The sequence below is a fragment of the Epilithonimonas lactis genome (assembly GCF_900110605.1).
Classification (GTDB): Bacteria; Bacteroidota; Bacteroidia; order Flavobacteriales; family Weeksellaceae; genus Epilithonimonas; species Epilithonimonas lactis.
In genome coordinates this window covers 748,963-806,633 of sequence record NZ_FOFI01000002.1, presented here as the reverse complement: position 1 = coordinate 806,633, position 57,671 = coordinate 748,963, and the positions used below count along the sequence as shown (strand labels likewise).

General features: G+C 39.3%; 52 protein-coding genes and 3 tRNA genes (2 of these 55 only partly in view). 24 read left to right on the top strand and 31 right to left on the bottom strand.

Annotated features, from left to right (window positions below):
* From BMW39_RS08970 to BMW39_RS08950, 5 genes are all read left to right on the top strand, one after another.
* On the top strand, nt 1–17 hold the 3' portion of the coding sequence (locus BMW39_RS08970) for a bifunctional folylpolyglutamate synthase/dihydrofolate synthase (protein WP_034973954.1). Its footprint begins 1,225 nt before the window's first position; 17 of the gene's 1,242 nt are visible here — the last part of the coding sequence; its start codon lies off the left edge, out of view; the stop codon is at nt 15–17.
* Between the two features lie 44 nt (nt 18–61).
* Nucleotides 62–136 (top strand) — tRNA-Val (locus tag BMW39_RS08965).
* A 34-nt stretch (nt 137–170) separates the two neighbouring features.
* A tRNA-Val gene (locus BMW39_RS08960) sits at nt 171–245 on the top strand.
* 54 nt (nt 246–299) lie between these two features.
* Nucleotides 300–374, top strand: a tRNA-Val gene (locus tag BMW39_RS08955).
* Between the two features lie 187 nt (nt 375–561).
* A complete protein-coding gene (locus BMW39_RS08950; protein WP_074719316.1) occupies nt 562–1,026 on the top strand; it encodes a VanZ family protein in 465 nt (154 codons plus the stop codon).
* Here the strand turns inward: BMW39_RS08950 and BMW39_RS08945 are convergent.
* Genes BMW39_RS08945 through pepT form a run of 4 tightly spaced genes read right to left on the bottom strand, consistent with a single transcriptional unit; the run spans nt 986 to nt 4,566 of the window.
* Nucleotides 986–1,903, bottom strand: coding sequence for a glycosyltransferase family 2 protein (locus BMW39_RS08945; protein WP_051879846.1), 918 nt, complete (start codon nt 1,901–1,903; stop codon nt 986–988). The genes BMW39_RS08950 and BMW39_RS08945 overlap by 41 nt on opposite strands.
* Nucleotides 1,900–2,865 carry a glycosyltransferase family 9 protein gene (locus BMW39_RS08940; protein ID WP_034973952.1) on the bottom strand — a complete coding sequence of 322 codons (966 nt, stop codon included), beginning with the start codon at nt 2,863–2,865 and terminating at the stop codon, nt 1,900–1,902. Before BMW39_RS08940 ends, BMW39_RS08945 begins: the two co-directional genes overlap by 4 nt.
* Entirely contained in the window at nt 2,866–3,285 is a 420-nt protein-coding gene (locus tag BMW39_RS08935) for a SufE family protein (RefSeq protein WP_034963970.1), read from the bottom strand.
* A 30-nt stretch (nt 3,286–3,315) separates the two neighbouring features.
* Nucleotides 3,316–4,566: a peptidase T gene (gene pepT / locus BMW39_RS08930; protein ID WP_034974316.1), complete on the bottom strand. Its 1,251-nt coding sequence runs from the start codon at nt 4,564–4,566 to the stop codon at nt 3,316–3,318.
* A 247-nt stretch (nt 4,567–4,813) separates the two neighbouring features.
* On the opposite strand from pepT, the gene BMW39_RS08925 reads away from it, so the two are divergent.
* Complete coding sequence (locus tag BMW39_RS08925) at nt 4,814–5,662, top strand: beta/alpha barrel domain-containing protein (protein ID WP_034973950.1); 849 nt, start codon at nt 4,814–4,816, stop codon at nt 5,660–5,662.
* A 117-nt stretch (nt 5,663–5,779) separates the two neighbouring features.
* Nucleotides 5,780–6,184, top strand: a complete 405-nt coding sequence (locus tag BMW39_RS08920) for an OsmC family protein (protein ID WP_034973948.1) — start codon at nt 5,780–5,782, stop codon at nt 6,182–6,184.
* Nucleotides 6,185–6,217: 33 nt separating this feature from the next.
* Here BMW39_RS08920 and BMW39_RS08915 read toward each other — a convergent pair whose 3' ends face one another.
* The 8 genes from BMW39_RS08915 to BMW39_RS08880 all read right to left on the bottom strand — a co-directional run bounded on the left by BMW39_RS08915 (nt 6,218) and on the right by BMW39_RS08880 (nt 15,747).
* Complete coding sequence (locus BMW39_RS08915; RefSeq protein ID WP_034973945.1) at nt 6,218–6,544, bottom strand: SUF system Fe-S cluster assembly protein; 327 nt, start codon at nt 6,542–6,544, stop codon at nt 6,218–6,220.
* Between the two features lies 1 nt (nt 6,545).
* Complete coding sequence (locus BMW39_RS08910; RefSeq protein WP_034973943.1) at nt 6,546–7,241, bottom strand: 3'-5' exonuclease; 696 nt, start codon at nt 7,239–7,241, stop codon at nt 6,546–6,548.
* A gap of 76 nt (nt 7,242–7,317) precedes the next feature.
* Nucleotides 7,318–8,652, bottom strand: a complete 1,335-nt coding sequence (locus tag BMW39_RS08905; RefSeq protein WP_034973941.1) for a hypothetical protein — start codon at nt 8,650–8,652, stop codon at nt 7,318–7,320.
* Between the two features lie 12 nt (nt 8,653–8,664).
* Nucleotides 8,665–9,399 (bottom strand): c-type cytochrome, encoded by a 735-nt coding sequence (locus tag BMW39_RS08900; protein ID WP_051879844.1) that lies wholly within the window; start codon nt 9,397–9,399, stop codon nt 8,665–8,667.
* Nucleotides 9,392–9,913 (bottom strand): DUF3341 domain-containing protein, encoded by a 522-nt coding sequence (locus BMW39_RS08895; protein ID WP_034973939.1) that lies wholly within the window; start codon nt 9,911–9,913, stop codon nt 9,392–9,394. Before BMW39_RS08895 ends, BMW39_RS08900 begins: the two co-directional genes overlap by 8 nt.
* Nucleotides 9,900–11,297 (bottom strand): NrfD/PsrC family molybdoenzyme membrane anchor subunit, encoded by a 1,398-nt coding sequence (gene nrfD, locus BMW39_RS08890; protein ID WP_034973937.1) that lies wholly within the window; start codon nt 11,295–11,297, stop codon nt 9,900–9,902. Before nrfD ends, BMW39_RS08895 begins: the two co-directional genes overlap by 14 nt.
* A 7-nt stretch (nt 11,298–11,304) precedes the next feature.
* Nucleotides 11,305–14,355 carry a TAT-variant-translocated molybdopterin oxidoreductase gene (locus BMW39_RS08885; RefSeq protein WP_034973936.1) on the bottom strand — a complete coding sequence of 1,017 codons (3,051 nt, stop codon included), beginning with the start codon at nt 14,353–14,355 and terminating at the stop codon, nt 11,305–11,307.
* Nucleotides 14,356–14,376: 21 nt separating this feature from the next.
* The gene (locus BMW39_RS08880) at nt 14,377–15,747 is read right to left on the bottom strand and encodes a c-type cytochrome (RefSeq protein ID WP_034973935.1); all 1,371 of its coding nucleotides are present in this window, start codon (nt 15,745–15,747) and stop codon (nt 14,377–14,379) included.
* A gap of 189 nt (nt 15,748–15,936) precedes the next feature.
* Between BMW39_RS08880 and BMW39_RS08875 the strand changes: the two genes are divergently transcribed.
* The 4 genes from BMW39_RS08875 to BMW39_RS08860 all read left to right on the top strand — a co-directional run bounded on the left by BMW39_RS08875 (nt 15,937) and on the right by BMW39_RS08860 (nt 20,605).
* Nucleotides 15,937–16,446: a hypothetical protein gene (locus BMW39_RS08875; RefSeq protein WP_034973933.1), complete on the top strand. Its 510-nt coding sequence runs from the start codon at nt 15,937–15,939 to the stop codon at nt 16,444–16,446.
* Nucleotides 16,447–16,565: 119 nt separating this feature from the next.
* Entirely contained in the window at nt 16,566–18,173 is a 1,608-nt protein-coding gene (locus BMW39_RS08870) for a tetratricopeptide repeat protein (protein WP_034973931.1), read from the top strand.
* 105 nt (nt 18,174–18,278) lie between these two features.
* Nucleotides 18,279–18,707 carry a hypothetical protein gene (locus tag BMW39_RS08865; protein WP_034973930.1) on the top strand — a complete coding sequence of 143 codons (429 nt, stop codon included), beginning with the start codon at nt 18,279–18,281 and terminating at the stop codon, nt 18,705–18,707.
* On the top strand, nt 18,704–20,605 hold the full coding sequence (locus BMW39_RS08860) for a T9SS type A sorting domain-containing protein (RefSeq protein WP_034973929.1): 1,902 nt from the start codon (nt 18,704–18,706) through the stop codon (nt 20,603–20,605). The genes BMW39_RS08865 and BMW39_RS08860 overlap by 4 nt, the downstream gene beginning before the upstream one ends.
* 46 nt (nt 20,606–20,651) lie before the next feature.
* On the opposite strand, the gene BMW39_RS08855 is transcribed toward BMW39_RS08860, so the two are convergent.
* From BMW39_RS08855 to ricT, 5 genes are all read right to left on the bottom strand, one after another.
* A complete protein-coding gene (locus tag BMW39_RS08855) occupies nt 20,652–21,929 on the bottom strand; it encodes a DUF6080 domain-containing protein (protein ID WP_034973928.1) in 1,278 nt (425 codons plus the stop codon).
* Between the two features lie 65 nt (nt 21,930–21,994).
* The gene (locus BMW39_RS08850) at nt 21,995–23,530 is read right to left on the bottom strand and encodes a protein adenylyltransferase SelO (RefSeq protein ID WP_034973927.1); all 1,536 of its coding nucleotides are present in this window, start codon (nt 23,528–23,530) and stop codon (nt 21,995–21,997) included.
* 41 nt (nt 23,531–23,571) lie between these two features.
* Nucleotides 23,572–25,929: a penicillin-binding protein 1A gene (locus tag BMW39_RS08845; protein WP_034973925.1), complete on the bottom strand. Its 2,358-nt coding sequence runs from the start codon at nt 25,927–25,929 to the stop codon at nt 23,572–23,574.
* Between the two features lie 7 nt (nt 25,930–25,936).
* On the bottom strand, nt 25,937–26,413 hold the full coding sequence (locus BMW39_RS08840) for a gliding motility lipoprotein GldH (protein WP_245750469.1): 477 nt from the start codon (nt 26,411–26,413) through the stop codon (nt 25,937–25,939).
* Complete coding sequence (gene ricT, locus BMW39_RS08835; protein WP_034973921.1) at nt 26,391–27,863, bottom strand: PSP1 domain-containing protein; 1,473 nt, start codon at nt 27,861–27,863, stop codon at nt 26,391–26,393. The genes BMW39_RS08840 and ricT overlap by 23 nt, the downstream gene beginning before the upstream one ends.
* Nucleotides 27,864–28,242: 379 nt before the next feature.
* Between ricT and BMW39_RS08830 the strand changes: the two genes are divergently transcribed.
* From BMW39_RS08830 to BMW39_RS08810, 5 genes are all read left to right on the top strand, one after another.
* Nucleotides 28,243–29,478 carry an OmpP1/FadL family transporter gene (locus tag BMW39_RS08830; protein ID WP_034973919.1) on the top strand — a complete coding sequence of 412 codons (1,236 nt, stop codon included), beginning with the start codon at nt 28,243–28,245 and terminating at the stop codon, nt 29,476–29,478.
* 15 nt (nt 29,479–29,493) lie between these two features.
* Entirely contained in the window at nt 29,494–31,026 is a 1,533-nt protein-coding gene (locus tag BMW39_RS08825) for an SGNH/GDSL hydrolase family protein (RefSeq protein WP_034973917.1), read from the top strand.
* Nucleotides 31,027–31,133: 107 nt separating this feature from the next.
* A complete protein-coding gene (locus BMW39_RS08820) occupies nt 31,134–31,559 on the top strand; it encodes an RrF2 family transcriptional regulator (RefSeq protein WP_034973915.1) in 426 nt (141 codons plus the stop codon).
* Nucleotides 31,560–31,991 (top strand): nucleoside deaminase, encoded by a 432-nt coding sequence (locus BMW39_RS08815; protein WP_034973913.1) that lies wholly within the window; start codon nt 31,560–31,562, stop codon nt 31,989–31,991.
* A gap of 3 nt (nt 31,992–31,994) precedes the next feature.
* Nucleotides 31,995–32,375, top strand: a complete 381-nt coding sequence (locus BMW39_RS08810; protein ID WP_034973911.1) for a VOC family protein — start codon at nt 31,995–31,997, stop codon at nt 32,373–32,375.
* Nucleotides 32,376–32,385: 10 nt separating this feature from the next.
* Here BMW39_RS08810 and BMW39_RS08805 read toward each other — a convergent pair whose 3' ends face one another.
* Together BMW39_RS08805 and BMW39_RS08800 are read right to left on the bottom strand one after the other, a co-directional pair.
* Nucleotides 32,386–33,144 (bottom strand): type III pantothenate kinase, encoded by a 759-nt coding sequence (locus BMW39_RS08805; RefSeq protein WP_034973910.1) that lies wholly within the window; start codon nt 33,142–33,144, stop codon nt 32,386–32,388.
* 102 nt (nt 33,145–33,246) lie between these two features.
* Nucleotides 33,247–35,106 (bottom strand): M1 family metallopeptidase, encoded by a 1,860-nt coding sequence (locus BMW39_RS08800; RefSeq protein WP_034973908.1) that lies wholly within the window; start codon nt 35,104–35,106, stop codon nt 33,247–33,249.
* A gap of 138 nt (nt 35,107–35,244) precedes the next feature.
* Here BMW39_RS08800 and BMW39_RS08795 point away from each other — a divergent pair, with 138 nt between their 5' ends.
* A complete protein-coding gene (locus tag BMW39_RS08795) occupies nt 35,245–35,535 on the top strand; it encodes a hypothetical protein (RefSeq protein ID WP_034973906.1) in 291 nt (96 codons plus the stop codon).
* Complete coding sequence (locus BMW39_RS08790) at nt 35,532–35,933, top strand: DUF5958 family protein (protein WP_051879843.1); 402 nt, start codon at nt 35,532–35,534, stop codon at nt 35,931–35,933. Before BMW39_RS08795 ends, BMW39_RS08790 begins: the two co-directional genes overlap by 4 nt.
* A 220-nt stretch (nt 35,934–36,153) precedes the next feature.
* On the opposite strand, the gene BMW39_RS08785 is transcribed toward BMW39_RS08790, so the two are convergent.
* Nucleotides 36,154–37,869 carry a M14 family metallopeptidase gene (locus BMW39_RS08785; protein ID WP_034973904.1) on the bottom strand — a complete coding sequence of 572 codons (1,716 nt, stop codon included), beginning with the start codon at nt 37,867–37,869 and terminating at the stop codon, nt 36,154–36,156.
* 56 nt (nt 37,870–37,925) lie between these two features.
* Here BMW39_RS08785 and BMW39_RS08780 point away from each other — a divergent pair, with 56 nt between their 5' ends.
* Nucleotides 37,926–38,723 (top strand): hypothetical protein, encoded by a 798-nt coding sequence (locus BMW39_RS08780; RefSeq protein WP_034973902.1) that lies wholly within the window; start codon nt 37,926–37,928, stop codon nt 38,721–38,723.
* A 51-nt stretch (nt 38,724–38,774) separates the two neighbouring features.
* Here the strand turns inward: BMW39_RS08780 and lepA are convergent, their stop codons facing one another.
* On the bottom strand, nt 38,775–40,571 hold the full coding sequence (gene lepA, locus BMW39_RS08775; protein ID WP_034963917.1) for a translation elongation factor 4: 1,797 nt from the start codon (nt 40,569–40,571) through the stop codon (nt 38,775–38,777).
* A 213-nt stretch (nt 40,572–40,784) separates the two neighbouring features.
* On the opposite strand from lepA, the gene bamD reads away from it, so the two are divergent.
* The 5 genes from bamD to BMW39_RS08750 all read left to right on the top strand — a co-directional run bounded on the left by bamD (nt 40,785) and on the right by BMW39_RS08750 (nt 46,266).
* Nucleotides 40,785–41,777, top strand: coding sequence for an outer membrane protein assembly factor BamD (gene bamD, locus BMW39_RS08770; protein ID WP_034973900.1), 993 nt, complete (start codon nt 40,785–40,787; stop codon nt 41,775–41,777).
* A 33-nt stretch (nt 41,778–41,810) separates the two neighbouring features.
* On the top strand, nt 41,811–42,134 hold the full coding sequence (locus BMW39_RS08765; RefSeq protein ID WP_034973898.1) for a DNA-directed RNA polymerase subunit omega: 324 nt from the start codon (nt 41,811–41,813) through the stop codon (nt 42,132–42,134).
* A gap of 108 nt (nt 42,135–42,242) precedes the next feature.
* Nucleotides 42,243–43,436 carry a bifunctional phosphopantothenoylcysteine decarboxylase/phosphopantothenate--cysteine ligase CoaBC gene (gene coaBC, locus BMW39_RS08760; protein ID WP_034973896.1) on the top strand — a complete coding sequence of 398 codons (1,194 nt, stop codon included), beginning with the start codon at nt 42,243–42,245 and terminating at the stop codon, nt 43,434–43,436.
* A gap of 92 nt (nt 43,437–43,528) precedes the next feature.
* The gene (porD, locus tag BMW39_RS08755) at nt 43,529–44,434 is read left to right on the top strand and encodes a type IX secretion system protein PorD (protein ID WP_034973894.1); all 906 of its coding nucleotides are present in this window, start codon (nt 43,529–43,531) and stop codon (nt 44,432–44,434) included.
* A gap of 182 nt (nt 44,435–44,616) precedes the next feature.
* Nucleotides 44,617–46,266, top strand: a complete 1,650-nt coding sequence (locus tag BMW39_RS08750; protein WP_034973892.1) for a DNA repair protein RecN — start codon at nt 44,617–44,619, stop codon at nt 46,264–46,266.
* Nucleotides 46,267–46,518: 252 nt separating this feature from the next.
* On the opposite strand, the gene BMW39_RS08745 is transcribed toward BMW39_RS08750, so the two are convergent.
* The 10 genes from BMW39_RS08745 to ftsA all read right to left on the bottom strand — a co-directional run.
* On the bottom strand, nt 46,519–47,829 hold the full coding sequence (locus BMW39_RS08745) for a DUF2931 family protein (RefSeq protein ID WP_034973890.1): 1,311 nt from the start codon (nt 47,827–47,829) through the stop codon (nt 46,519–46,521).
* A 109-nt stretch (nt 47,830–47,938) separates the two neighbouring features.
* A complete protein-coding gene (locus tag BMW39_RS08740; RefSeq protein ID WP_034973888.1) occupies nt 47,939–48,592 on the bottom strand; it encodes an MFS transporter in 654 nt (217 codons plus the stop codon).
* A gap of 191 nt (nt 48,593–48,783) precedes the next feature.
* Nucleotides 48,784–50,301, bottom strand: coding sequence for a GH3 auxin-responsive promoter family protein (locus tag BMW39_RS08735; RefSeq protein WP_034973886.1), 1,518 nt, complete (start codon nt 50,299–50,301; stop codon nt 48,784–48,786).
* Between the two features lie 88 nt (nt 50,302–50,389).
* Complete coding sequence (locus BMW39_RS08730) at nt 50,390–51,214, bottom strand: T9SS-dependent choice-of-anchor J family protein (protein WP_034973885.1); 825 nt, start codon at nt 51,212–51,214, stop codon at nt 50,390–50,392.
* A gap of 89 nt (nt 51,215–51,303) precedes the next feature.
* A complete protein-coding gene (locus BMW39_RS08725; protein ID WP_034973883.1) occupies nt 51,304–51,942 on the bottom strand; it encodes a 50S ribosomal protein L25/general stress protein Ctc in 639 nt (212 codons plus the stop codon).
* A 43-nt stretch (nt 51,943–51,985) separates the two neighbouring features.
* Complete coding sequence (locus BMW39_RS08720) at nt 51,986–52,927, bottom strand: ribose-phosphate pyrophosphokinase (protein ID WP_034973881.1); 942 nt, start codon at nt 52,925–52,927, stop codon at nt 51,986–51,988.
* A 108-nt stretch (nt 52,928–53,035) separates the two neighbouring features.
* On the bottom strand, nt 53,036–53,446 hold the full coding sequence (locus BMW39_RS08715) for a BrxA/BrxB family bacilliredoxin (RefSeq protein WP_034973879.1): 411 nt from the start codon (nt 53,444–53,446) through the stop codon (nt 53,036–53,038).
* Nucleotides 53,447–54,058: 612 nt separating this feature from the next.
* Nucleotides 54,059–54,505: a GatB/YqeY domain-containing protein gene (locus tag BMW39_RS08710; protein WP_034973875.1), complete on the bottom strand. Its 447-nt coding sequence runs from the start codon at nt 54,503–54,505 to the stop codon at nt 54,059–54,061.
* Between the two features lie 102 nt (nt 54,506–54,607).
* Nucleotides 54,608–56,488: a cell division protein FtsZ gene (ftsZ, locus tag BMW39_RS08705; RefSeq protein ID WP_034973873.1), complete on the bottom strand. Its 1,881-nt coding sequence runs from the start codon at nt 56,486–56,488 to the stop codon at nt 54,608–54,610.
* A gap of 84 nt (nt 56,489–56,572) precedes the next feature.
* Nucleotides 56,573–57,671, bottom strand: the 3' portion of a protein-coding gene (gene ftsA, locus BMW39_RS08700; RefSeq protein WP_034973870.1) for a cell division protein FtsA. 296 nt of this gene lie beyond the right edge of the window; only the last 1,099 of its 1,395 coding nucleotides appear in the window; the start codon falls outside the window, past its right edge; it ends in the stop codon at nt 56,573–56,575.

Genomic DNA, 57,671 nt, shown 5'->3' with positions numbered 1-57,671 from the left:
ATTTGCTGACTTCGTAATAATTTGTATATTTGCACCACTCAAAACGGTAAGCCGTTCAGTGGGGCTCTTAGCTCAGTTGGTTCAGAGCATCTGGTTTACACCCAGAGGGTCGGGGGTTCGAATCCCTCAGGGCCCACAAAAAGGATACTGAAGCCTTTCAAAAAATTTCAGGGCTCTTAGCTCAGTTGGTTCAGAGCATCTGGTTTACACCCAGAGGGTCGGGGGTTCGAATCCCTCAGGGCCCACAAAATCTCTCAGGAAACTGGGAGATTTTTTTCTTTCTACTTTGATGAAATTTTGGGCAGTTAGCTCAGTTGGTTTAGAGCGTTGCGTTGACATCGCAGAGGTCACTGGTTCGAATCCTGTACTGCCCACTTTCTTAAAATTTTGTTAATTCCTTAATTTCGACCTCACATAAATGTTAAAGTTTATAAAAAAGGTTAATCGCTTGTTTAATTTTTGTTTTAGGAAAGATTTTTGATGCGTGTAGAAAAATAAAATTGTTTCGCCTTCTTTTGGTATAAAACTCTTTTAATTACTAATCCCCTCAAAAGGAAACCTATGAAAAGATATTATGCAGTGTTAATTCCCTTCTACACTATTTTCCTATTATATATGATGTTTTACGGTTGTGGCAGGCATCCCGAATTTGGATTCTTACAACTCAATCCGCTTCAAAGCATCACCTACTTTCTACGATACAATAATTTTTTCTCAGAGACCTTTATGGTCAATATCGTAGGGAACATATTGGTATTTATCCCATTTGGAGGACTTGGCTTATTAATTAAAAAACTGAACAATTTGCCCTTGCTATTCTTCCTCTTCGTTTGTGGAATATCGGCGATAGAACTTGCCCAATACTACACAGCGAGAGGAACTGCTGATATAGACGATGTTTTCCTTAATACATTTGGAATGTTGATAGGATATTTCGGATTGAAAGTGGCCACTTGGATGAATGTGGCAAATCTTAGAATTGACCTTAATTACGACGAATCTCCGGCTTACTCATATACCCGATAAGCTGACCCAATTTATAAAAATCTAGAGCTCTTAGCGAGGCATTGCCCGTGAGGAGCTTTTTTTCTATTTGGGATTTGAATAGTTTGTAAAGGAGCTGATAAAGATGCACAGTTCCACTCTTCTTCATCATCAGATAAGCTTTTGCCAATTTGATCTCTGAAACTCTGTCAAAATTCTTATCCGTATTAATCAATTGCGCCAAACTTTTTGCAGATTGGTCCGCTTTCGCAAGGAAAACGACATTGGTCTCTACATCATTATTAAAAATTGGATTGTCTATATGGTCCACTTTCACCTGATGGTTGTAGAGGTCTTTTGCAAATATGAGATCCTCGTAGCCGTACTGTGTGATTCCTTCATTAAACCTAATTTTGTCAAGAACAGATTTCCTAACCACAAAGTTATTGGTCTGAAAACTTAAATAGGGCGATTTCAAACGTTGATCTACGGGTAGATTTTCCCTCTCAGTGGCAAACTTCCATCGCAATCCATATTCTGAATCTGGCTCAATTTCACTTACTTTTCTTCCTCCAAAAATGACATCGGGATTTTGTCTACTGATAAATTCAAAATAGGTTTTGAGAAAATTTTCATTAATCACCTTCCCATCGCAATCAAGGAAAAGCAAATATTCTGAGTTGGTATATTTTAAAAATAGATTTCGGATTTTCGAACGTCCGATATTTTTTTCAAGGAATATAAATTGGCTGACTTTTGTCTCCAGATTTTTATTGATGTTAACAAACTCCTGACTAGAAGCATCATCAATCAAAATGATTTCTGCATCTAACTTTTCAGAATCAATTTGATTTTGAAGATCATCAATCAATTCATTGACATCAAAATTAAAAACAGGAATGCAAATGCTCAGCTTCATATTTTGTCGATGATTTTCTGGATGTTCAATTCTTCCAGACAAGCATAATCGCCTCGGAAACATTCTTTATCGCCAAAAACAGAACAAGGCCTGCAAGACAAATCTTTGACGTGGACAATGTCATCTTCACTTTGCCCGTAACCCAAAAAGCCTGCAAAATGATGCGTGGAACCCCAAACAGAAACACATCTGGTTCCCATCAAACTTGCCAAATGCATATTCGCAGAATCCATAGAAATCATTGTTTCCAGTTCGGAGATTTTTTGAAGTTCTTCTTTTAAAGATAATTTCCCTGACAAACTCAACGTATTCGGGATTTGACTTTCCCATTTTCTCAGGATTTCGTCCTCCTCTTTTCCGCCTCCGAAGAAGTAAATTTTATGTGATTTTGCAAGAACTCTAGCCAATTCGAAAGACTTTTCCATAGGCATCATCTTTCCCTTGTGTTGAGCGAAAGGCGCAAAACCTACTCCGCATTTTTCGTCAGTTTGAGGTCTCAATTTGTGAGATAATTCTAATGGAAATCCCATTTTTCTGAACACATCGGCATAACGTTCCACAGTTCTTTTCAGTGGTTTTTTGTCGAGATTCCAAACGTTGGTCAGTTTCTCTTTTTCCTCCTTGCCTTTGTTGATTTTAAAAACTTTGTAACGGTGTCTTTTGAAGATGGAATTCACCATTTTTGTTCTGATGACATCGTGAAGGTCAGCGACATAATCGGGTTTGAATTCTCTTCTCAATTGTCTGGTCAGCTTTCGAATTCCGAAAACACCTTTGTAATCATCAAAGCTGATGCCTTTGAAAATCAGTCTTGGATGTCTGTCAAAAAGGTCCTTGAAATTATCCCTGCTGATGAAAATAATTTGCACATCAGGATTCTGCTCCAGAAACTCGACGCACACAGGAACAGTCATTGCAACGTCCCCAAATGCGGAAAAACGATATGCTAAAATAGTCTTCACCTACTTCTTTAGTTGAAATGCGACTGCGTAAAATTTGATTTGCTTGGTCATAGCCATTAGTCCATTTGCGCGCGATGGCGAAAGGAATTCCTGCAAACCGATTTGTGAAATGAAATCAAAATCCGAATCCAAAATCTCCTGCGTAGAATGTCCACTGTAGATTCTTACCAAAAGCGAAACGATTCCCTTTGGCAAAATTCCGTCAGAATCTGCGTTGAAGAACAATTTTCCGTCCTTGTGTTCGGCATCTATCCAAACTTTGGACTGGCAACCACGGATGAGATTGTCGTCCGTTTTTTTATCATCGGGAAGTCCTTCCAACTCTTTTCCGAGGTCGATGATGTATTCGTATTTCTGTTCCCAATCTTCCAGAAAGGAGAATTCTTCTACTAATTCTTGTTGATTTTCTTTGATTGTCATTCAGAGATTTTATTTGATTTAATGAATCAATTACTTTACCAATTGTGAGATATGAACGATTACGCTTACGGCCGCAATCATACTTTCCAAAGGTACAAATTCGTACGGTCCGTGGAAATTGTGTCCACCAGCGAAAATGTTCGGGCAAGGCAATCCCATATAAGACAACTGTGCGCCGTCTGTTCCGCCACGGATGGCTTTGATTTTCGGGGTGATACCAGCGTTTTTCATTGCTTGTTCAGCGATGTCCACGATGTGCATTTTGCCTTCGAATTGTTTTTTCATATTGAGATATTGCGGTTTGATTTCTATCTCAGCCGTTTTCTCTCCATATTTTTGGTTGATTGCTTCTACTTTTTCAGCAATCAGTTTTTTTCTGTCTTCAAATTTCTGGTCATCGTGGTCGCGGATGATGTACTGAAGTTTAGCTTCGGAAACATCGCCTTCGAAATCTGTCAAGTGAAAAAATCCTTCAAAACCTTTTGTTGTGGCAGGCGTTTCATTTTCCGGTAATGAATTGATGAACTCTGAAGCCACCAATCCTGCATTCAGCATTTTACCAAAAGAATAACCTGGATGAACAGACAATCCGTGGATTTTCACGACTGCTCCGGCTGCGTTGAAGTTTTCGTATTCCAATTCGCCGATTTCGCCGCCATCCATTGTGTAAGCCCATTCTGCACCAAATTTTTCAACATCGAAATGATGGGCGCCTCTTCCAATTTCCTCATCTGGATTGAAACCGATGGAAATTCTTCCGTGCTTGATTTGAGGATTTGCTAACAAAAATTCTGCAGCCGTTACAATCTCTGCAACACCAGCTTTGTCATCTGCACTTAGCAAAGTCGTTCCGTCTGTCGTGATGATGGTTTGTCCGATGTATTTTTTTAAAGCTTCAAATTTGGTTGAAGACAAGGTAAATCCTGTTTCTTTGTTCAATAACAAATCTTCGCCGTCATAATTTTCCCAAATCTGCGGATTCACATTCTCACCATTGAAATCCGGTGAAGAATCGTAATGCGCAATGAATCCAACTTGTGGAACCGTTTCCTCGATATTGGATGGAATGAATCCAAAAACATAGCCTTTGTCATCGATACTGACATCCTCCAGTCCGAGTTCCTGCAATTCTTTGTGAAGGTAATTCGCAATGTCCCACTGTCTTTCTGTAGAAGGTGTGGTATCACTTTCTGCGTCGCTGGTTGAAAATATCTTGATGTAGGTGATGAATCTGCTCAGGAGTTTTTCTTTCCAAACTCCGTCCAATTGGATGTTTTCCATATAATTTGCCATATCTGCGCAAAGTTATATATTTATGGAGTGAACAACAAACAATTCGTGGCTAGAGTTAAGCGATAAATGATAAGCGATAGATGATGATTGATTGTTGACTGTTGAAAGATGTTGCAACTCGTAACCGCAGCCCGACTTGAGTGGAGCTCTTTTTTTGCAATGGGAAAAGCTAGGCAAAAAAAAGCGGGAACGGAAGGCGGAATAGCTGCCCTAAATTAAATTTAAAAATAAACCAATGTTCTTAACCGAATGTCCTAGAGACGCGATGCAAGGCTGGGGAGAAATGATTCCTACGCAAACGAAGATAGATTACATCAACAGGCTGATGGAAGTTGGTTTTGATGTGCTGGATTGTGGCAGTTTTGTGAACCCTAAAACGATGCCTCAAATGGCGGATTCTGGAACTGTGCTGGACGAAATCGACAAGTCGCTTTCCAATACCAAACTTTCCGTAATTGTGGCAAATTTCAAAGGTGCGGAAAAAGCGTTGAGTCACGAGCAGGTGGATATTTTGGGATTTCCTTTCTCAATTTCTGAAACTTTCCAACATAGAAATACGAACAAAAGTCGTGAAGAAGCTTTCTCGGAAGTGGTGAAAATCTTCGAATTGGCAAAGTCTGAAAGCCGACAGTTGAATCTCTATTTTTCGATGGCGCTTGGAAATCCGTATGGCGAAAGCTGGAAATGGGAAGATGTGGATTTTTGGGCGAAACGTTTTGAGGAGGTTGGAATCAAGGATATTCTGCTTTCTGACACGACTGGCGTGGGCGATGTGGAAAGAATCAAACTTCTCTTCAGCAAAGTGCCTCACAAATATCCGGAAATCAACTTCGGAGCGCATTTTCATAACCGTTATGAAGATTCTTATATGAAACTGAAAGCGGCCTACGATGAAGGTTGCAGGAGATTTGACAGCGCAATAAAAGGCATTGGCGGTTGTCCGATGGCAAAGGATGACCTGGTTGGAAATATGCCGACGGAGAAAGTCTTCACTTTTATGTCATCTGAGAAAATTGATATCTATCAGAATCTTCTTCATTTTGAAAGTGCTTATAATATGGCGAAGGATATTTTTCATTTTTAGATTGATGATTGAATTGTAATTTTTGTCATATTTTGATAATAAATAGTTTCTAAAATTTCAGAATTCGAAAAAATAGTGTAAATTTATTACAGAAAAACAATTTAAAAAACCATCGTTATGACTTCAAAAACTACATACTTAGGCGACTTCAAAATTGAATCTGTACACGAAGCTTCTGGCGACGTTTTCTCGACTTATGTTCCATCCAATGACTTTACTGTGAGAGAACACTTCTCTCCTACCGACATCTTCGCAACTGCGTTGGCAGAGAGTGCATTTGCTTCGCTTGCTGTTTTAGGGAAAGACAGACATGTTGACATTACGGGAGCCACTTGCGAACTAAAGAAAACCATGTACTTCGAGCCAAGAAGAATTGGCGAGATCTTCGCGGTTTTCAAATTTCCGAATTCTTACACTACGGAAGAGCAGGAATTCATCGAGCATACTGTGAAAACCAGTCCGGTCTATCTCAGCTTGCATCCTGACATCAAGAAGATCTTACTTTTCGAATACCAAAATTAAAATAAAAAATCCTGCTAGTTGCAGGATTTTGTTTTATAACATACCAAGCTCAAACTTGGCCTCTTCGCTCATCATTTCTTTGGTCCAGGTTGGCTCAAAGGTGAGTTCTATTTTGGCAGATTTTACGCCATCTACGCCTCGTACCTTGTCCTCCACTTCTACTGGTAAAGTTTCGGCAACCGGGCAATTTGGAGATGTGAGTGTCATTATAACCAAAACATCTGCTTCTTCTGAGATCTGAACATCGTAAACCAATCCCAATTCGTAAATATCCACTGGGATTTCCGGGTCATAAACGGATTTCAGTTCCTTAATAATTTCTTCTCCTATATCTGCTATTTGATCGTCTGTCAGTTTCATTTTAATCTAATCTTTTTAATAAATCTTCCTGACGCATTCGCCGGAAAACGTTTGCCAAAGTTAAGACATCTTTTTCACAATAATGAATGATTCTGTCTATATCGCCGTCTTTGTAGTATATATCGGCTACCATGCTGCCATCGATGTCGTCTTTCGGTGTTGGGATTCCGAAAACGTGAGCAAGTAATTCCAGAGAAATATAACTTTTCCAGTCTCCGAATTTCCAAAGTTCCATCGTATCGATATGCGGGATTTCCCAAGGTTTCTTTCCAAACATCTGAAAAGGAATAGGCGGTTGCATCCCGTGAACCAATAGTCGTCTAGCGATATAAGGAAAATCAAATTCCTTTCCGTTGTGTGCGCAGAGAATCACGTTACTCATCCTTGGAACATTGAACAATTCACAAAATTCTATTAATAAAGTTTTTTCATCACCTGCGAATGTTTTAATCTTCAGCTTTCCGGAATTGCTATCGATCATTCCGATGGAAATACAGATGATCATTCCGAATTCTGCCATGATTCCAGCGCGTTGTTCGTAAAAGTCAGAAGCTTCTATCTCTTCCTTTCTTTGAGATTTGGTTTTCTTATCCCAAAGATATTGCGTCGTTGCATCGAGGTTATCCCAGGAGTCAATTTGGGGAACGGTTTCTATATCTAGAAAAAGAATATTTTCTATTGGAAGTTTATGGATCATCTGTGTTTAGTTTCTTTAAAATTAATAAAAAAACCCAACATCGCTGCTGGGTTTATATTTTCAATTCTAAAATTAATTAGAAAGGATATTCGTAGATCTCTGATTCGTGGAAGAACGGGTTTCCAGTTGGCATCAGTTTTAGTTTTGACAAAGCTGTCATCACTGCAAAAACGAAAAGACCAACAAAGAAAATGAACGATCCGAAAATCAGGAATAACATAGAAGTATTGTTCCAGTAAGGACCAACTGTTCCTGGCATCACCATATTGAAATAATCAACCGCGTGACCAATTATTACAACACAAGCCATAAATGTTACCACTTTGTAATTTCTCTTGATGCTACTACTTACCAATACCAACAATGGCACAAGGAAGTTGATGATCAACATTGGTAGGAAAGTCGGTTTGTAATATTCGAATCTACCGAAGAAATAATTGATCTCTTCCGGAATGTTCGCATACCAATACAACATGAACTGACAGAACCAAAGGTAACTCCAAAGCATACTCGTTGCGAATAAGAATTTACCAAGATCGTGAAGGTGGTTGTTATTGAATTGAGGATATACTCCTTTTTTCTTAATATAAACACTCACCAAAATGATACAAGCAACAGCAGTTGACAAACAACTAACCATTGAATACCAAATGTAAAGCGTAGAATACCAGTGTGGATCGATAGACATCAACCAATCCCAAGCCCAAGCTGCAGATGCAAACCCGAAGAATGCGATGTAACCTACATTCCAGCTATAAAGACTAGCGTAGATCTTTCTGTCTCCTTTGTTCTCATCTACTTTCTTAGAAATACTTTTCAATTTCCAAACGAAGAAAGATGCTCCGATGGTGTAGATCAATGTTCTAACGATGTAGAAAGGAATATTAAGGAATTTTGATTTTTCGTACAGGATAATGTCAAACTCAGGAGAATTCGGATCGGTAAGATTCGGATCCATCCAATGGAACAAGTGTCCGTTGTGAGTCGCATTAAGAAGCGTCAAGATAATTAAAATAACACCTCCGTAAGGAATGAACGAAGCCACTGCCTCCATCACTCTCGTCACAATAATAGACCAACCAGCGTGAGCCGCGTGTTGAATACTATAGAAGAACAATGCACAACAGCTGATCCCGAAAAAGAACACTGCAAATGTATGAACTGCGGCCAAAGGCTGATTGTGGATCTGGTGTTTTGCGTGCTCCAAATGAGCGTTGTGATCCTGCGGACCTACTAACTCACTAGAATGAGAAGGTGCGTCATGACCTTTTGAATGAACAGACTCCATCCAATGAGAAATTGCAGTATCATCCAAACCATGGTTAAGAGCATAACCAATCCCGAATAAAACAACTCCTACAACAATGAGTATGATAGAATACAATTTTAATTTAGGTGAAAAACTATACATTTTTTTCTTTTTTTATTTAGCATTGGTTTTAGCTTCTGGTGCAGCGGCTGCAGTAGAAGTTTGTTCTGTCGTAGCTGTTGCTGTCGCAGCTGGAGCAGCAGGCGCTGTTGTTGCAGCTGCACCTTTGAATGTATTGTAAACATACAAAGCCACTCTCCATCTGTCACCTACATTAAGTTGTCCTGCGTAAGATCCCATCGCGTTTCTACCATTTGTCAAAACATAATGGATAGAACCTATCGTGATATCTCTGTCAGCATAATTTGGAACACCTGAGTAAGCACCGCTTTTTACAATCGGTCCTTGTCCGTCACCTCCAGTTCCGTGACAAGCAGAACAAGTATGATCGAACAACACTTTTCCTCTTGCCAGATCTTTTTCAAGATTTTCTGGTTTCAAAGGTGAAGTTGTGATCAATCTAGAAGCATCATAGCCTGCGTTGTACTGATCTACATTTTTTGGTAAAGCTTCTTCAGTTACAATCCCATCTCTGTTTTGTGAAACAGAACCTTCTACAGGAGAAAGTCCAGTTGCACCATTGTGTGCAACAAATGCAGGGATTTCATTTTCATGATCCGAATAAGCATCTTTCGCTTTCATCAAAGGATCATAAGCTACAGGATAATACATATCCGGAAAATATACCAAAGGTGGATTGTCTTTTGGACCACCGCAAGAATTCAGTAAAACAGTAGTTAAACCAAAGATTGCCGTAATTTTTAATATACTATTCTTCATCTTAAGCATCTTTAACTGTTATTTCTTCAACACCTGTATCAATCAACAGTTGTTTAATAGTTTCAACATCATCAGAAACGAACTCCATCATAAATTTGTCATCTGTAGTCCTTGGATCTGGATTCTGAGGTTTTGCGCCTGGATACATTTTATTTCTAACCAAGAAAGTCAATGACATCAAGTGAGCAGAACAGAATACCATCAATTCGAACATTGGATCTACGAAAGCCGGCATATTGTGCAACCAGTCAAAAGCTGGTTTACCACCGATATTCTGCGGCCAGTCGTGGTTCATGATCCAAGCGGTCAAAGTGATCCCGATCGTTACTCCATAACAAGCATAGATAAATGCTGCGTCAGAAATTCTGGTTTTCTTTAGTCCAAGAGCTTTGTCTAGTCCGTGAACAGGAAACGGTGTATACACTTCGTTTATACTGATTCCTTTATCCATGAAGGCTTTAACGCCGTGCATTAGATCATCGTCGTCGCCGTAAAGTCCATATATAATTTTAGTGGTGCTCATCTCCTTCTTTTGCTTTATAAGTTTCACCGGAAATTTTCAAAATACTTTTCAATTCTGCTTGTGCAATTACAGGGAATGTTCTTGCATACAATAAGAATAATACTGAGAAGAAACCAATCGTTCCTAAATATACTCCAACATCAATAATTGTTGGTTTGAACATTGTCCAAGAAGATGGTAAATAATCTCTTGACAAGTTGATCACGATAATGTCGAAACGCTCGAACCACATCCCGATGTTGATGATCAATGCGATAATGAATGTCCAGAAGATATTGGTTCTAACTTTTTTGAACCAGAATGCTGCAGGAACAACCAAGTTACAAATAATCAATGCCCAGAATGCCCACCAGTAAGGACCAGTTGCTGCTCCTGGAGATAGATATGTAAAATCTTCGAATCTAGATCCGGAATACCAACCGATGAAATACTCAGTTGCATAAGCTACAGTTACCATTCCACCAGTTACCACGATTACGATGTTCATAATTTCGATATGATACATGGTGATATAGTCTTCCAAGTGACAAACTTTTCTAGCGACCAACAATAGTGTTTGTACCATTGCAAATCCTGAGAAGATCGCTCCAGCCACAAAGTATGGTGGATAGATCGTTGAGTGCCATCCTTTGATCACCGATGTAGCAAAGTCAAATGATACCGTCGTGTGTACCGAGAATACAAGTGGTGTTGCCAAACCTGCTAGAACCAAAGATAGTTCTTCGAATCTCTGCCAGTGTTTTGCTTTACCACCCCAACCGAATGCAAGTAGTGTGTAGATCTTTTTATTAAAAGGCGTCTTCGCTCTATCTCTGATCATTGCAAAGTCAGGGATCAATCCCATAAACCAGAATACAACGGACACTGAGAAATAAGTCGAGATTGCAAATACGTCCCAAAGTAGTGGTGAGTTGAAGTTCACCCAAAGAGAACCAAATTGGTTTGGCAAAGGGAAAACCCAATATCCAACCCAAACTCTACCCATGTGGATTACAGGGAAGATAGCCGCCTGACAAACCGCGAAAATCGTCATCGCTTCTGCAGAACGGTTTACAGACATTCTCCATCTTTGTCTAAATAATAATAGTACGGCAGAGATCAATGTTCCTGCGTGACCAATACCTACCCACCAAACGAAATTGGTAATATCCCAACCCCAGTTGATCGTTCTGTTTAGTCCCCAGGCACCGATACCGGTTCCGATGGTGTATGCAATACAACCAAATCCGTAAACAAACAGAATCAAAGCAGCATACAATGATGCCCACCATAATTTCCCTGCGCGTTCTTCGATAGGTCTTGCGATATCCTCTGTGATATCGTGATAAGTCTTGTGACCAATAATTAAAGGTTCCCTTATCGGAGCTTCGTAATGTCCTGACATTTTTTACCTATTTATTATTTAAACTTTCTTTTCTGTTTCTGATTTTTGTATGATAGAATACGTTTGGTTTTGTACCAATCTCTTCTAGCAATACGTATTTTCTTTCGCTGTTGAACAAGCTACGAACTTCGGAAGCTACATCATTCATATCTCCAAATTTAAGTGAACCTGTAGAACAAGCATTAGCACAAGCAACCTGGAATTCGCCATCCTTCACTCTTCTACCATCTTTCTTAGCTTCAAGGATTGTAGACTGAGTCATTTGGATACACATAGAACATTTTTCCATTACCCCTCTTGTTCTTGTAACAACATCTGGGTTAAGAACCATTCTTCCAAGGTCATTGTTCATATTGAAGTCAAATCTGTCATTCAACGCATAGTTGAACCAGTTGAATCTTCTTACTTTATATGGACAGTTGTTCGCACAATATCTTGTACCGATACATCTGTTGTAAGCCATTTGGTTTTGACCTTGCTTACCGTGAGAAGTTGCCGCAACTGGACAAACAGTCTCACAAGGTGCGTGGTTACAGTGCTGACACATTACCGGCTGGAAGATCACATCTGGATTATCAGCTGGATGGTTCAAGATACCTTCTGAGAAAGGACCACCATATAACATTGGTGCATTAAGACCCCTGTCAATTTGTTCTTTGGTTTCAATCTTCTCGATTGCAGAGTAGTAACGGTCAATTCTCAACCAATACATATCTCTAGACATTCTGATCTCTTCCTTACCAACAACAGCTACGTTGTTTTCTGCCTGACAAGCAACTACACAAGCACCACAACCAGTACAAGAGTTAAGATCGACAGATAAGTTGAAGTGAGGACCATCTGTATCATCAAAAGCATCCCAAAGGTCGATCTTTCCAATAGGAAGTTCACCTCCGATGGTGTGCATTGCCAAAGGCTTGTTCCACTCATCTGTTGGTTTGTTGATGAAATCTTCCAAAGAAACTTCTTTAGCGATCTCATAACGACCCATCAAGGTATTCTGAAGCTGCATTCCTGCGAACTCATAATCTTCTCCGGTCTTTTCAATTTTTACATTAGTAAGAACTGTATTGTAACCATCAAATAATGGATAAACGTTGATACCAGTATCAGCCACTTTCCCTGAATCTTTTTTACCATAACCTAAAGCAAGACCCAAAGATCCTTCAGCTTGTCCAGGCTGGATGAAAACAGGAACATCATTCAATGTTACACCATTTGCAGTGACATTTACCAAGTCTCCGTCCAACTGCATTCTAGCATTCAGGCTATTTTCTAGGCCTAAAACTTCTGCATCTTTTGGAGAGATTGTCAAGTAATTATCCCAAGACAATCTAGAGATCGGATCTGGAAGCTCCATCAACCAAGGGTTGTTAGATTGCGTTCCATCACCAATTGCAGATTTGGTATAAAGTTGTAATTCTAATTGATTCGATTTGAAAGCTGACAATTCAGCAACAGCCTGAGCTGCGTTTCCACCTGTGTAGGCCAATCCTGTAGAAAGACCACCAGTTGTGAAACCATTGTATAAAGTCTTATTGAAAGTTTTCCCTTCGTTAAGCGTTAAAGCATTTGCTTTAAGATATTCGTAATAGTTATTCGCAGGATTGTTTTTTCCATTGATCCAAACCAAAAGAGATTCTTCAACCTGTCTTGATGTAAAGATCTTTTGGATTGTCGGCTGCATTAATGAATATGCACCAGTTTCCGGAGCGATATCTCCCCAAGATTCTAACCAATGTGTCGCAGGAATAACTGCTTTGGAAGCTTTGTAGATATCATTTTTCTTATCTGTAATTGCTACAGAATAAGGAACTTTCGACAAAGCTGCTTTTAGAGTTTCTCCTTTTGCGTGAGAATAAATTGGGTTAACATTGTTAGAGATCAAAACGCCAACTTGTCCACCATTCAACCAAGATAAAAATTCGTTGAATCTCGCGTTGTCATATTCTTTAAGGAAATTAGCTTTACCTGTGAAAGCTTTAGATCCTAATTTTTGATTAATTAAGTGAGCTAGAACGTAAGCTGCTTTTGAACCATCTGCCAAAACAACTGCGTTGCTTCCTTTTGCCTGAAGTTCTTTTACAATTTCGGAAGCTGTTTTATCAGCCGTTCCACCATTTAGTCCGTTGTAAACTTCAACCAAAGTTTTGAAAACAGCACTAGGCTTCAATCTGTATCTAGAATCGGCATTAGCACCAGTCAAACTCAAATTGGATTCAACTTGGATGTGTCTCAACATCTCTGGACCTGGCTTTCTTGCCGCAGCATAAGATACTTCTAAGCTAGAAGCATTATAATCTCCTAAGAAATCTGCCTGGAAAGAAACCACCAACTGAGAAGTACTAAGATCATAAACTGGCAATGCTCTTTGTCCGAAGACTTCCTGAGCTGCGTCTAATGCTGCAGCGTACGGAATTGCATCATAAGTGATCAGTTCTGCAGAAGGATATTTCGTTTTGAAATCTCCAAACAACTTCTTGAAAGTTGGACTTGGGAAAGAGTGTGACAATACCACGATCTTTTTACCAGTCGCCTGAGATTCTGTCAAACCTTTTAGAACGAAATCATCGATCTTGTTAAAATCAGTTTGCTCATCTCCATTCAAAGCTGGTCTTTTCACTTTATCATTATCATAAAGAGAAAGTACACTTGCCTGCGCTCTTGCATTGGTTGTACCTAATGAACCTGCTGCTGGATTTGCTTCGATCTTGATCGGACGACCTTCTCTGGTCTTAACCAAAACACTAGCGAAATCGAATCCGTCGAAATATGAAGAGGCGTAATAGTTCGGGATCCCTGGAATAATATCGTGTGGCTTTACCACATAAGGAATCGTTTTAAGAACTGGAGCCTCACACGCTGCCAAAGTAACAGCTGCTGTAGAGAAACCTAATATCTTAAGAAAGTCTCTACGAGAAGTTCCTGAGTTACCAGCATCTTCCAAGAATTCATCTACCGGAATCTCATTCTGAAACTCTTTCAGCGCCAACTTCCCGTTCAGGGTTGGATCTTTTAGTTCGTGAATACTTCTGAATTGTATTTTATTTGAAGCCATTTATACTTCTAATTTTTGTTATTAATAATGACATTTACCACACTCAAGACCTCCAATTGCATCTACAGTGATCTTACTTCCTTCACCATATTGTTTTTTCAACTTATCATGCAGATTTTTGAAGTATTCTTTATTATAACCGTTATTCATATCTACTTCTGTAGTTCTGTGACATTCGATACACCATCCCATGGTGAAGTCGTTGGCCATTTGAACCACATTCATTGTATCAATTTTTCCGTGACAAGCTTTACAAACCACATCAATTTTGTTGGCTGCATCTTTTTGTTTAGAATTGAATCCATTGATGATCGCTTGCTCACCTGCAACAACGTGTTGAGAGTGATTGAAGTAAACGAAATCCGGCATATTGTGGATCCTTGTCCACTCCACCGGCTGAGTCTTGCCAGTGTAAGCTTGCTTATCTTCATCCCATCCTGCAGCAGCATAGATCTTTTTGATCTCGCCTGTGTAGAATTCTCTGTCTTTTCCTGGCTCAAGGTATTTTCCTTTGTATTCAGAAATAGAACGGTGACAGTTCATACAAACGTTAAGTGACGGGATCTCAGAAACTTTACCATATTTTGCACCGGAGTGACAAAGCTGACAGTCGATTTTGTTTTCGCCTGCGTGGATCTTGTGAGAGAAGTAGATTGGCTGTTCAGGAGCGTATCCTTTATAAACACCGATCCACATCAACCAGTTCCAAACGCCATAAACAGCGATCAATGCTAATAATCCTACCAAAGCTTTCCCTACATAGCTGTATTTTTCATACAAAGCTGAGTAAGAAACCACTCTTGAAGAATTAAGTTCTGACAATTCTGGTGTTTGCTGTAGTTTCACCAACTGGCGAATCTTCAATAGTAGCCAAACCAATAGTCCAGCAATTGCGATCAATGCAGCAATTACGATTTTAGAATTAAGCTGTTGTGCTTTTTGAGCTTCGATGGCAGCTGTGCTATTTGCATCAGCTTCTCCTGCTGGAGCTTCAGCAGCAGCTTCTTCTTTTGGAGGGTTGGTTGTGTATTCCAAGATATCATCGATATCCTGATCAGAAAGTTTCCCTTCGAATACCTGCATCGCAACTTTTCCATTTTCTTCATAGATCTTGTTTGCGTATGCATCGCCTGACGCTCTCAGTTTCTCATTGTTCATGATCCACTTGTGAAGCCAGTCAACATCTTGACCATCTTTTTTGACTTTCTCAACAACACCGCCAAGTGCAGGCCCTACAACTTTTTTGTCCAAAGCGTGACAAGCTGTACAGTTCGCTTTGAAAAGCTCCTGTCCTTTTTTCGGATCGCCTTGTGCATAAACGGAAGCGCCGGTTGACAACAATAAACTAATTGCTATCAGACCCTTTTTGTAATGCTTTCTCCAACTAATCATTTATATAATCTTGGGTTAGTAAATTCTATTGACTGTTTACATTCAATTCCGCAAAAATAGCACATTAACAAAAATTAAGAAGACCTTATCGCATGCTTTTTGTCAAATCCAATTAATTTGTAAACGTTCTAAATAACAAGGTTTGCGTTTCCATCAATTTATTTTAAATTTGCCTAAAATAAATATTAAATGAACAATCTGCTTAAGCTTTTCATAATCGCAACTGTATTTTCTTTTTACCAAATTGATGCTCAATACATTGTGAAGAAAGACACACTCTCTGGAACCGAGCTTTCCTTCTCGCTGGACGAACGTATTAATGATGCTTTGGAAAAGGTAGAAGGCAACTGCAACCGTTCTGCCGGAACAATTGTGAAGGCACCGCCAAAAATTTTGGTAGCGAACAGAGAACTTACAAATGCCGAGATCTGCAGAAAAAATCCGAAGATCATGGGATACAAGATCCAGGTTGTGGTGGTAAAAAGCAATGAAGAAGCCAGCAAAATCAGTTTACATTTCAGAAATAACTTTCGAAATTTGAAAGTTGAAAAAGATGCTTCTCTCAGACCCAATTATAAAATATTGGCCGGAAGCTACTTTTCCAAACAGAGTGCATCGGAAGACCTTAGGAATGTAAAGAGAATCTATCCATCGGCCATCGTTATTCCTTACGCTGTCTTTTGTGTAGAAGCGAAATAATTTTAAAATATCAACCGGATTCAGTTCCGGTTTTTTTTGTTCTCTAAGGAAGTTGTCGGCTTCATCACATCAATAATTTGATTAATTTTACTTGATAATCAGTTTTCGTCCAAAGCCTTATGAAGTTTCTGTTCTCCTTTATCGTTTTAATTTCTGTCTTGCAAAATGACAGTTCCAAAAAACGTTGTGATGAACTGATATCCAAAGGAATCGAGGCTTTGTACCAGAAAAAACACACGGCGTCTTTAGAATTGTTTACCGAAGCCAAAAGCCTTTCTGAACAGAACAATTGGTACGAGCAGCAATTCATCTCCACCAATTGCATCGGTCTCAATTATTATCAGATGCTGGATTACAGCGAAGCCCTGGATTATTACCTTGAAGCTTATACAATCGCTCTCAAGCATCTGAACAGCGATAGGGAAATGTCCGTACTTAACAATATCGCACTGGTCTATCTACGGCAGGGAAAATATAAAGAATCCGAAAAACATCAAAAAAGAGCTTATGACCTTGCCATAGCGAATAAGGATACCATCGGGATTTCTTTGTATGCCGCCAATCTCGCCGAACTTTACAACACGACCAAAGAGTTGGACAAAGCCTCCTACTACATTTCTGTCGCCAGACCACTTGCAAAACTGGATATCCAAAGATCACTTGACATTGCCGAAGCCAAAAATGCAATGGAGCAAAAGGACTATACCAAAACACTTTCGCTTCTCAATCCCTTACTCAGTAAGCTAAACACACCGGAATATAACGATCACAAGGTTTCCGCTTTTCTGATATTATCCAGAGTATATGAAGACCAAAAAGACCAGCAAAAAGCCCTTTCATTCATCAAGCAAGCCCAGAAGGAGAATCTGAATTACAGCAATATGACGGATATCTACAATCGGTTTTCTGATAATTATTTCGCGGAAGGCGATTACAGAAAGTCGCTTCAATACAAAGATTCTGTGCTTGTGGTAAAAGATTCTCTGAACGCAATCCAAAATCGGGCAATGTATCAGAACAGTGAGATCAAACTGAAACTTCAGGATTCTCAAAAGGAACTGATCAATGAGAAAAAATTAAAATTTTACATCATCGGTTTTTGGATTGCTGTGGTTGCCTTTATTCTATGGCTTTTCCGAGGTTATCTTCAGAAGAACAAACAGAAAAGAAGACTTGCCGAGCAGAAGGAGCAGATCATTGCTTTGGAACTTAAAAACAAAGAAAACTACGCTTTACTTCTTGAAAAACAGATCAAGGAAAAGGAAACCGACGCGCTTCTCGAAAAAGAAAAACTAAAGAACGAACTCGAAAACAAAAACCGAAAGATCGCGGCCAACGCCATTCATCTTGCTCAGAAAAATGACAAGATCGAGGACTACATCCTGCGATTGAAGGAGCGACCAGAAATGTTGACCAATCCTCTGTTAGCAAAACAATTGGATCAACTGAAAGAAGTTCTTTCAAAAGAAGACAATGGCGACGATTTTCTTAATCACTTCCAGGAGATCAACAGCAAGTTCATCAATTCATTGAAGGAAAAACACAACGATTTGACCTTGAACGACATTCGATACATTTCCTACATCTATATGAATCTCTCCACCAAAGAGATCGCTTCCATCTTCAACATCACCATTGAAGCCTGCCGAAAACGAAAAGAAAGGATTTCCAAAAAACTGAATTTGGAAAACTCCAACGATTTATATGCGTATTTATCAAGCATATAACAAAATGTCACGTTTTTTCTATATAAGTCCTGTTTATTCTTGTCATCTACAATGTTTGCTACGAATACGAAAATATATTTGTACAACAATTAAATCTAATTTGATATGAAGAAAACAACTTTTACTTTATTTTTCATCTTGTTCGTACAGCTTTACTTTTCGCAAGTGGGTTTTGCAGGAAATCAGGATTATGGGATGATGCGGAATTTTGCTTACGACAAAATAACTCCCAACAAGATCTACGCAACCAGCTACATTGGTTCACACATTTTGACCTCCACTGATAATGGTCTCACTTGGAATGTCCTTTACACACTTCCTGATCCGGAATGGGCACCCGCAATCCAGGAAATGCGCCTCACGAACAACGGCACTGCATTAAGTTTTATCGAGTTTTATGGCGGCGGAAGCACTATGAACAAGGTTGCCGTTTTCGACCTGCAATCCAAATCAATCATTAAGAGATCAATATTCCGCTGGACGAGGCAGTCTTTGGGATCAAAAATTATTCTCTTCTGGATGATGGAACGATGAATACAGCGACCATCTTAACAAGTGGCGACCAGGATAAATTCTTCACAACCAACAACGGCGGAACATCCTGGAACAAAGTCTATGACGGAACCGACCACGAAAGTGTCATCCTGAACGATGCGAAGATGGATCCTAAAAATCCTCAAAACCTTTACATCGCCCGCAATGGCGGTGCTGGAAACGAGGACGGCGGCTTCTTCCGTTCCACGGACGGTGGTGCGACCTGGACGGAAACTTTGGACGGCCTGATCTTACAATCTATTGACATTGACCCAAACAACAGCAACATCATCTACGTGGGAACAGGCGTTCTTTGGACTTACCTGGATCAGTACGAAGCGGTTTACAAATCAACTGATGGTGGCGCAACGTGGACAGAGCAAACGCAGATCACCTGGTCAGATAGTGATTTCGGACTGAAAAATGTTCCAAAGATCCACATCAATCCAAACGATAGCAATCATGTTTTGATCTTAGCTGATGACCGAGTGGCTGTCACCACAAACGGTGGAACCACTTGGACCACAACCACACACGATGGATTGAATGACGGACATTCTTATTTCTACGGCATTGGCGCAGCTTTCAATCCTTTCAACAGTAATGAAGTTTTGATTGCGAGCAATCGTTATCCTAAAATCTCAACAGATAAAGGCATCACTATATCCAGCCTTAAAAATCCATTTTTTGAAGGGATGGGAAATCTGAATATCTTCAATGACAACGGAACCGACAAACTGATGTACGGCGTTCAATACGGCTACACCGTTAAGAATCTAGAAACCACTGAGGAAACACCGATCAACGTTTTCCCATTGAATGAAAGTCCTATGGGCGGACAAATCGGTCTGGTGCACACAGATAAAGATTATCCAGGAAGAGTTTTCACCTTTGACTCTTCTTTTATGGGAAGCACAATCAATGTCAGTAATGATTATGGCGTCAACAAAACGCCGATCTACACGACCTATGACACAGGATTCACCGCTGCAGAAACAGATTCATCCAATCCGAATATTGCTTGGCTGGCGACGTTCAACGGTGTGAATGCCACATTGCTCAAAGCTAATTTTACAAATCCGGATGATGTGCAAACCGAGTTCATGATGTTGCCTTACAGTGATGACTACATCTATGGGATCAAAGTGAATAAAAATAATCCGGATGAAGTTCTGGTAACTGTAGGAAACGAACTTTTGAAAACCACAGATGGCGGCACAACCTGGACCAAGATCACCAATGGACTAGAAGATCTTACCTTACCAAACATCGCGTTGGAACTGACTCAGAATCCTTTGAATCTGAATCAATATACCATCACGGCATCAAACGGGATCTACACTTCTATGGACGGCGGAAGCAGCTGGACAAAGATCTACAATGGAATGGTTCACAAAGTAGAGCATTCAACAAAACAAAATGGTCAGATCGTAGCTATTGGATATTCTTATCTGGACACGCTTCCAAAAGTGATCTACTCTAGCAACAACGGCGAAACGTGGACAGAAAAAGCATCGACCAATTATTTCAATACGATTGTACTCTCAGGTGCTGTTCGATTTGTTGACAATACGAATGTGGAAGTTTATTTGACCTCGCAATCTCTGGGAATTTTGAAAGATAAGATCAGCCTTGAAGTGTTAGGAAACCCTGATGTTGAAAATCTTAAAAACGGAATCAGTGTTTATCCAAATCCAACCCAGGATATCATCAATATCAAATTGGACAAGAACGTTTCGAAATTCAAAGCGAGTCTTTACAATGCGGCTGGACAAGTCATTTTGACGACCGAGAACAGATCAGACATCAATATTTCTAATTTGAACAATGGTGTTTACTTCTTGAAAATCGAACCGGAAAACGGGAAACCAGTGACCAAGAAGATCATCAAGAACTAATTTTAATTTTTACAATAAGAGCCTTCGGATTTTTTCGGAGGCTTTTTTATTTGTAGTAAGTTTCCAGGAATTGGTAGAACTCGCCAAGTCGGTAAAAATTATTGAAGCCAAGATAAACGGTCAGGATCATCAATGTTCCGTACAAGAATGTGAGTGGTAAGGTCTTGTCTTTAAAGCTAAAAAATAGCCAACCGATCAACATTGGAAAGACAAAAACGAAGTGACCACCGTAGATGTAAGACGTATGAAGGCCAAACTTCAAAACGCAATGGATCACAACATCCACCAACAGAGAAATTACCAAGACCCAAACCAACTTGTTCTTATAGTTTTTGAAAACACTCCAGAAAATCATCAACAAAATAATGGCGATGAAAACATAAGAAATTGCGGACGAGTAAACATCCATAAACAAAGCTTTGTAGTAAAAGGTTTTGTCCTTGTTGTGGTAATCTCGGATCACGAAACTTGGAAATAAAATATTGCCACCAAAAAACCAGGAAGAGATCATATCCCAAAGCGGTGTCACTTTCGGTTTGGAGAATTTGTCGTACTGTTCACCCGTTTTGTTGACGAAGTTTTGAAGGTTAAAATCCAATCTCAACAGGAACAAAAAGATAAAAACACCAGCACTAACTGCCATTTTCGAAACGGCAATTCCAATTTTCTTCCAGTTCCAGAAGATCTTCTTTTCAAACAAAAATGGAATGTAAACTTTGACAATATTGGTGATCGTGAGTCCGCCGATGAAAACGGAGCCTAAAATGCTCGCCCCAAAAGAAATTGGTTGGTCCTCATTGATCTTCCTCGCCGAATAATAATTGAAAACCGAAAGGAAAAGCAAAGTATAAGTGTAAGTTTCCGGCGTGAAACTCAACAGAATATTCGTCACAAACAACCCATAGAAAGCCAAGATCAACAAACTGATCTTCAGTGGAAGTTGGATGATGTTGTTCAAATATTTGAAGATCTGAACATTGGCAAGGCTTACAACCAAGGTCGAAAGCAGCGCCAAAACCAACCTGAATGCCGAATTGTAGCGATTGCGCGAAATCCACAATGCAAATTCCCGAATGCAATCAAAGAAATAATTGGCCAACGGATGTCTCTCAAAACCGCCACCAGTCTGAACAATTGCCCGATTATCAAAACTAAAATAACCATCCCACGGAATCCTGTCGTCATAGACAATGGTGAAATTATCAGCGATAAACCAGGCGTTGGCGCCATAAGCGATCACGAAAAATAGGAAGATAAAACCTTCGGTCTTGGTGGATGGAAAAACGATCTTCAGAAAGGATAAAAATTTGTTCAGGAGTTTCAAAGTTTGATAATTTCTGCAAAAATAAAAAGTCTACCGTCTAATATCTAAAAATCTACCATCTATTTTTAAGAACTACAAGACAACTGACTGCTTCCAGTCTGATTATCATACTTCGAAGGTCGTTTTTTATTGAACTCCGGAAACAGATTTTCGTAAGGATTTTCCAACGCTTTTTTCAGTTTGAAGAACATCTCATAATTTCCACTTTCCGCCTCCTGAATCGCTTCGAACAAGAGATAGTTTCTGAGAATGAACTTCGGGTTCGTTTTGGACATTAGTTCTAAAGACTCAGTTTCTGAAATATTATTTTTAAGTTTTCTTGCCTGATATTTTTCGATGAGATTCGATAATTTTTTTAATTCAATTTCATTTAGACTTCGGTAAAAAGAGTTTGAGAAATCTTCGATTTTAATTTCGGAAATTGGTTTTTCTAGTTGTTGAAAAAATAAGGTGTAGTCCAAAGTGAGATCCTGCATCGTTTGTTGCCATTCGGTGAAGAACTTCTCGTCTTCCTTTAAAACCTCATCGAAACCAAATTTGTTCGCCAACATTTTGTCGTGCTTTACCCAAAATTGTTTTCCGAAATCATCAAGGATCTTCTCCAAAACCTCAGCGTCATTAATTAAAGGAAAAATAGCATTTGCCAAAGTTGCCAAGTTCCAATGCGAGATCTGGCCTTGCTTCCCGAATGCGTAACGCCTTCCCGGCAGATCGGTGGTGTTAGGCGTGAACTCCAGATCGTAGCCATCCATCATAGAGTAAGGTCCATAATCGATTGTCAAACCAAGAACCGACATATTATCGGTGTTCATCACGCCGTGAACGAAACCGACGCGGTACCAATCGATGATCATTTTCAAAGTTCGGTTGCAAATGGCTTGAAACCAGTCGATGTATTTTGTGGAATTATTTTCTGACCGAACTTCTGGAAAGAAATTGTCAATGGCATAATCCGCTAATTCTTTGAGTAGATCGTCCTGCTTTCTGGCGGACAACAATTCAAAATGGCCGAAACGCAGGAAAGATTCAGCCGTTCTTACGACTACTGCGCCTTGCTCCTTCTGTGGATTCCCAGAATATTGAATATCGCGGATCACATCTTCTCCCGTTTTGGAAAGGCTCAAAGCTCTGGTTGTCGGAACGCCGAGGTGAAACATGGCTTCACTCATCAGATATTCCCGAATCGAGGAACGCAGAACCGCTCTTCCATCGGCGTTTCTGGAATAAGGTGTTGCGCCGGCGCCCTTCCATTGGATCTCGGTCTGTTTGTTGCCATTTTGGACTTCTCCTGCGTAGATGGCTCGTCCGTCGCCGAGTTGTCCTGCCCAATTTCCGAATTGATGTCCAGCGTAGGCTGTGGCGTAAGTTTCGACATTGTCAGGAAGATCCTGTGCGGCAAGAAAATTCTTATCACTTTCCAGATTTCCCAAGCCAATCTCTACCGACAGATTTTCATTAAAATCAATTAGTTCAGTATTAATAAAGTCGGCAGGTTTTACCGAACAAAACATCACATCGGGCGTTTGTCTCTGCATTGTGTTTCCTGAGAGATCACCTGGAAACAACTTGGTGAATTTTTGGGTAATAAGATCGAGTTTCATTGGTATAAAAAACCCACATCAGAAATGTGGGTCCTATTTTTTTATTTGTTAAAATCTATATCTTCTCCGGAATTAAGTGCCTCGTTGGTACGATCTTCTTTTTTCACGGGTTTCTCTGGAACGATCTGCGTAGGATTTTTCAGCTCTTCTATTGACTGCAATCCGCCATCGTCGCCATAACCATTTCTCAGATTATTGAGGTCCGAACAACTTCCTGTCCAGTTGGCAGGCTTGATGAATTTGTCCTCTGGAAGAATATTTAAAGCTTTATCTGCAAAGACCTTTTTCATGTAAATCGCCCAAATTGGCAATCCCATTTTCGCACCTTGACCTTCTCCTGTACTCCAGAAGTGGGTTGCTCTGTCTTCCCATCCTACCCAGACATCAGTTGCTAGTTTTGGAACAATTCCTACAAACCATCCATCTGAGTTTTTCTGCGTTGTCCCGGTTTTACCTGCGATTTCTACACTTGCAGGGATTCCTCTTCGTCTCAATTCTCCAGAAGCTGTACCGAATTCTGTCACGCCTTTCATCAAATCGATCATGGTGTAAGCGTACATTTCATTCATCACTTCTTTTACGACCGGTTTCACTTCTTTGATCACACGACCATTGGCATCCTCAATCCTCCAAATCATTTCTGGTTTGGTATAATTTCCGAAATTGGCAAAAGTACTGAATGCGCCTAACATTTCATAAATCGTAATATCAGAAGTACCCAAAGCCATTGGCAAATGTTTATCTATAGGACTTGTAACGCCTAGATCCCTTGCTAATTGGATGACATTTTGCGTTCCTGCCATTTCTGCTAATCTAATTGCAACCGGGTTTAGAGATTTTGCAATACCCTCTTTCATGGTAACACTTCCGCCACCACCTCTAACGTTCCAGCTACCTTTGGAATAAGATGCGTTGGAAACCGTAGAACAAGGCGTCATCCCTAGATGCATAATAGCTGTTGCATAAACAAATGGTTTGAAAGTAGATCCTACCTGACGTTTCCCCTGTTTTACGTGATCGTACTGGAAGTGCTGCCAATCGATACCACCGACCCAAGCTTTGATATCGCCTGTTGCTGGTTCCATAGACATTAGACCTGCCTGCGCGATCTGCTTATGATAGCGGATAGAATCCCAAGGTGACATCTCCACCTCTTCCTCTCCTTGCCAAGTAAATCTGGACATCTTCACAGGTTTGTGGAAATCCATCATGATAGAATCTTCTGGCATTCCTTCTGCTTTCAATTGCTTATATCGTCCCGTTCTTCTAACGGCAGACATCATCAAACCATTGATCTGAGTTTTGCTAAGGTTATAATAAGGCCGATTTGGGTTACGTCTCATCTCGCCATCAAAACTTTTCTGAAGATTGGTCAAATGTTCTTTGATCGCCTCTTCAGCATATTTTTGCATTCTGGAATCCAATGTCACATAGATCTTCAGCCCGTTTTTGTAAAGATTCAGTTCTTTGCCTGTTTCTTTCTCGTAAGTTTCAAGATATTGTGCAATTTCTTTTCTCAGATAGAATTTGTAATAAGAAGAAAATCCATCTTCCACCGTTTTGATCTCGTGGAAATCTACAACAACTGGTGTTGCAACGGCTTTTTCGTAAGTATCATTATCGATGTACTGCGTCTCTAGCATCTGCTTCAAAACGACATCTCTACGTACTTTTGCTCTTTCTGGATTTCTGTAAGGATTATTCCTTCTAGGTGCTTCAAGCATTGCTACAAAAGTCGCGGCTTCTGGCAATGTCAGTTGATTCGTGGATTTATTGAAATAAACTCTAGACGCCATTTCTATCCCTTTTGCATTGAAAAGGAAATCCATCTTGTTGAAGTACAATGCAATGATCTCTTCCTTTGTGTAACGTTTTTCAAGACTTACAGCTACGCTCCATTCTTTGAGTTTCTGGAAGGCTCTTTCGATCTTGTTTTGAGAAGCATTCCCTGTGAACAATAGTTTTGCAAGCTGCTGTGTGATCGTAGAACCACCACCTCTTTCGCCTCCAAATCTGATTGCTCTGGCAATGGACTTGAGGTCAATCCCGGAATGTTCCTTGAAACGCTCATCTTCCTTCGCCATCAGGGCATAAACCAAAAATGGCGGCAACTGTTTGTAGGTCACCGGTTTGGTCTTTTCTTTTTCGAATTTTCCTAGTAGGACGTTGTCAGAAGAATAGATCTCTGATGCAACGTAGATGTCGGGATTTTCTAATTCCTTCACATCTGGCATATCTCCCACAAAACCTTGGGAAACAGCGAAGAACAATCCAGAGATCCCAAGTACGACAGCAAAGAATCCAATCCAAATGAATTTGATCCATTTTTTGATTCCAGTTTTCGCTTTTTTCTTGTCTGGCAGAGGAAAAGTTTTATTTTCAGTTTTCTTATTTTCCATTAATAAATTATGGCTTTAAGTTTTGAATTTTAATTCCTATATCTTCTATTCCCTTTAAGCTATTATTCCTCATTGCCTGAACAACTTTGACAGAATAATTACCGTTTTGCGGAAATTTGTAATTGAGTTTGTATTGAAAAGTGATCTCCTTCGTATCGCCGAAACCTGTTCCTATCCACTCTCCATTTGGCTTTGCGAGAACAAAATTAAGCGTATCTGTAGAGATCTTCTTCTTGTTCTGCTCTAGACTTGCAATCAGCCTAAGATTGCTGTATGGATAGTCATTGTTGTTACGGACAACGATCATCATATTTTTCTGATTCTGAGCATCATCGATTTTAAAATCCAATGTTTGCACATCGTTTTTTTTCCATTGTTCACCTACATCTTTCATTAGGATCTTATCGTTTTCATTTTGACAAGAACTCAATGATAAAAATAGGATAAAAACGACAATCGATCTAAGCATTACCATTACCTTCATTTTTCGGCGGAAATTTCTTTTTCGGTTTTTTGAACGGTTTTTTCTGTGTTTTATTTTCCGAAGACTGATTATCTGTAGCCTGAACTTTTGGTGCTTCTGCTCTGTTCTCTACAGATTTTTGATTATTCTGACGGTTTCTGTTATCGCCCTGTCTTGGTCCCTTATTTCCCGCTGATTGATTTTCTGCTGACTGAACTTTAGGCGCCGTAGATTTGTTATCTGCAGGTTTTTGATCGTTGGAACGTGGTCTGTTGTCAGATTGTCTAGGGTTCTTGTTATCCGATGGTTGTCTTGGAGCTCTGTTCTCGGACTGTTTCGGATTTCTATCGCGATTGTTGTTATTGTTCGATCTCGGTTTTTTGAATTTCTTTTCAAAACGGTCTACACTGTTTTCCTGGATCAGATCGGACGTCACCATGCGATTTTCCACAACCTTCAGATCTTCAAGAGCCTGTGACTTTTCACCTTTTTTGTTTAGAGCGATCATCTTTTGAACTTCGTAGATATCGATATCATACCAAGCCATTGAGTTTTCTACATAGGCAAACCACATTTTCTTTTTGAAAACATCGATTTTGATGCAGAATGCTCTTCCTTTCTCTGTATTCAGAACTGTGCTTGACGATGGGAAATCTCTCAAAACATCAAGATAGGTGTCTAGCTCATAATTGAGACAGCATTTCAGTTTGCCGCATTGTCCTGCCAATTTCTGAGGATTGATGCTCAACTGCTGATATCTGGCTGCATTGGTATTGACCGAACGGAAATCCGTCAACCAAGTAGAACAGCAAAGTTCTCTACCACAAGAACCAATTCCCCCAACTTTTGCAGATTCTTGTCGGAAGCCGATCTGCTTCATATCGATCTTCGTTCTGAAAGTAGAAGCATATTCTTTGATCAACACACGAAAATCGATTCGATTATCTGCTGTGTAATAGAAGGTGACTTTTGATCCATCTCCTTGATATTCAACATCTGTGATTTTCATTTCGAGGTTGAGGCCGTAAGCAATTTTACGAGCATCCACCTTGATGGCGTTTTCCTTATTTCTAAGGTCTTGCCAGGTTTCTACATCTTTTTGATTGGCAAGGCGATACACCTTTTGTATGCTATCAATGTGTACATTTTTCTTCTTCATCTGGATCTTCACCAGTTCTCCAGAAAGACTTACTACACCTATATCGTGACCCGGGCTGGATTCTACAGCAATGATACTTCCTATATGTAAAGGCAGGTTGTTGACGTTTCTATAATATAATTTACGCTCGTTTTTGAAACGAACTTCCACATATTCTGAACTTTTTGAACCCGATGGATTAACGTCGGAAAGCCAGTCAAAAACACTTAATTTATAACTATTGCCACAAGTATCTACACTACTGCACCCACTGGCACTCTTCGTACCGCAAGAGTGGGAAGAATCGCCGGATGTTTTACATCCACAACTCATATTTTAATTTTTTTATGTCTGATTGCAAAGTTAATATAAATTTTATTTAAGCTTGATGAATATATTTTTTAAAAACACTTTTTTATTAATTTTTAGTTAATATAAAGTTAATATTAATAAATCAATACCTAAAATGACATAAATTTATGATTAACACAAATGTAAAACAATCATTTTATTATGTTTTACATGATATTGTTTAAAACTAAACTAAGATGAAATAAATTCGAAATAGACACATAATTAAATGTACTTCAAATAGTTAATAATGAGTAAGTATTAAACAACTATTCTTTGAATAACAATGTTTAACATTTTTTGTGTTTTTTCGTCATTGTTATTAAAATAATTATAAATTTGGAACATTAATAATAATCATATGAAAAGAATTTTGATGACCGCGGCTCTCACAGCCGGTGTAATGGCATACGCAGGAGGATTCCGAGTATCTCTTCAGGGCGTAAAGCAGTTGGCAATGGCTCATACCAGCGCCCATGCAGAAGATGCAAGTGTTGCATTTTTCAATCCTGCCGGTATTTCTTTTATCCCTGCAAAACTGAGTGTTGTAGCAGGTGGCTTTGGAGCATCCAACAAAGTGACGTTCCAAAACACAAGCACATTGCAACAAACCGAAACCGATAATCCTTTGGGAACACCGATCTACGCGGCGGTTGCTTATAAAGTACTAGACAACTTGTCCTTAGGTTTCAGCTTCTCGACGCCTTTTGGAAGTACAATCCAGTATCCCACCAATTGGGAAGGTGCAGAATTGGTAGAAAAATTAGAATTGAAAAGTTTCTTCTTCCAACCAATGATCTCTGTAAAATTGGCACCATGGGCTTCTTTCGGAGCTAGCTATATCTACGCAAAAGGAAAAGTAGATTGGACCAAAAGAGTCACTCAATTAGGCGGTTCTCTTAATCTTTTAGATGACGAAGCTACTGGTCACGGTTTTGGATTTGGTTTCTATTTCCAGCCAGACACCAAGTGGGACGTCAGTATTGCTTACCGTTCGCCAGTGGACATGGAAGCAAAAGAAGGAAAAGCGACCTTCAATATTTCTCCAGCACTTTACCCGAACATCGGACTGGCAGCGACAGGCGGTGTAGATAACTTCACAGCAACTTTACCTTTGGTAGATGAGATCACTTTGGGAGCAACATACAAAGTAACACCGAAATGGCAGGTTTCTGCAGATTTCAACTATCACGGTTGGGAGAGATATAACAAGTTGACTTTGGATTTTGCCAATGCGCCTGTAGGAAATCAAGCGGATCCAACAATCTTGGTAGCGCCTAAAAATTTCAAGAACACAAAAACTTTTAGAGTTGGAACCCAATACATGGTGACCGACATGATCGCTGCAAGACTAGGATGGTACTACGATGAATCTCCATATTCTGATGAGAACTTCATCCCAGAAACCCCTTCCTTTGACTCTTATGTAGTAACTGCTGGACTTGGATTCAAATTCAACAAGCTTGGAGTAGATCTTGCGGGAGGTTACGCGATGCCACAAAGCAGAAATGTGAACAACTCTTATAATAGTTTCTACGGACAGGCCAAAGCCAAAGCATTCTATTTTGGTCTAGGATTATCTTACAACGCATTTTAAAAATAAGAACTAATTATGAAAAAGATATTTTTATCAAGTATAGCAGCTTCACTTTTACTTGCGGTAAGCTGTCAGAATGATTTTGAAAACAGTACGGAAGACGTTGTTGTAACTTCTGGAGATGCCAACTTCTCCAAATATATCGCTCTAGGAAACTCATTGACTTCTGGCTACAGAGACAACGCTTTATACATCGACGGCCAAAACGAATCTTATCCAAATCTTGTGGCCACTCAAATGAAGTTTGCTGGAGGAGGAGAATTCGTACAACCTTTGATGGCAGATAACAACGGAGGAATGGTACTGGGAAGCACCGTGATCTTAGGAACAAAATTGTTCATTGAATCATTTGCCAATGGTAGTCCGGTATTGAAAAATGTTGCCGCGACACCTACAACGGATGTTACTAAAAAAATTACAGGAACCATTAATAACATGGGAGTTCCTGGTGCAAAATCATTCCATCTTGTTGCACCTGGCTATGGAAACATAAACGGGATTTTGGCTGGTACGGCAAATCCTTATTATGTAAGATTCTCCACAAGCAATACTTCGACTGTTGCTGGCGATGCTGCTGCTCAAAAACCAACATTCTTCTCGCTTTGGATCGGGAATAATGATGTTCTAAGCTACGCAACGAGCGGTGGTTCTGGAGTTGACCAAAAGGGAAATACAAATCCCGCAACATATGGGTCTAATGATATCTCAGACCCAGCTGTAGTAGCAGGATCCATCAAAGGCGTTTTGGATGCTTTGAAGGCTGCAGGATCTACACAAGGTGTGATCGGGAATATTCCTTATGTAACCTCTATTCCTTATTTCACAACGGTACCTTACAATCCATTGACGCCAGCGGCGCTAGGTGCAAACATCACAGCATTGAACACCAGTTTATACGGGCCACTTAAACAAGCTTTGACAGCATTTGGACAAGGAAATAGAATTAATCTTTTATCGGCAACTTCTGCAAATCCTGTGTTGATAAAAGATACGTCATTGGCAAATTTATCCGTTCAACTTACCGCAGCTTTGACACCTGCTTTGGGTGCTCCTACTGCAGCTGCATTTGGACAAATCTATGGGCAAGCTAGACAAGCAACAGCTGAGGATCATGTATTGTTGACCGCAAGCTCTGTCATTGCAACCACTAATCCGGCTGCACCAGCTGCTATCAATGTAAACGGAGTTTCTTACCCATTGGAGAATCAATATGTATTGACCAAAACAGAAGCAGCTTTGGTGAAAACCGCCGTGGATGCCTACAATTCACAAATAGCGAATCTTGCGACTGCTTACGGATTGGCTTTCGTGAACGCAAACGCTAAAATGACTGAACTGAACTCGATGTCCGGAATTCAATTTAATGGTGTGAAATACACTGCTAAATTCATTACTGGCGGAACATTCTCTCTGGACGGTGTACACCTTACAGGACGTGGATACGCAGTGGTTGCAAACGAATTCCTGAAAGCGATCAACTCAAAATACAGATCCAATCTTCCTTTTGTAAATCCTAACTCCTACTCAGGCGTTTCATTTCCAAATTAAGGATAGAAAATCTTGATAAGGCCGTCTTGTTTTTAATAACAGGACGGCTTTTTTTATTTGAAATTAATATTATTTCTGAATTATAAAAATTTGATTATTTTTACACTATGCTTTCAAAAAGAGTCAAATACGCAATCAAGACTTTGCTTTTCTTAAACAGGAAAGACAATTCGTCATTATTTTCCGCTAAAAAAATTTCGGAGAACGAACGTATTCCGCTCAAATTCCTGGAGCAGATCCTTCGCGAGTTGAAGCAAAACAAGATCCTGAAAAGTGAGCGAGGTGCCGAAGGTGGCTACACATTGATGAAAGATCCGGCAGACATTAAAGTCTTGGATGTGATAAGAATTGTGGATGGTCCCGTAGCACTGTTGCCCTGTGCATCGCTCAACTTCTACGAAAAATGTTCGGATTGTAGAGATGAGGCAACATGCAGCATCAGAAAATTACTCATCAACGTGCGAGATAACATGCTGCCCGTTCTAGACACGAGCATAGCCGACATGACAAGATCTGAAACAACACCTATCTAAATGTTCACCGACGAATACTTCATGAAAATGGCTTTCCAGGAAGCTGAATTGGCCTTGGAAAAGGATGAAGTTCCGATTGGCTGTGTCATCGTTTCCAACAATAGGGTCATTGCAAAATCACACAATCTCACAGAAACTTTAAACGACGTAACCGCGCACGCAGAAATGCAGGCCATCACTTCTGGCGCTAATTATCTCGGAGGAAAGTACCTTCAGAAGTGTACGATGTATGTGACGTTGGAGCCTTGCGTGATGTGTGCTGGTGCGCTCAGTTGGTCCCAGATTACGAAGGTTGTGATTGGTGCCAGAGATGAACAACGAGGTTTCATCAATAAGGCTTTATCGCTTCATCCAAAAACGGAAGTCGTGACTGGAATTATGGAAAATGAATGTTCCCAAATCGTAAAGGATTTCTTTAAAAACAAAAGGTAACTAATGAAGATTTCTCACCTGGACCATCTTGTCCTAACTGTTTCGGATATTTATAACAGTATTGAATTTTACACAAAAGTACTAGGTTTTGAATTGGTGATTTTCCATGATAGAAAAGCTTTAAAATTTGGAAATCAAAAGATCAACCTTCATCAAAAAGGAAATGAGTTTGAACCAAAAGCTGAAAAGCCAACAACTGGTTCTGCAGATCTTTGCTTCATCGCCGAAACCAAAATCGAAGATATCTTAACAGAATTAAAACAACAAGACATCAAAATCATCGAAGGCATCGTAGAAAGAACTGGCGCAAGCGGAAAGATCAAATCCATCTATTTCCGCGACCCAGATTTTAACCTCGTCGAAGTGAGCAATTATATCAATTAAAAAAACTATACTAAAAATCTTTACCCAAAAAATAAAGTCCCTTTAATGTATGCAATCTATCACCGATGTTGATCTTGTCTGTCAAAGGTTTGTAAACGTGGCTTACTCCGCCAGTTGCGATGACAAAACATTGATCTTGAACCTCATCATTGATCCTATCAATAAAACCTTCCACCATTCCGAGGAAACCGTAAACCATTCCGCTTTGCATACAGCTGATGGTGTCCAATCCAAGCACAGATTTCGGCTTTACCAATTCTATCTCTGGTAATTGCGCCGTTCCCTGGATCAAGCTATTTAATGAAGTAATAATTCCCGGGGCGATGATCACACCCAAAGTTTCTCCATTTGCATCTAGACAGCTTGCTGTGAGTGCGGTTCCAAAATCCAAAATAATTTTTTTCTGTTTAGGATAGAGATTATGCGCCGCCACAAGATTCGCATAGATATCGGTTCCCATCTGTTTTGATTTGGGAATGACACCAGAAGGCGTGTTCCTGTCAACAATAATGGGCGTTTTGTTATGAATTTTTTTTATGCCGCTCGCAACCACTTTGGTCAACTGCGGTACCACAGAGCCAATGATGATCTTATCAATTTTATCAACATCAATTTTATAGGTCTGATACAACATTAGGATCTGAACATACAGTTCATCCGTCGTTTTATAAGGCTTTGTGTTGATGACCCAAGAGAGATCACAATTGTCATCATCAAACAATCCGAAGCGGATATTGGTGTTTCCTATGTTGATTACGATGCTGTTCATAAATCTTTTAATTTACCAATTTATAAATGTAACAGTTTACCAATATTTGAAAATCTTAAATTCGTTGCTATTGATACATTGTTACATTACTACACTGTTAGATTATTTTACTTCCAAATAATTATCCTCAGGATTCACATCCGCCAAACGCTGACTGAAATCAATTCCGATGGCTGACAATTGTGTTTTGGTGTAAGGAATCGTAAACGTATATTCCTGCTGTGTCCAAGACCAATAAGGCAAAGTTTTAAATGGTCCGTAGATGTCTTTCGACTTCCAAGTTCTGGTAAGACTGAGTGGAATGTTATAATTAACGACCTTCTTGTCTTTGGTCAAAATACTGAAATCGATTGGCATTGGAACGCCGCCTTTGTTCACTAAAGTAATTGTGGTGGATTCTGGATCATATTTTACATTCTTGATGCCGTAGTCGATGGTTTTGGTAGTATTGATCCAATAATGTTGGAACCATTTAAGATCCATTCCGGTGATCTGTTGCGCAATGTGGATGAAATCTCTTTCTGTCGGATGTTTCATCGCCCATTCATCGTAATATTTCAACATAATTCGGTTGAGATTTTCCTCTCCAACGATGTAACCTAACTGCACCAAAAACATTTCACCTTTGATGTAACTCGCATAGGTGTAAGCTGTGCCATTATCGTGGTGGTCTGCCAACCAAACTGCTGGCTCCTCTTTCCCTGACTTTGTGAAATTAACATAAGCTCTGATCGCATCCGCAAAAGGATTTGGTTTTGCTTCGCTCGGCGGAAACAATCTGTAGGATACAAAATCTTCTGCATACTGTGTGAAACCTTCATCCATCCAAGGTCTCACACTTTCGTTGGTCGCGAGCATCTGCTGGAACCAAGAGTGCGCGCCTTCGTGGAACATCAGTCCGCTAAGACCTTCCAAACTTGTGGCTTCACCCAAGATCATGGTACACATGCCGTACTCCATTCCACCGTCACCACCTTGGATGAAGGAGTAACTTGGCCATTTGTAACGGCCGAAAGTGGCGTTCATCAACTGGTAATATTTTGTGATGTACGGTTTCATTTCGGACCAATATTTTGTCTTCTCAGATTTTTGATAAACTAAGAAAACCTTTGGTCCATCAAGAATTGGGAAACTTTCAACAGTATAATCTCTGTCCGCTGCCCAAGCAAAATCTAGGATGTTTTTCGCTGTCCACTTCCAGGTCACTTTACCCGCGATGTCCGGTTTCGTTGCAGCATTTGCATCATAACCTTTCACTTCTGATGGATTTTCCAGATTTCCGCCAGCGCCGATAACGTAGTTTTTATCGATTTTGATATTGACTTCATAATCAGAAAACGGAGCGTGAAATTCTCTTCCGATATAATCAAAAGCTGCCCAGCCGTCATAATCATATTCCGCGATCTTCGGATACCATTGGCTCATGGTCATATCGACACCTTCGCGGTTGTTACGTCCGCTTCTTCTAATCTGCATTGGGATCACAGCGTCCCATTCCATGGTGAACGTGGTGGAAGCATTTGATTTGATAGCATCTGCCAAATAAACTTTCATCACCGTTCCCTGAATCTCGAATTTCAGATCTTTTCCGTTCTGCTTTATCCAACGGATGTTTTGTGCGCCTTCTTCATTTTTAGGAATTTCAGACAATCTGGAAATGACTGTATTCCCAACACGTTTTGCCAATCTGCTGTCCGCATTCACACCTTGACCAGTCACACGCTGGTCCATCATAGAACCTGCTTTGAAGGCGTTCCAATACAAATGGAAATACGCCACTCTCAATTCGTCTGGCGAATTGTTTTGATATTGCAAAGTCTGCTTCCCTTGGTAAGTGAAGTTGGCCGCATCTACATCAATATCCATTTTGTATTTTGCATATTGTTGGGAATAAGCACTTTGCTGCGCCGAAACGACCAAAGAGAAAAGAATAAAAACTAAAGAGAATTGCAGTTTTTTCATAGAATTATTTTTGTGAACCTTTGGAGATTTGACGCTCCTGAAGGTTTTCTATTTTTAATTGTCTCAAAAATACTAAGTTTTTGTTGAATGACAAGTTTTATCAGAACTTAGTATATTTGAATACTTATGTGAAATCTTATGAAAGATACCAATCAAATTAATGAATTTATTGAAAATCATAACTTAAAGAATGAACTTTTAAATTCGTTCAACTATTTGCTTGAAAAGAATTCTTCAGGAGATTTAGACATTGAAGACAAAAATATTTCAATAAATGAAAATGTCATCAAATATAAACTGCTTGAAACTGGTTTTCATTCCTTTCAATCACCAATTTTAAAAAATGGATTGGAGATTGGACATTATTCTTTGAATTACGATGATAAAGGTGTAATTAAAGATGATTTCTTTATAATTAAAACTAAGTGACAGAAATCGAAATCATAATTAATAAAGTTGCTCAAGATAAAGTCGACTACAAAGATGGTGTGAAAATTATTTTGCAACATCCTCAATTTGATTTTATTCAAACTATCCAATCATTGGAAACATTTATCCTTAATGCTATTCCAAATAAATCCAGTTATGAATCCGAAGCATATAGAAAAGCAATATCAACTATTCCACTAAAACCAACTGTAACTCCTATTGTAATTTTAAATAAGAATTCAACTAAAATTGCTTTCGGAAAACTTAAAGATTTGCCAAAGTATGAAGAAGAAAAAATTATAACCTCACTTGTTTGGATTTTCAAAGTCATCGATTCTGAAAGACGAAGTACAGATTGTAGAAATGGATGCGGTCATTTTTGGCATAATATCGATTAGCGTTTCCTTACTGACAAATTTATAGCTCCGTTTAGATTCCTACGGAATGACAAAATTGGGTTTTATGCTTACTGTTGTTCTATGTGAATTCGCAGCCCGACTTGAGTGGAGCTCATTTTTTTCATTGCGATTCTATAAAAGTTCAACGAAATAATTCTCGTCGTTCGCAATGATAAAAATAGCGGGAACGGAAGGCGGAAAAGCTGCCCAAATAAATATTCTAATTAATCCTAAAAACCGGATAAAGTCTATGCGTTTTCTCGTAGTAGTTGGAATGTTTGTAAACCCAATCCAGTTGCGCTTCGCCATCGTTTGCAAATTTTGGATTGATGGATTTCTCCATTTCGAACGCGGTTTTCAAGGTTTTATTTTCTTTTAGAAGTTTACTGGCCGTATCTTCGAAAACATAAGCCGAATAATATTCTTTCTGACCCAACATCGCATCAAAGAAATTCCAGTTGAAGTAAGAATCCACCGCTTCCGGCTCCAAAGTTTCTAAGAGAAATTTCACACCATCTTGATTCAATGGAACAAGAAAATCGCCGGCTCGGAACTTCATTTTGCCTGAATCCTTGGTCACAAATGTGTCGTAATGCAGATAATGACCCTCGTAAGGATTTGGAACGGTCTTAAAATCTTTAATCCTGTAATTTTCCACTGTAAATGCAGAATCCTGCTTTATCTGAATCATTTTTATTTGGTTAAGTTTCAGTAAATCAACTACTTTACACTCGGATTGTGGGATGACGTAATATTTTGGGATTGTGACTTCTTTTGCTGAAACGTACGTGTTGTAATATTTCACGGGATTGGAAAACGGCGATTTTCTGTCGTACCAAAGTCTGGTTTTTCCCGAAACGTCGCTTGGTTTATACTTCGCTTCAAAACCTTTGAAATCAATCGTTTCGTATTTTGTAGAATCTAGTTTCCAGGCAATCGCATATTGGTTTCCCACTTTGTATTGCTTCAGATTTTCGGCTCGTTTTTGCTGAATGGTTTTGTAGTTTTCATCGATATAATTAATGTTATCGACCATATAATCGTAAGTCACTTTCACTCGGTCTTTGTACGGCTTCAGCATATGCGTCTCGACAACCGTCCCGATGGAATTGAAAAGCGTCGTGTAACCTGTCGCATATCTCGGAGAATCGATGAAAGCGGGAAAACCGCCGTCTGGAACATCACCGTGAATGTTGACATAAGGCACAGAAATCACACCTTTTTTTTCCATATTTTTCAGAAGCGTTTTCTGCATTTCGCCATTGAAATAATTACCGAGAACATTCCCCAATCGTTCTTTGTTAGTCGAAATGTAAGTAAAAGTGTATTGATAATCTGCACCGTTGCTCACGTGATTGTCTATGAAAACATCAGGTTTCAGCCATTGAAAAATCTGCTGGAAACTTCTGGAATTTTTTGAATCTGTTTTGATGAAATCTCTGTTCAAATCATAATTTCTCGCATTTCCACGGAAACCATATTCTTCCGGACCATTTTGATTCGCTCTGGAGAAACTGCCACGACTCATCATTCCGCTGATGTTGTAACTTGCGATGGACGCGATGATTACATTTATCGGCGCTTTGATTTTTCCGGTGGCTAAATCTCTCATTAACATCATCGTTGCATCAATGCCGTCCGGTTCGCCTGGATGGATTCCGTTATTGACGAACAAAACCGATTTTCCTTTTCTGGCTTCTTCGAAACTTTGCTTTGTTGGGTTGAAAATCACAACATCGATTGGAGCGCCGTTGTCATCTTCGCCTTTTGTTAGGAAAGTGATGCTTTCAAATTCCTTATCTAGTTTTTGATAATAAGTTCTCATTTCCTCAAACGTGACGGTTTGGTTGCCGTTGCCTTTTTCAAAAGGGGTTTTTAAGGATTGGGAGAATGTGAAAGTGGAGATAACAAGGAAGAGAATTGAAAGGTTTTTCATTTTTTAAAAATATTAGAACGAAGATAAATAATTAATATCTTTGAGAAAACCCATTAATGAAATCATTTTTCTTTGTTTTGATTCTCCTATTTCTAATTGGTTGCAAAGAGGAAAAAACTTTTGCAGATGATATTGTTTTGACTTTTCCGAAGGATACGCAGATGAAGGTTCAGGATTTTAATGAAGATAGTAATGAAGGCGGAGAGAATTTACTTTATATTGGAAAATTAAACCAAAATATTGAAGTTAAATATTACGAAGCAATTTTTCCACCGCCTCCACCACCTCCATTGCCAACTGAATCAGAAAAAGATTTTTCTATTAGAATTAAAAAAGAGAAAGACTCCTTATTCCAATTAAAAAATCCTTTTTTCAAGAATGAGGAAATTCCTTTATTATTCTCAAAGAATGAAAATTCTGTAGATTCATTATCAAACAAAAATCTTCAAATCATCGTTAAAGAAAATGATACGATTCCTTTGTACAAAGAGAATTACGATACAAAAATTATAAATAAATATTTTGCTTTTCCAATTTTCATTAAAAACATTTCTAATAAAATTTTAAGAATTCCAACTGAGTCAAAAAGTACAGCATTATATATTTATGAAGACAGTTTAGATAGGTTCTATTTTGCAAGAAACAGTAACTATATGATTTGTGGAACTACTGGTGGTAGTTATTCCTATATTGAACTCAAGCCAAATGAGATTTTAGTTTATGCTTATCCGTATTTTAAATCCGGAACAAAACAAAAGGCCAAAATGAAATTCTACAAAGCTTCCTCAAAAGAATTTGAAATTTCTATTGATGATAAAATTCTTAAAAATCAGTACAATAAATATTATGAATAAAAAATCCACAGAAAATTCTGTGGATTATATTTATCAAGAATGAATTAGATTTTAATCATTCAGTTTCAAAACAGCCATAAACGCTGATTGTGGAACTTCAACTCTACCAATTTGTTTCATCTTTTTCTTACCTTCTTTTTGCTTCTCAAGAAGTTTACGTTTTCTGGAAATATCACCTCCGTAACATTTTGCGGTAACGTCTTTTCTCAAAGCTTTGATGGTTTCCCTGGCGATAACTTTCGCTCCCAAGGCCGCCTGAACAGCAATATCAAACTGTTGTCTCGGAATCAATTCGCGCAATTTCTCACACATTCTCTTTCCTATGTAAAACGCATTGCTATCGTGGATCAATGAAGATAAGGCATCCACCATATCACCATTGATCAAAATATCCATTTTTACCAATTTGGAAGCACGCATCCCGATCGGAGAATAATCGAATGAAGCGTAACCTTTGGAGATAGATTTCAGTCGGTCATAAAAATCGAAAACAACTTCTGCCAAAGGCATATTGAAAGTCAATTCTACTCTGTCCGCCGTCAAATAACTTTGGTTGACAATCTCGCCTCTTTTCTCGATACAAAGCGTCATTACTCCGCCTACGAAATCAGATTTTGTGATGATAGAAGCTTTGATATATGGTTCCTCAACTCTGTCCAAAAGATTTGGGTCGATCATTTCGGATGGGTTGTTGATCAAGATCGGTGTGTCTGGTTCTTTTTTGGAGAAACCGTGGTAAGAAACGTTGGGAACCGTCGTGATCACATCCATATTGAATTCACGGTCGAGACGTTCCTGAACGATTTCCATGTGCAACATTCCCAAGAATCCGCAACGGAAACCAAAACCAAGTGCTGCAGAACTTTCCGGCTCGAAAACCAGGGAAGCGTCATTCAATCTTAATTTTTCTAATGAGAATCTTAATTCCTCAAAATCCTCAGATTCAATTGGATAGATTCCTGCAAAAACCATTGGCTTCACCTCTTCGAATCCGTCGATTGCCTCCAAAGCTGGATTTACAAACGATGTAATTGTATCACCCACTTTTACTTCGCGGGCATCTTTGATTCCGGAAATGATGTAACCTACATCACCACATTCGATGGTTTTCTTTGGAAGCTGTTTTAGTTTTAAAGTTCCAACTTCGTCTGCGCCATATTCTTTTCCCGTAGCGAAGAATTTGATCTTTTCGTTTTTGGAAATACTTCCGTTCACAACTTTGAAATAAGCCTCAATTCCTCGGAAAGGATTGTAAACAGAATCAAAGATCAAAGCTTGAAGTGGCGCTTTCGGGTCACCAACTGGTGGCGGAACTCTTTTGACGATCTGCTCTAGCAATTCGTGAACACCTTCACCTGTTTTCCCTGAAACTCTGAGAACGTCTTCGTATTTGCAACCTAGAAGTCCCATGATCTCGTCGGTCACTTCTTCCGGATTTGCAGATGGAAGATCGATTTTATTAAGGATCGGAATTATTTCCAAATCGTTTTCTAAAGCCAGATACAAATTACTGATGGTCTGCGCCTGAATACTTTGCGCCGCATCAACAATTAACAGTGCACCTTCGCAAGCCGCGATGGAACGGGAAACTTCGTAAGAAAAATCCACGTGTCCGGGCGTGTCGATAAGGTTTAGGATATATTTTTCGCCATTCAGCTCATAATCCATTTGGATCGCGTGAGACTTGATGGTGATTCCGCGTTCTTTTTCCAAGTCCATATCATCCAAGGTTTGCGACTGCAATTCCCTTTGGGTAACGGTGTTGGTATATTCTAAAAGACGATCTGCCAATGTACTTTTACCGTGGTCGATATGTGCAATGATGCAGAAGTTCCTGATGTTTTTCATTTAAAATTCTTGTAATTTGCAAAAATACACTATTTATTGATAGTCCGAAACTTGGAATGGCGGATTGTTCTAAAGTTTTTGAAATTATAAATCAATATTTAATATATTAATAAGAAAAACGTTAATCTTTCATAAAAAAAAGCTATTGCAGAAAAAAGTTTTATTTTTGCAAATTAATTACAATCAAGTGACAGATTTATTCTGGCGGGAATTATGAAGAAATATATTAGTTTATTAGTGTTGTCTGTGATTTTGCTGTCTTGCAAAACAGAAATGGATCAGGCTATGAAGAGTGCCGACAAAGATTTTATCTTGAAGGTTGCCAATGAAAAATTCGCAAAGAAAAAATGGTCAGATGCTTTGGCATTGTACGATAGATTACCAAATCTAGTTGCCGGAACAGATGATGCGCCCAATGTGGTCTTCAACTCTGCCTATTCTAATTATTATGACAAGAATTACAGACTCGCAGCCAATCAGTTCAAGAATTTTGTGATCAGTTTTCCTCAGGACCCAAGAAAGGAGGAGGCAGCTTATCTTTCGGCTCTTTGTTACTACGAAGGCTCTTTGCAGTACAACCTCGACCAAAGCAATACTGAGTCTGCAATCACAGAACTACAGAATTTTTTGAATGAATATCCAGACTCTGAGCGTTCCAAAAACATCACCCAATTGGTAGATGAGTTGGCGTACAAATTGGAATTCAAAGCGTTTGAAAATGCGAAGCAATATTACAAAATGGGCGAATACAAAGCTGCTGCGGTAACTTTTGAAAACGTTTTGGAAGACTTCCCAGCAACCAAGTTGAGACCAAAGATCTACGATATCATTTTGAAATCTAAATATGAATTGGCAGTCAATTCCATCTATGATCTGAAAAAAGAAAGACTGGACGCGGCCGCTTCTTATGCAAAAAGAGTTTCCACAGAACTTCCAAATTCTGAATACTCCAAAACAGCTGATGACCTCGGCGCAAAGCTGGAAGCAGAAAAAGCTAAATTTGCCATCTTGCAAGCAGATGTAGAAAAACGAAAAGCAGAATACGAAGCAAAGGTGAAAAATGCCGATGCCAAAGAAGCTGAGAAAAAAGAAGTAGCTCAGGAGAAAAACCAGGCGAAGATGGAAAACTCTGCAGAACAGGCAAGAAGAGACAGCGCAAAGGTGAATTCGCCAGAACCACAAGCGACTTTCAAGTTTAAAAGATAATTAGTATATTTGCAACCCTAAACAATTCGTCCAATGAGCCTTAAAGATACAAAAGCAGAAGTAAGTACAATCACTTACGACAAAGATAAGATCGAAGCAAAAGTAGCCAGCATCTACGAAGCTATCGTGATCATGGGTAAAAGAGCAGAGCAGATCAACGGTGAGATCCGTACAGAACTTCACGGAAAACTTGATGAGTTTGCTGTTCACAACTCTACTTTGGAAGAAGTTTTCGAAAACAGAGAGCAGATCGAGATCTCCAAGCATTACGAAAAAATGCCAAAACCAACCTCTATCGCTATTAGAGAATGGTTGGATGATGAGATCTACCACAGAAAAACTGAAGAAAAAAACTAATCCTCGGATTTGAAAATACAAAAACCGTCTCGCTAAAGTATTCCTTTATGAGACGGTTTTTTTGTTATCAAAATTATTAATACTTTCGTTAATATAAATCAAAGCAAAATGAGCTTACAAGGCAAAAAGATCATCCTTGGAATCACTGGTGGAATCGCCGCTTACAAAATGAATTACCTCGTTCGGGACCTCATAAAGTCTGGAGCAGAAGTGAAAATTGTAATGACGAGATCGGCCGAGCAATTTGTCTCGCCACTCACGCTTTCTACGCTTTCCAAGAACAAGGTCTTCACCGATTTTTATGACGACAATAAAACTTGGAACAACCACGTAGAACTTGCACTTTGGGCAGATCTGATACTCATTGCACCTTGTACAGCAAACACTTTGGCAAAGATCACCACTGGTATTTGTGACAATTTTTTGATGGCAGTTTATATGTCCGCAAAATGTCCGGTGGCCATCGCACCTGCAATGGATCTTGATATGTACGCACATCCGACGGTAACCAAAAATCTACAAACCGCTGAAAGTTTTGGCCACAAGATCATTCCAGCAGAATTTGGAGAATTGGCAAGTGGACTTAATGGACAAGGCAGATTGGCAGAACCATCAACCATTTTATCAGTTTTGGAAAATCAATTTTCTGATGCCGAACAAACCTTATCAGGGAAAAAATTCCTGATCACGGCTGGACCAACTTATGAAAACATCGACCCAGTAAGATTCATCGGCAATCACTCTTCGGGAAAGATGGGTTTTGATCTCGCCAAAGAGGCTTCAAAACGTGGCGCAGAAGTGATTCTGATCTCTGGTCCATCTTCTCAGAAAGTTGATGACAAAAACATTACACTTCACAGAGTGACTTCAGCTGAGGAAATGTTTGACGAGGTTTTCAAATATTATGAATCGACAGATGTTGCGATCATGAGCGCCGCCGTCGCGGACTACACACCAAAAGTGAAAGCCACAGAGAAGATCAAGAAAAATGATAATGAACTCACCATCGAGTTGATCAAAAACAAAGATATTCTCCGAACTATGGGTGAGAAAAAGTCTAAACAGTTTTTGGTAGGATTTGCTCTGGAAACGCAGAATGAAGAGGAAAATGCCAAGGGAAAATTAGTCAAGAAAAATCTGGACATGATCATCCTCAACTCACTTCGGGACGAAGGCGCTGGATTTGCAAATGCTACCAACAAGATCAAGATCTTCACGCCCACAGAAGAGCAATCATTTGCCTTAAAATCAAAAGAAGACGTTGCAAAGGATATTCTGAACTTTATTGAGCAGAAATTGTAAGAAAACCTCGTGTTTTACGTTATCATTTTATCCTTGTTTTAGATTATTTTCTTTGACAAAGATTGCTTATTTTTACAAACATTTTTATTTGGATGAAAAAACTACTTTTTATAATCTGCGCTTTGTTTTTTGCTCAAACAGCTTTCTCACAGGAGCTTTTGGCCAATGTACAGATCAACTCACAACAAATTGCAGGAAGTAACACACAGGTTTTCCGAACCTTGGAAAAATCCCTCAGAGACTTCATTAACAATACCAGCTGGACAGGGAAAAAGCTTCAGAACTTTGAAAAGATCAAGTGCAACTTTGCAATCGTTATATCTGAACGCAACGGAAACAGCGGTTTCAAAGGAACAATGGTCGTACAAGCCACGCGCCCGGTTTTCAACTCGCAATATGAGTCACCTTTGATGAACATCAATGACACAAGTTTTTCTTTTGAATACAACGAAAATGAAAACTTGATCTTCAACGAGAGACAATTCTCTGGGAAGAATCTTACCGATGTCATCAGTTTCTACATCTATCTAATTCTCGGTTACGATGGTGACAGTTTCCAATTGAAAGGCGGACAAGCACATTTTGACAAAGCTTTTAAAATCGCGCAAAACTCTCAGAATCAAAACTATGATGGCTGGAATCAAATAGAAAGCCAAAGAAATAGAGGGGCGTTGATCTCCGGATTGCAAAACGAAAACTCCTCCACCTTGAGAACTGTCTTCTACAGCTATCACCGTGCTGGTCTTGATAACTTGGCAAAACCAGACCAAGGCCCAGCGAAAAAAACGATTGCAGAATCTCTGATGCAACTCAAGTTCTATGACAACAATTTCCAGATGAATTATCCTTTCAATGTCTTTTTGGAAAGCAAAAGCACCGAGATCTTCAACATCTTTGATACTGGGAACAATGCTTCTGTCAACATCAGCGAACTGAAAACAATGATGAGCACCTTCGCTCCGAAAGACATTGACACCAAATGGAATAAGTGGAAATAGACATTTTGTGAGTCTTATCTTTTGGGCAGCTTTTCCGCCTTCCACTCCCAATCTTTTTTGCATACTATTTTCAGTCAGTAGAACTTGATACCACGCAAAAAAGGATTTCCGTTCAAGTCGGGCTGCGGGCTTTCGGTTTCAAATCAACTTAGGCTATAATTTAGTTATTAAAAAATAATTTCGTGCTTTCAAGAATTTTCATTCAGAATTTTGCGTTAATTGACAAACTTGAGATCGACCTCAAGAAAGGTCTTCAGGTCATCACAGGAGAAACCGGTGCGGGAAAATCCATCATTCTTGGTGCGCTACGTCTCATAATGGGAGAAAGAGCCGATGTGAAATCCTTCGCAAAGTCTGACGTCAAAAGCATCGTAGAAACCGAGTTCCAGATCAGCGAAAATTTCAAAGATTTTTTTGAAGACAGGGATTTGGATTTTGAAACACAGACCATCATCAGAAGAGAGATTTCGTCTGGTGGAAAGTCGAGAGCTTTCATCAATGATGTTCCTGTGACCTTGGATGTTTTGAAGGAATTATCTTCAAGATTGATCGACATTCATTCCCAATTCGAAACGTCTGACCTTTTCACCGAGCAATTTCAATTCGGAATTCTGGATGGATTGGCAAAGAATAAAAGCTTGCTGTCCGATTATCAAAACCATTACATTGGTTATCAAACTACCAAAAGAGAAATCGAACAACTGAGATCGGCACTTGCAGAAAACAACAAAGAATCAGATTACAAAAATTTCCTTCTTGCAGAATTGGAAGAAATGCAATTGGACGATCTGGATTTTGAAGAGATCCAGAATCAACTCAATACGCAGGAAAACGCAGGACAGATCAATGAATATCTTTCGGAAATAGTATCCAAACTGAACCAGGAAGATTTCGGGATCTTGTCTGGACTTTTCGAAGTTAAAAACAAAATCGCTAAACTTTCAGAACTTTCATCAGAATATCAAGACCTCAGCGAACGCCTGGAAACTTCTTATCTGGAGCTGAAAGACATCAATCTCGAAATCGAGAACAAGGCAGAAAATCTGGAAATGGATCCCGAACTTTTGCAAGCTTTGTTAACGACTGTCAACCGATTGAATTCGCTTTTCCTGAAACATCAGGTGAATGACATTGAGGGACTTTTGGCAATCCGAGAAGAATTGTCTGCCAGCCAAAACTCTTTAGAAACGATTGAAAATCAAATCGAAGAAAAAGAAAAAAGCCTTAAGCTGATTGAAAAAGAACTTCAAACTCTCAGTCAAAAATTATCAGAGAACAGAAAGAAATTCTCAGGAAATCTGGAAAACCAAGCCAAAGAAATCTTCTCAAAACTAGGTTTGGAAAAAGCCATCTTGAAAATCGATTTGACAGATTCCAACACTTACAATCCTCACGGGAAAAATAATATCCAAATCCTTTTCCAGGCGAACTCTGGTTTTCCATTGAAACCAATCCAAAGCGCCGTTTCTGGTGGAGAACGTTCCCGCGTAATGCTAGCCATTAAAAAAATAATGGCGGAGAACAATGACCTTCCAACATTAATATTAGACGAAATCGACACGGGCGTTTCCGGAAGAATTGCCGAGGAAATGGGAAAACTGATGCAGGAAATGTCGCAAGACCTTCAACTCATCATCATCACGCATCTTGCGCAAGTTGCCGCGAAAGGGAACGAGAATTACAAAGTGGTGAAATTTGACGAAAATGGAATTACCAAAACTACCATCGTAAAGCTTTCCAACGACGAAAAACTCAACGAGATTGCACAGTTGATCTCCGGTTCCAAGATCACGGAAGCGGCGATTTCTCAGGCGAAGGAGTTGATTGGGTAGAAATGTAATTGCTTGTTATTGGTCGCTCCTCTGGAGCTTTGTTATAATTCGGTAATTATCTTTCTACCAATGGGTTGCCACTCTGTGGCTTTTGTAAGTGAATGTAGTTTAGTTGAATCCCTAATATTTCTTATTTCCATACAAATAGCTGTTGGTCGCTCCTCAGAGCTTTTTTTAATTTGGTAATTGCCTATCTACCAATGGGTTGCCACTCTGTGGCTTTTGTAAGTGAATGTAGTTCACTTTGAATCCTTAATCTTTCCTTATTTGCAAAGTTTTCATTTTCGTAAAATCCAGCGTTTTGTTTTTTGATTTTATTTTCACTGTAGCTGTGGTAAAATCTTCATTGAAATTCAAAACGATATCAAGTGGCTCATTGCGATTTTCCTTTGTCAAAGTTTTAAAATTGTTATAGATCTCTTCTTCATCAAATTGAAAAAAAGCTTTGTACTCGTCTTTATTATTGAAAAAATGAAAAATAATATAGCTTGGCACAACTTGATTTTGATGTCTGCTTTTGATAACTTCTTCATCAAAGAATGAAAAATTCTCGCCGTTGTAAAAATAAAATTCAAGCTCAGATTTCGTTGGTCTTATCTTACCCAAATCCACTTTCCAATTATATTTTTCGCGGTATTGATTAGTCCAAATTCCAAAAGGAATTTTTTGATTGTTATGAACGATTCTTCTTTGTTGTAAGTCGTCTTTGCATTTGCAAGTATCACTCAAAACCTTTTTTATTTCGTCCGCCTGTACGATATCTTCAGCCTTAAACTGATTGATATTCATCTCCTTTGCTTTGAAAACGCTGATTTCCCTTGTTTCACTGGCACCCGAAATCCATAGAATCACATCGCCGCCCGGAGCAATTCCGGCATTCAGATCTTGATAATCGGCCGTTATCATTCGATCTAAATTACCACTCATATCGCGCGGATATCCTTTTTTGAAGTAATTGGAAATTTTGGTTTTATCTAGTTTTGTACGCAATCCATAATATTTATTCTCAAGAAATGAAAACCAGTAGAGTTTCAAACTATCCGGCAAAACCACGTCGCCATCTTCGGACGATTTGAAGGTAGATTCGGCATTTCCCCAGTTTGTAGAATAGACTTTGCTGGTTTCCAAAAGCGTGTATGGATTTCGGTGCCCTTTGACTGCAAGCGTAAATTCACTATTTGAAAGCAACTTGATCGGATAACCTTCGGGTGTGGCGATGCCTTGCTGGTAGTCATATTTTTCGGTGCTTCTGTAAACTTGTTCTTTATTGAAAGTGCTTCGTTCCTCGTTAGTATTAATCAAAATCAATAAGAGACAGGCGATTACAAATAATCCTGAAGTCATTAAAACCGTTTGTTTATTTTTCTTCGAAACGTAAGCAACCAAGGCTAAAATCAAAAACTGAACAGGAATTGCTACAAGGATCAGAAAAATATCAAAAGCTTCCTGAGGAACATATGAACTGTTTTGGACAATCTGAAATTGCAACAAAAATAGGTACATCAAAATATTGACGACGCCGATACCAACGGAAAGCAGGAAGATCTTGAAGTAATATTTCATCGTTCGATCATATCAAATTTGTAAGCCATTACTAAAGTATCACTTCTTTGTGGATCTGTAATCAATTAATAACTAAAAAATCCCGAAGCTTTTCGGGATTAATATGATTTTATTTAGTTCTTGAGACCTGGATTTCATTCAGCACTTTGGCATTATACATCGCAAAATCTCTGTATTCTGGCTTGGTAGCAATTTCTTTTGCCACTTTCCCGAATTCTACCGAGACCAAGTTGACATATTCTTTTTCGCATGCGTCAATTTTGGTCTTATCTTTTTCATTGACCGCTTTTTCATATTTTACTTTCAAAGCTTCCAATTGATTGAGGTAATTATTCGCCGATTCGCTTTCCAGATCTGGTCTGTCGCTATTGGCAATTTCGTTTTCTGTCTTCTTTTGATTGGCCTCCAGACTTGCTCTCACATCCTCGATGGAAGTTGATTTTTTAGTCGTTGAAAAGATAATGGCGTAGAATCCTATAATAGCAACTACTAAAACTGCCAATAAATAAATGGCCTTGCCACCGTTTGAAATGAATTTCCGGTAAGCATAAAACATCAATAAGCTTCCCAAGAGAATCATCCCGATCGCCAAACCAATGTTCCCGAAAATCTCATAGACCGGCCAAAGAATCCTCGGAATGCGATATTCTGCCTGCTCGGAAAAGTACGTCGTTCCCATACTGAAGATTCCGGCACCAATAAAGCCCATTGCAAAAGCTTTGACTTTCTCTGCCGTGGAGATCACTTTGTTTGTTTCTGTCATAGTTTTTAGTTTTAATGTAATTAAAGTTAATTAAAATAATCAAAACCTGTGAAAAAATATTTTAAATATAAGCATTTACAGAAATGAAATCTTATTGGCACAAGACAATCTTACAACACTTCAAAGTCTTGTTTAATTCAGAAAAATGGGAAAATCCAATACAGAATGTAAATCTAATGGAGAATGGGAAATTAAAGCTCGTTTAATTTCAGCAAAGGTTCGATATACTCTCTATCGTTGCTAAGTCTAGGCACTTTGTTTTGCCCACCAAGTTTTCCTCGGCTAGCCATCCATTCATAAAATAGATTGGGCTTTGCGGAATGTACGATTGGGCATTTTAGCGTAATGTCGTTGTACCTTTTTGCTTCGTAATCGGAATTTAAAGTTTTAAGGGATCTGTCAAAAACCTGTGTGAATTCCTCCAGGCATTTTGGTTGTTTGGTGAATTCAAAAATCCATTCGTGACAGCCTTTGCTGCTGTTGGTCATAAAAACGGGCGCGCCTGTGTAGTCAGAGATGCTCGCTTCCAACTGTTCACAAGCCGTTTTGAGCGCTGTTTCCACATTGTCTATCATCAGCTCTTCCCCAAATGCATTGATGTAATGCTTTGTTCTTCCTGAGATCTTGATCCTGTAAGGACTTGTAGATGTAAACTTGACCGTGTCGCCTATCAAATAACGCCAAAGTCCGCCGTTGGTAGTGATCACAACCGCATAATTTTTACCGATCTCTACCTCCGAAATTGGAATGGCTTCCCGAACTCCTGTGTTATATAGATCCATGGGAATGAATTCGTAGAAAATCCCGTAATCCAACATCAAAAGCATCTCATCACTTCCTGCCTGATCCTGGATGGCGAAAAACCCTTCGGATGCGTTGTAGATCTCGTAATAGCGAACGTCTTTACCAAAAATCTCTTTGTACTGATTTTTATAGGGCTTGAAGCTGATTCCGCCGTGAAAGAACACCTCGAGATTGGGCCAAAGCTGCGAAATAGACTCTTTCCCTGTCTCCTGCAAAGTTCTTTGAAGCAAAACCATCATCCAGCTAGGAACACCTGTGAGACTTCCCACATCTTCATTCTTCACCTCTCCGATGATTGCTTTCATTTTGCTTTCCCATTCGGACATCAAGGATGTTTTCTTGCTAGGCGTATTGATGATCTCTACCCAGAAAGGTAGGTTCTCTATCAATATGGCTGACAAGTCCCCAAATTTGGTATTGAAATCCTGATACATCTCCGCACTTCCGCCTAACCTCAGATTTTTGTGCTGGAACAACTCACTTTCCGGATGGTTGTTGACATAAATGGAAATGAGGTCTTTTCCTGCTTTGTAGTGGCAATCTTCCAAACTTTCGGCAGTGATTGGAATGTACTTGCTTTTGGCATTCGTCGTGCCAGAAGATTTGGCGAATTGCTTGATAACACCTGGCCAGAAGACATCTTTTTGTCCCTGACGTGCCTTTTCTATATACGGTTCGAAGTCCTCGTAGCATACGATCGGAACTTTCTTCTTAAAATCTTTGTAATTGGAGATCGAGCTGAAACCATATTTCAGACCATACTCAGTTTCCTCTGCATTGAAGAGCTGAGAGAAAAGCAAACCTTCCTGCGTCTCCACAGGGTTTTGTTTGAAATGCTCGATCTGATCTATCCGCTGACGGATAAACCAATTGACGACGGTATTAAAAAGTGCTTTGGTTGCCATTCTTCACAAATATAACAATTTTTGTGAATGGAAATAAAAAAAGACATTTCGAATTGAAATGCCTTTGATATAAATATTTTTTACTCACCTATTTCTTGATGATCTTCTTGCTTACAGTTCCCGCTTTGGTCTCAATAGAAACTGTGTAGATCCCTTTTTCAAGCTTAGAAACATCGAATTTGTTATTCACCGATTCTAATTTTGACACCACCAATTTGCCTGACAGATCATAGATTTTAACAGACTGAATATCACTGATATTACTAATACTAAAATAATCTACTGTCGGATTTGGAAATAGGTTGATATCTTTTTTATTAGTTTCATTCACCGCCATCAATGGTTTGGAAGTGACATCGATATCATCAATACTAAGAAGATTGCCGTTCGTATAATCATTGACCCAAGCCAAATAGATCGTTTGCCCGGCATAAGCTGACAGATCAACAGCATAAGGCGCTGTCTGGCTACTGATCGGCACATTGGCTGCGTGCGCTACACTCAAAATATCGGTGAATGACGCTTTCGCTGTATTGGTCGTGGAAATCTTGAGCTTGAAACCATCATCATATGGACTCACATCGTGAGATCTGGCAAAGAACTCCAGTGCCGCTGTAGAATTTGCTGGTACAGTGATCGCTGGCGAGATCAACCATCTGTCTGCCTGCGCAATGGAAGTAAACCAAGACGGCGAAGATGCAACGAGATTTCCACTTTCAACTTGCCAATTCACAATGTTCCACGCATTCGGGAATGTACCTGCATAAGTTCCAAATGGCGTATTAGTATCATTGTATAAAGTCCATCCTGCGTCTTGCAATGATGTGATCTCTTCAAAGCTTTCTGTGTAGATAGAACTTTGAGCCATTCCAATGACTGGTAATAATAAAACAGAAAATAAAAGTTTTTTCATTGTTTGAATTTTTTTGATTGATGTAAATATATAAAAAAACCGTCTCGCAAAAAACGAGACGGTCAAATTTTATTTTTACAGAAAAAAAATTATTCTGCAGAAGTTTCTTCAGTAGTAGCTTCTGCTCCTCCTTCTGTTACTTCTTCATCGTCATCATCCATTGCTGCAGCAGCATTTTTGCTAGCATTTCTAGACATTTTAACAGCTACGATAACTGCGTTGTCTGGGTGCATGAATGTATATTTGTCATTTTTAAGACTTTCTACATAGAACTTGTTACCAATTTTAAGAGGCGTAATATCTACTACGATCTCGTCTGGCAAGTTAGCTGGGATAGCTTTTACTTTTAGTTTTCTGTAAGTTTGTCTAAGAACACCTCCGGCAACCACACCTTTGGAACGACCTGTCACTCTTACTGGAACTTCCATAACTACTGGCTTGTCGTCAGATAATCTGTAGAAGTCTGCGTGAATGATCTTGTCCGTAATTGGGTGGAACTGAATATCTTGAAGAACTGCAGGAATTACCTGTCCGTCAACTTCAATAGATACCGTGTGTGCTTCGGGAGTATATACCAAACCTTTGAACGCTTTCTCCAATGCAGAGAAGTTCAATGGCTCGCCACCTCCGTAAACAACACAAGGAACTAATTCAGCATCACGTAAAGCTTTAGTAGACTTTTTGCCCACGCTTTCTCTTTTTGTACCTTGAATTGTAATTGATTTCATTTTGTATAAAATTATTTTAAGGGTGCAAAGGTATTAATTTTTTTTAAATAATGAACTTATCACTGATGGATTTGTGCTCATGTACCATTTTCATGACATCAGCAAACAGATCCGCACAAGAAAGCACTTTGATTTTGGAAGACAAACCTGCTTTAACTGGGATAGAATCTGTTACGATCACCTCCAACAATTGAGAATTCTCGATGTTATCATAAGCTTTGCCAGAAAGAACGCCGTGTGTTGCCATTGCTCTTACCGAACGGGCTCCTTTTTCCATCAAGATGTCCGCCGCTTTGCAAAGTGTGCCCGCAGTGTCGATCATATCATCTATCAGGATCACGTTCTTGTCTTTTACATCACCAATCAAGAACATCTCTTCTATCACGTTGGCTTTTTTTCTTTCTTTATAAGCAATTACGACATCGGCTCCCAAATGTCCGGCGTAATTTTTTGCTCTCTTTGCACCACCCATATCTGGTGAAGCAATGGTAAGATTTTCTAAATTCAGATTTCTGATGTAATCTACAAAAATTGTGGAAGCATAAAGGTGATCCACTGGAATCTCAAAGAAACCTTGGATCTGATCAGCGTGGAGATCCATTGTCATAATTCTTGTAGCTCCGGCTGCAGTCAAAAGATTGGCAACCAATTTTGCGCCTATTGGTGCTCTTGGTTTATCCTTTCTGTCTTGTCTTGCCAAACCGTAGTAAGGAATCACGACGGTGATATTTTTGGCAGACGCTCTTTTTGCAGCATCTATCATTAATAGTAATTCCAGAAGATTGTCCGCTGGTGGAAATGTAGAGGCGATAAGGAAAACTCGCGCTCCTCTTACTGACTGTTCCAAGACAGGCTCGAACTCTCCGTCGCTGAAATGTTGAAAATTAATGATTCCAAGTGTTTGCCCGTAACTTTTGGCAATCTTTTCTGCCAACTCATGGCTGGTCCTTGTTGAAAATAGATAACTGGCTTGATGATCTGACATTCTTTCTTTACTTTTTTGCAAATTTAAAAAATAATAAAAACTATAAAAGGTGATTTTTATCTATAGTCATAAAAAAAACCAAAATATTTCTATTTTGGTTTTTTATTCTTAACAATATTCGTCGAAAGCCGCCTGAAGATTCGCAGCGATTGCGCCTGCAGGATTTCCTTCGATGTGATGTCTCTCTAACATATGCACCAACTCTCCGTCCTTGAAAAGTGCCACAGCTGGAGAACTTGGAGGGAACGGCGCCAGCAATCTTCTTGCTTCAGCGACTGCATCCGTATCAAATCCTGCAAAAGCTGTTACCAAATGGTCTGGCCTCTTCTCGCCCGTCAAAGAGTACAAAACTCCTGGTCTTGCTGCGCCTGCCGCACATCCGCAAACTGAATTGATGACTAATAAAGTTGTGCCCGATTGTTTAAGTGCCGAGTCAACTTCTGCTGGTGTTGTAAGGTCCTGGAAGCCTTTATCTGTAAGTTCTGCCTTCATTGGCAATACTAAATCTGCTGGATACATAATTGATTTGTTTAAAAGTTTAACGTTCAAAGTTTCGTTTGAGTTGCAAATTTAATCATAATTATTTTGCTTGGCTCATCTTTCATTCTATTAAAACCATTCCGAAAATCTATTGAGCCATTTTGACAGGAAAATGACTTACAGCGAATGGCTTTTTGCTTTAAAGCGTTGTGTGGAAAATTAGCGCAAAGGCGCAAGAATTATGAATATGATGTTTTGAAAGTTGCAAAGTTTTTATCTTCGATGAAATCGGGATTGTATGAAATTTTGAAAATATCTATTGCGTTTACTGGCGAAAAATAGGTCGCTTCTTTGAAGCTTTTTTTACAATTAATAGATTTTCTACCAATGGATTTTCCGCTCTGCGGTTTTTAATTTTAAATAAACCTTCAAGATAGAGATTCAATTCATTTTTGACATTAAATTTTGATTATAACTTAGGATTACACTATAAATAAAAACCCAAAATCCTTAGACTTTGGGTTCAAATCAAATCGATATGCATATTTTGAATATCCAGTTTTTGGATGGAAGCTGGAGGATGGAGGTTCGAAGTTTAAAATATTCTGTCATAATTTAACTTCCAGCATCTGACTTCCAGCTTCCAACAACTTAAGAAAGCAATTTTTTCACCATTTCGGAAATGCTCTTTCCGTCTGATTTTCCGGCCAATGCTTTGGAAGCGACACCCATTACTTTTCCTAAATCCTTGATGCTTTCTGCGCCGGTCTCAGAAATGATTCTTTTGATTTCCGTTTCCAATTCTTCTGCAGTAAGCTGTTGTGGAAGAAACTTCTCAATCACTTTGGATTGCGCTTCTTCTACTTCCGCAAGGTCCGTTCTTCCCTGAGCCGTAAATTGGTCGTAGGAATCCTTTCTTTGCTTAATCATTCTTTGCAAAATTGCAATTTCCTGCTCTGCTGAAACTTCTGCTCCAATGGCTTCTGTTTTCAGCAATAATATTTGCGCTTTCACAGCACGGAGAGAATCCAGAGCAACTCTGTCCTTCTCCCTCATTGCGGTTTTTATCGCATCGTTTATGGTAAGTTCTAAACTCATAATTTTTGTATTAATGTAAAAAGTATTAATGTATTTATGACTGAAAATGCAATGTAACTTTTAATCGTTAATACATTTTACGTCAATACATTAGTACAATTTTTAATCTACATCTTTATTAAGAAAACGGTTTTCTCTCAGTTGCATATTTCCGTTGTTGTCAGACAAAAATGTGTTGATGTTTTGGTCTGATGCGTTGGCGCCATCGATGATGATGTTTTTTCTTTTGAAAGCCGGAACTGTTTCGAAAACATTCTCATTGTCCAATTGTTGGTAACGGGAATTGAATTCTTTCAACTTATTTCTTCTGTCCATCGCCTTTGAAGCCGTGTCGGAAGTTTTGTTGAAAAACGTGAATCCACTTTCAGTTTCCTGAACTGGCTCTGGTTTTTTGTCTTCTACGATTTCTTCTTTTCCTTCTGATGTGAAAGCGTAATTGTTAGCTTTTGGCTCCTCGATTTTTTCTTCGACAACCTCGTGTACGATTTCTTCTTTAACTTCGGAAATGACTTGCTTTTCGATGACAGGAAATTCCTCTTCCGCTGGAGATTCGTTGATGGTAAAAGTAACTTCAACCGGTTTTTCTACTTCCTCAGTTTTGAAAGACGCTTTTGGCTTGTCCTCTACTTCGAAAGTGAAAGATTGTGGCTCCAAATCGAAGTCGTCATTTGCATCATCTTCAAAATTGAAAAGATTGTACTCCTGCTTTCCATCGTTGTAATCATTAGAATAATCTACGATTTCCTCGTTCTCGATGATTTGAGTTTCCGTTTCCACTTCTTCCACCAAACTTTCTACTAAAGAATTAGTTGGAAAATTGGAGGTTCCAAAATCATCCTCATCTTCTAAACGAAAAAAGTTCTTTCCAGATTCAGGCTGAGGTTTTGACTCTTCCTGAAGTCTGCTTTTGAAAGGGGATTCTCTGTTTCTTGAAAACGAATTTGGTCTGTCGTCCAAAGAATATTTAATCGTTTCAGTTGTTCCTGTATGCTTTTTATCATCATTAGAAAAACCAGTTGCGATGACCAAAACGCTTACCGCATCGCCCAATTCCTCATCCGTTCCAACTCCAAAAATAATATCAGCCGTGTGGCCAGCTTCCTTCTGGATATAGTCCATAATCACACCGATTTCGTCCATCGTCACCTCAGAAACACCGCTTCTGATTAACAATAGAACGTTTTTCGCTCCGGTGATTTTGTTATCATTCAACAATGGAGAATCCAATGCTTTTTTCACTGCTTCTTCCGCTTTTTTCTCGCCAGTTGCAACGCCGGTTGACATCAATGCTGTTCCGGAATTCTGAAGGACAGATTTTGCATCACGAAAATCGATATTGACATCGAAATAACCTGTAATCACCTCTGCCATTCCTTTCGCCGCGTTGGTCAAAACTTCATCGGCTTTGGAAAAACCTTGTTTGAAACCAAGATTTCCAAATTGTTGTCTTAATTTATCATTATTGATGACAATCAGGGAATCAACATTATTTCTTAATTTATCTAGACCCAATTCAGCTTGGTCCAATCTTCTTTTTCCTTCAAAACTAAAAGGCACGGTTACGATTCCTACAGTCAGGATTCCCATTTCCTTTGCTACTTTTGCAATCACAGGCGCCGCACCAGTTCCCGTTCCACCGCCCATTCCGGCAGTGATGAAAACCATCTTGGTGTTTTGTCCCATCGCCGCTTTGATTTCGTCGATACTTTCAATCGCCGCTTTCTCTCCAACTTCCGGGTCAGCACCTGCGCCAAGACCTTCTGTCATTGAGATTCCTAGCTGAACTTTGTTAGAAACCGGATTGTTGTCCAAAGTCTGTGCATCGGTATTACAGATTACGAAATCTACGCCGTAAATCCCTTTCTCGTACATATGCTTCAAAGCGTTGTTTCCACCGCCACCAACACCAATTACTTTGATGATGGCAGAATTCCCTTTTGGTAGGTCAAAGGAAAAACCTTGTGTATTTGATATATTGTCCATAATGGTATGTTTTTTTTATAGTTGATGATTGATAAATGATAAGTGATGAATCAGTCATCGTTTATCAATTATCATTTATGTTTTTTACTCTTCTACTTCTTCAAAGAATTTTTTGACTTTGTCCATCAGTGATTGCCCGAAAGTTGGTCGATTTTTCTTCACTTCTGCTTTGTGTTTCGCCATCTCTACGATGTCATTCTGAACCTGAGGCGTTTGGATTTCCTGAGATTGAGTCTGAGTCTGCGCTTGGATTGCATTTTCGATTTGAGGTTTCAATTCTTCGATGATTTCTTCCTCTGTCACCAGCATTTTCTTGTCGCGGATTTTCAGACTTTCCATTAACAAACCGATGGAAGTTGCAAATTCCGGACCTTTCAAATATTGGTTTTTGTCGTTAGCCACATATTCATTAGCAAAACCGATTCTGCTGTCGAAGCCTGTTGTGTAGTTCGCTAATTGACGAAGGTTTCTCAAATTGGAACCACCGCCTGTCAAAACAATTCCGGCAATCAGTTTTTTCTTTTGTTCGAATGCGCCGTAAGCTTTCAATTCTGTATTCACCATTTCAAGAATTTCTTCAACTCTCGCATTGATGATTTGAGCCAAAACTTTTAACGAAATCTCTTTGTCTGGACGACCGTGCAATCCTGGAATTGTCACGTAAGTGCTGTCTTTTTCCAATTCTGGAACAGACGAACCGAATTTCACTTTCAGTTGCTCCGCGTGTTTCTCGATGATGGAACATCCTTCCTTAATATCATCGGTGATAATCCCACCACCGTAAGGAATCACGCAAGTATGACGGATGATATTGTCTTTGAAAATCGCAATATCCGTAGTTCCACCACCAATATCAACAATCGCAACACCTGCTTCTTTTTCTTCTTTAGTCAGAACCGCTTCGGACGATGCCAAAGGTTCCAATGTCAAAGCTTCCATTTCCAAACCGGCTTCACGAACGCATCTCGCGATGTTTCTGATAGAACCCATTTGTCCCACCACCACGTGGAAATTGGCTTCCAATCTTTTGCCGTGCATCCCGACTGGTTCCTGGATTTCGCCTTCTGAATCTACTTTATAATCCTGAGGTAAAACGTGGATGATTTCTTCACCTGGAAGCATCACCAACTTCTTCACCTGGTCTTTTAGTTTTTCGATATCCTCCTCCGTAATGTACTGGTCC

What these genes read in the sequence shown, in the direction of transcription:
- BMW39_RS08950 (WP_074719316.1), top strand. Translation starts at nt 562, where the DNA reads ATGAAAAGATATTATGCAGTGTTAATTCCCTTCTACACTATTTTCCTA.
- BMW39_RS08945 (WP_051879846.1), bottom strand. Translation starts at nt 1,903, where the DNA reads ATGAAGCTGAGCATTTGCATTCCTGTTTTTAATTTTGATGTCAATGAA.
- BMW39_RS08935 (WP_034963970.1), bottom strand. Translation starts at nt 3,285, where the DNA reads ATGACAATCAAAGAAAATCAACAAGAATTAGTAGAAGAATTCTCCTTT.
- pepT (WP_034974316.1), bottom strand. Translation starts at nt 4,566, where the DNA reads ATGGAAAACATCCAATTGGACGGAGTTTGGAAAGAAAAACTCCTGAGC.
- BMW39_RS08925 (WP_034973950.1), top strand. Translation starts at nt 4,814, where the DNA reads ATGTTCTTAACCGAATGTCCTAGAGACGCGATGCAAGGCTGGGGAGAA.
- BMW39_RS08920 (WP_034973948.1), top strand. Translation starts at nt 5,780, where the DNA reads ATGACTTCAAAAACTACATACTTAGGCGACTTCAAAATTGAATCTGTA.
- BMW39_RS08915 (WP_034973945.1), bottom strand. Translation starts at nt 6,544, where the DNA reads ATGAAACTGACAGACGATCAAATAGCAGATATAGGAGAAGAAATTATT.
- BMW39_RS08910 (WP_034973943.1), bottom strand. Translation starts at nt 7,241, where the DNA reads ATGATCCATAAACTTCCAATAGAAAATATTCTTTTTCTAGATATAGAA.
- BMW39_RS08905 (WP_034973941.1), bottom strand. Translation starts at nt 8,652, where the DNA reads ATGTATAGTTTTTCACCTAAATTAAAATTGTATTCTATCATACTCATT.
- BMW39_RS08900 (WP_051879844.1), bottom strand. Translation starts at nt 9,399, where the DNA reads ATGCTTAAGATGAAGAATAGTATATTAAAAATTACGGCAATCTTTGGT.
- BMW39_RS08895 (WP_034973939.1), bottom strand. Translation starts at nt 9,913, where the DNA reads ATGAGCACCACTAAAATTATATATGGACTTTACGGCGACGACGATGAT.
- nrfD (WP_034973937.1), bottom strand. Translation starts at nt 11,297, where the DNA reads ATGTCAGGACATTACGAAGCTCCGATAAGGGAACCTTTAATTATTGGT.
- BMW39_RS08885 (WP_034973936.1), bottom strand. Translation starts at nt 14,355, where the DNA reads ATGGCTTCAAATAAAATACAATTCAGAAGTATTCACGAACTAAAAGAT.
- BMW39_RS08880 (WP_034973935.1), bottom strand. Translation starts at nt 15,747, where the DNA reads ATGATTAGTTGGAGAAAGCATTACAAAAAGGGTCTGATAGCAATTAGT.
- BMW39_RS08875 (WP_034973933.1), top strand. Translation starts at nt 15,937, where the DNA reads ATGAACAATCTGCTTAAGCTTTTCATAATCGCAACTGTATTTTCTTTT.
- BMW39_RS08870 (WP_034973931.1), top strand. Translation starts at nt 16,566, where the DNA reads ATGAAGTTTCTGTTCTCCTTTATCGTTTTAATTTCTGTCTTGCAAAAT.
- BMW39_RS08865 (WP_034973930.1), top strand. Translation starts at nt 18,279, where the DNA reads ATGAAGAAAACAACTTTTACTTTATTTTTCATCTTGTTCGTACAGCTT.
- BMW39_RS08860 (WP_034973929.1), top strand. Translation starts at nt 18,704, where the DNA reads ATGAATACAGCGACCATCTTAACAAGTGGCGACCAGGATAAATTCTTC.
- BMW39_RS08850 (WP_034973927.1), bottom strand. Translation starts at nt 23,530, where the DNA reads ATGAAACTCGATCTTATTACCCAAAAATTCACCAAGTTGTTTCCAGGT.
- BMW39_RS08845 (WP_034973925.1), bottom strand. Translation starts at nt 25,929, where the DNA reads ATGGAAAATAAGAAAACTGAAAATAAAACTTTTCCTCTGCCAGACAAG.
- BMW39_RS08840 (WP_245750469.1), bottom strand. Translation starts at nt 26,413, where the DNA reads ATGAAGGTAATGGTAATGCTTAGATCGATTGTCGTTTTTATCCTATTT.
- ricT (WP_034973921.1), bottom strand. Translation starts at nt 27,863, where the DNA reads ATGAGTTGTGGATGTAAAACATCCGGCGATTCTTCCCACTCTTGCGGT.
- BMW39_RS08830 (WP_034973919.1), top strand. Translation starts at nt 28,243, where the DNA reads ATGAAAAGAATTTTGATGACCGCGGCTCTCACAGCCGGTGTAATGGCA.
- BMW39_RS08825 (WP_034973917.1), top strand. Translation starts at nt 29,494, where the DNA reads ATGAAAAAGATATTTTTATCAAGTATAGCAGCTTCACTTTTACTTGCG.
- BMW39_RS08820 (WP_034973915.1), top strand. Translation starts at nt 31,134, where the DNA reads ATGCTTTCAAAAAGAGTCAAATACGCAATCAAGACTTTGCTTTTCTTA.
- BMW39_RS08815 (WP_034973913.1), top strand. Translation starts at nt 31,560, where the DNA reads ATGTTCACCGACGAATACTTCATGAAAATGGCTTTCCAGGAAGCTGAA.
- BMW39_RS08810 (WP_034973911.1), top strand. Translation starts at nt 31,995, where the DNA reads ATGAAGATTTCTCACCTGGACCATCTTGTCCTAACTGTTTCGGATATT.
- BMW39_RS08805 (WP_034973910.1), bottom strand. Translation starts at nt 33,144, where the DNA reads ATGAACAGCATCGTAATCAACATAGGAAACACCAATATCCGCTTCGGA.
- BMW39_RS08800 (WP_034973908.1), bottom strand. Translation starts at nt 35,106, where the DNA reads ATGAAAAAACTGCAATTCTCTTTAGTTTTTATTCTTTTCTCTTTGGTC.
- BMW39_RS08795 (WP_034973906.1), top strand. Translation starts at nt 35,245, where the DNA reads ATGAAAGATACCAATCAAATTAATGAATTTATTGAAAATCATAACTTA.
- BMW39_RS08785 (WP_034973904.1), bottom strand. Translation starts at nt 37,869, where the DNA reads ATGAAAAACCTTTCAATTCTCTTCCTTGTTATCTCCACTTTCACATTC.
- BMW39_RS08780 (WP_034973902.1), top strand. Translation starts at nt 37,926, where the DNA reads ATGAAATCATTTTTCTTTGTTTTGATTCTCCTATTTCTAATTGGTTGC.
- lepA (WP_034963917.1), bottom strand. Translation starts at nt 40,571, where the DNA reads ATGAAAAACATCAGGAACTTCTGCATCATTGCACATATCGACCACGGT.
- bamD (WP_034973900.1), top strand. Translation starts at nt 40,785, where the DNA reads ATGAAGAAATATATTAGTTTATTAGTGTTGTCTGTGATTTTGCTGTCT.
- BMW39_RS08765 (WP_034973898.1), top strand. Translation starts at nt 41,811, where the DNA reads ATGAGCCTTAAAGATACAAAAGCAGAAGTAAGTACAATCACTTACGAC.
- coaBC (WP_034973896.1), top strand. Translation starts at nt 42,243, where the DNA reads ATGAGCTTACAAGGCAAAAAGATCATCCTTGGAATCACTGGTGGAATC.
- porD (WP_034973894.1), top strand. Translation starts at nt 43,529, where the DNA reads ATGAAAAAACTACTTTTTATAATCTGCGCTTTGTTTTTTGCTCAAACA.
- BMW39_RS08745 (WP_034973890.1), bottom strand. Translation starts at nt 47,829, where the DNA reads ATGAAATATTACTTCAAGATCTTCCTGCTTTCCGTTGGTATCGGCGTC.
- BMW39_RS08740 (WP_034973888.1), bottom strand. Translation starts at nt 48,592, where the DNA reads ATGACAGAAACAAACAAAGTGATCTCCACGGCAGAGAAAGTCAAAGCT.
- BMW39_RS08735 (WP_034973886.1), bottom strand. Translation starts at nt 50,301, where the DNA reads ATGGCAACCAAAGCACTTTTTAATACCGTCGTCAATTGGTTTATCCGT.
- BMW39_RS08730 (WP_034973885.1), bottom strand. Translation starts at nt 51,214, where the DNA reads ATGAAAAAACTTTTATTTTCTGTTTTATTATTACCAGTCATTGGAATG.
- BMW39_RS08725 (WP_034973883.1), bottom strand. Translation starts at nt 51,942, where the DNA reads ATGAAATCAATTACAATTCAAGGTACAAAAAGAGAAAGCGTGGGCAAA.
- BMW39_RS08720 (WP_034973881.1), bottom strand. Translation starts at nt 52,927, where the DNA reads ATGTCAGATCATCAAGCCAGTTATCTATTTTCAACAAGGACCAGCCAT.
- BMW39_RS08715 (WP_034973879.1), bottom strand. Translation starts at nt 53,446, where the DNA reads ATGTATCCAGCAGATTTAGTATTGCCAATGAAGGCAGAACTTACAGAT.
- BMW39_RS08710 (WP_034973875.1), bottom strand. Translation starts at nt 54,505, where the DNA reads ATGAGTTTAGAACTTACCATAAACGATGCGATAAAAACCGCAATGAGG.
- ftsZ (WP_034973873.1), bottom strand. Translation starts at nt 56,488, where the DNA reads ATGGACAATATATCAAATACACAAGGTTTTTCCTTTGACCTACCAAAA.